This window comes from Pectobacterium hainanensis, from assembly GCF_046237015.1.
GTDB lineage: Bacteria > Pseudomonadota > Gammaproteobacteria > Enterobacterales > Enterobacteriaceae > JBJYIN01.
In genome coordinates, this window is sequence record NZ_JBJYIN010000015.1 from 1 (window position 1) to 57,671 (window position 57,671).

53 protein-coding genes and 3 tRNA genes (1 of these 56 running past the window's edge) are annotated in these 57,671 nt (G+C 48.1%); 38 read left to right on the plus strand and 18 right to left on the minus strand.

Translation table 11 applies throughout. From position 1 onward, the window contains the following. The first annotated feature begins 112 nt into the window (after positions 1 to 112). The 4 genes from ACKPVM_RS14930 (at position 113) to ACKPVM_RS14945 (ending at position 3,655) form a co-directional block, all read left to right on the plus strand. Positions 113 to 667, plus strand: coding sequence for a recombinase family protein (locus ACKPVM_RS14930; RefSeq protein WP_409310208.1), 555 nt, complete (start codon positions 113 to 115; stop codon positions 665 to 667). 93 nt (positions 668 to 760) lie between these two features. Beyond that, a complete protein-coding gene (locus tag ACKPVM_RS14935; protein WP_409310210.1) occupies positions 761 to 1,483 on the plus strand; it encodes a hypothetical protein in 723 nt (240 codons plus the stop codon). Further along, complete coding sequence (locus ACKPVM_RS14940) at positions 1,455 to 2,003, plus strand: baseplate complex protein (protein ID WP_409310212.1); 549 nt, start codon at positions 1,455 to 1,457, stop codon at positions 2,001 to 2,003. The genes ACKPVM_RS14935 and ACKPVM_RS14940 overlap by 29 nt, the downstream gene beginning before the upstream one ends. Beyond that, positions 2,000 to 3,655 carry a hypothetical protein gene (locus tag ACKPVM_RS14945; RefSeq protein ID WP_409310214.1) on the plus strand — a complete coding sequence of 552 codons (1,656 nt, stop codon included), beginning with the start codon at positions 2,000 to 2,002 and terminating at the stop codon, positions 3,653 to 3,655. Before ACKPVM_RS14940 ends, ACKPVM_RS14945 begins: the two co-directional genes overlap by 4 nt. 840 nt (positions 3,656 to 4,495) lie before the next feature. On the opposite strand, the gene ACKPVM_RS14950 is transcribed toward ACKPVM_RS14945, so the two are convergent. Beyond that, positions 4,496 to 4,571 (minus strand) — tRNA-Ile (locus ACKPVM_RS14950). Positions 4,572 to 4,713: 142 nt separating this feature from the next. Between ACKPVM_RS14950 and mug the strand changes: the two genes are divergently transcribed. Next, positions 4,714 to 5,214: a G/U mismatch-specific DNA glycosylase gene (gene mug, locus ACKPVM_RS14955; protein WP_409310216.1), complete on the plus strand. Its 501-nt coding sequence runs from the start codon at positions 4,714 to 4,716 to the stop codon at positions 5,212 to 5,214. A gap of 86 nt (positions 5,215 to 5,300) precedes the next feature. Here the strand turns inward: mug and rpoD are convergent, their stop codons facing one another. The 3 genes from rpoD to rpsU all read right to left on the minus strand — a co-directional run bounded on the left by rpoD (position 5,301) and on the right by rpsU (position 9,397). Next, a complete protein-coding gene (rpoD, locus tag ACKPVM_RS14960) occupies positions 5,301 to 7,136 on the minus strand; it encodes an RNA polymerase sigma factor RpoD (RefSeq protein ID WP_409310218.1) in 1,836 nt (611 codons plus the stop codon). Between the two features lie 155 nt (positions 7,137 to 7,291). Next, positions 7,292 to 9,043: a DNA primase gene (gene dnaG, locus ACKPVM_RS14965; protein WP_409310220.1), complete on the minus strand. Its 1,752-nt coding sequence runs from the start codon at positions 9,041 to 9,043 to the stop codon at positions 7,292 to 7,294. 138 nt (positions 9,044 to 9,181) lie between these two features. Beyond that, entirely contained in the window at positions 9,182 to 9,397 is a 216-nt protein-coding gene (rpsU, locus tag ACKPVM_RS14970) for a 30S ribosomal protein S21 (RefSeq protein ID WP_001144069.1), read from the minus strand. Between the two features lie 232 nt (positions 9,398 to 9,629). On the opposite strand from rpsU, the gene tsaD reads away from it, so the two are divergent. Continuing rightward, a complete protein-coding gene (tsaD, locus tag ACKPVM_RS14975; RefSeq protein WP_409310221.1) occupies positions 9,630 to 10,643 on the plus strand; it encodes a tRNA (adenosine(37)-N6)-threonylcarbamoyltransferase complex transferase subunit TsaD in 1,014 nt (337 codons plus the stop codon). 90 nt (positions 10,644 to 10,733) lie between these two features. On the opposite strand, the gene argR is transcribed toward tsaD, so the two are convergent. Continuing rightward, the gene (gene argR, locus ACKPVM_RS14980) at positions 10,734 to 11,204 is read right to left on the minus strand and encodes a transcriptional regulator ArgR (protein WP_409310222.1); all 471 of its coding nucleotides are present in this window, start codon (positions 11,202 to 11,204) and stop codon (positions 10,734 to 10,736) included. 463 nt (positions 11,205 to 11,667) lie between these two features. Between argR and mdh the strand changes: the two genes are divergently transcribed. Next, on the plus strand, positions 11,668 to 12,606 hold the full coding sequence (mdh, locus tag ACKPVM_RS14985; RefSeq protein ID WP_409310224.1) for a malate dehydrogenase: 939 nt from the start codon (positions 11,668 to 11,670) through the stop codon (positions 12,604 to 12,606). 114 nt (positions 12,607 to 12,720) lie between these two features. On the opposite strand, the gene ACKPVM_RS14990 is transcribed toward mdh, so the two are convergent. After that, positions 12,721 to 13,389 (minus strand): GntR family transcriptional regulator, encoded by a 669-nt coding sequence (locus ACKPVM_RS14990; protein ID WP_409310226.1) that lies wholly within the window; start codon positions 13,387 to 13,389, stop codon positions 12,721 to 12,723. 521 nt (positions 13,390 to 13,910) lie between these two features. On the opposite strand from ACKPVM_RS14990, the gene ACKPVM_RS14995 reads away from it, so the two are divergent. The 5 genes from ACKPVM_RS14995 (at position 13,911) to ACKPVM_RS15015 (ending at position 20,152) form a co-directional block, all read left to right on the plus strand. Next, a complete protein-coding gene (locus ACKPVM_RS14995) occupies positions 13,911 to 14,804 on the plus strand; it encodes a fumarate hydratase (RefSeq protein ID WP_409310228.1) in 894 nt (297 codons plus the stop codon). Positions 14,805 to 14,806: 2 nt separating this feature from the next. Beyond that, positions 14,807 to 15,400 carry a FumA C-terminus/TtdB family hydratase beta subunit gene (locus tag ACKPVM_RS15000; RefSeq protein ID WP_409310230.1) on the plus strand — a complete coding sequence of 198 codons (594 nt, stop codon included), beginning with the start codon at positions 14,807 to 14,809 and terminating at the stop codon, positions 15,398 to 15,400. 330 nt (positions 15,401 to 15,730) lie between these two features. Then, complete coding sequence (locus ACKPVM_RS15005; RefSeq protein ID WP_409310231.1) at positions 15,731 to 16,921, plus strand: mandelate racemase/muconate lactonizing enzyme family protein; 1,191 nt, start codon at positions 15,731 to 15,733, stop codon at positions 16,919 to 16,921. 406 nt (positions 16,922 to 17,327) lie between these two features. Continuing rightward, positions 17,328 to 18,722 carry a C4-dicarboxylate transporter DcuC gene (gene dcuC / locus ACKPVM_RS15010; RefSeq protein ID WP_409310233.1) on the plus strand — a complete coding sequence of 465 codons (1,395 nt, stop codon included), beginning with the start codon at positions 17,328 to 17,330 and terminating at the stop codon, positions 18,720 to 18,722. Positions 18,723 to 18,814: 92 nt separating this feature from the next. After that, positions 18,815 to 20,152, plus strand: a complete 1,338-nt coding sequence (locus ACKPVM_RS15015) for an MmgE/PrpD family protein (protein ID WP_409310235.1) — start codon at positions 18,815 to 18,817, stop codon at positions 20,150 to 20,152. 231 nt (positions 20,153 to 20,383) lie between these two features. Here the strand turns inward: ACKPVM_RS15015 and ACKPVM_RS15020 are convergent, their stop codons facing one another. After that, a complete protein-coding gene (locus ACKPVM_RS15020; RefSeq protein WP_409310236.1) occupies positions 20,384 to 20,647 on the minus strand; it encodes a helix-turn-helix domain-containing protein in 264 nt (87 codons plus the stop codon). Positions 20,648 to 20,834: 187 nt separating this feature from the next. On the opposite strand from ACKPVM_RS15020, the gene ACKPVM_RS15025 reads away from it, so the two are divergent. Then, positions 20,835 to 21,215 (plus strand): DNA-binding protein, encoded by a 381-nt coding sequence (locus tag ACKPVM_RS15025; RefSeq protein ID WP_409310238.1) that lies wholly within the window; start codon positions 20,835 to 20,837, stop codon positions 21,213 to 21,215. Between the two features lie 259 nt (positions 21,216 to 21,474). After that, the gene (locus ACKPVM_RS15030) at positions 21,475 to 21,846 is read left to right on the plus strand and encodes a DNA-binding protein (protein ID WP_409310240.1); all 372 of its coding nucleotides are present in this window, start codon (positions 21,475 to 21,477) and stop codon (positions 21,844 to 21,846) included. Between the two features lie 33 nt (positions 21,847 to 21,879). On the opposite strand, the gene ispB is transcribed toward ACKPVM_RS15030, so the two are convergent. Then, positions 21,880 to 22,851: an octaprenyl diphosphate synthase gene (ispB, locus tag ACKPVM_RS15035; RefSeq protein WP_409310241.1), complete on the minus strand. Its 972-nt coding sequence runs from the start codon at positions 22,849 to 22,851 to the stop codon at positions 21,880 to 21,882. Positions 22,852 to 23,112: 261 nt separating this feature from the next. Here ispB and rplU point away from each other — a divergent pair, with 261 nt between their 5' ends. The 4 genes from rplU (at position 23,113) to cgtA (ending at position 26,176) form a co-directional block, all read left to right on the plus strand. Then, a complete protein-coding gene (gene rplU, locus ACKPVM_RS15040; RefSeq protein WP_009114476.1) occupies positions 23,113 to 23,424 on the plus strand; it encodes a 50S ribosomal protein L21 in 312 nt (103 codons plus the stop codon). A gap of 19 nt (positions 23,425 to 23,443) precedes the next feature. After that, entirely contained in the window at positions 23,444 to 23,701 is a 258-nt protein-coding gene (gene rpmA / locus ACKPVM_RS15045; RefSeq protein WP_109491399.1) for a 50S ribosomal protein L27, read from the plus strand. Between the two features lie 92 nt (positions 23,702 to 23,793). Further along, positions 23,794 to 24,753, plus strand: coding sequence for a DMT family transporter (locus ACKPVM_RS15050; protein ID WP_409310243.1), 960 nt, complete (start codon positions 23,794 to 23,796; stop codon positions 24,751 to 24,753). 250 nt (positions 24,754 to 25,003) lie between these two features. Further along, complete coding sequence (gene cgtA, locus ACKPVM_RS15055; RefSeq protein WP_409310245.1) at positions 25,004 to 26,176, plus strand: Obg family GTPase CgtA; 1,173 nt, start codon at positions 25,004 to 25,006, stop codon at positions 26,174 to 26,176. Between the two features lie 96 nt (positions 26,177 to 26,272). On the opposite strand, the gene dacB is transcribed toward cgtA, so the two are convergent. Then, positions 26,273 to 27,706: a serine-type D-Ala-D-Ala carboxypeptidase gene (gene dacB, locus ACKPVM_RS15060; RefSeq protein WP_409310246.1), complete on the minus strand. Its 1,434-nt coding sequence runs from the start codon at positions 27,704 to 27,706 to the stop codon at positions 26,273 to 26,275. 269 nt (positions 27,707 to 27,975) lie between these two features. On the opposite strand from dacB, the gene greA reads away from it, so the two are divergent. Further along, entirely contained in the window at positions 27,976 to 28,452 is a 477-nt protein-coding gene (gene greA / locus ACKPVM_RS15065) for a transcription elongation factor GreA (RefSeq protein ID WP_409310248.1), read from the plus strand. Positions 28,453 to 28,580: 128 nt separating this feature from the next. Here the strand turns inward: greA and yhbY are convergent, their stop codons facing one another. Further along, positions 28,581 to 28,874, minus strand: coding sequence for a ribosome assembly RNA-binding protein YhbY (gene yhbY, locus ACKPVM_RS15070; protein WP_409310249.1), 294 nt, complete (start codon positions 28,872 to 28,874; stop codon positions 28,581 to 28,583). A 142-nt stretch (positions 28,875 to 29,016) separates the two neighbouring features. On the opposite strand from yhbY, the gene rlmE reads away from it, so the two are divergent. The 6 genes from rlmE to ACKPVM_RS15100 all read left to right on the plus strand — a co-directional run bounded on the left by rlmE (position 29,017) and on the right by ACKPVM_RS15100 (position 34,662). Beyond that, entirely contained in the window at positions 29,017 to 29,646 is a 630-nt protein-coding gene (gene rlmE, locus ACKPVM_RS15075; protein WP_409310250.1) for a 23S rRNA (uridine(2552)-2'-O)-methyltransferase RlmE, read from the plus strand. Between the two features lie 47 nt (positions 29,647 to 29,693). Then, positions 29,694 to 31,643, plus strand: a complete 1,950-nt coding sequence (gene ftsH / locus ACKPVM_RS15080; protein ID WP_409310252.1) for an ATP-dependent zinc metalloprotease FtsH — start codon at positions 29,694 to 29,696, stop codon at positions 31,641 to 31,643. 123 nt (positions 31,644 to 31,766) lie between these two features. Next, complete coding sequence (folP, locus tag ACKPVM_RS15085) at positions 31,767 to 32,600, plus strand: dihydropteroate synthase (protein WP_409310253.1); 834 nt, start codon at positions 31,767 to 31,769, stop codon at positions 32,598 to 32,600. Between the two features lie 8 nt (positions 32,601 to 32,608). Continuing rightward, a complete protein-coding gene (glmM, locus tag ACKPVM_RS15090) occupies positions 32,609 to 33,946 on the plus strand; it encodes a phosphoglucosamine mutase (protein WP_409310255.1) in 1,338 nt (445 codons plus the stop codon). Between the two features lie 239 nt (positions 33,947 to 34,185). After that, positions 34,186 to 34,518, plus strand: coding sequence for a preprotein translocase subunit SecG (gene secG / locus ACKPVM_RS15095; RefSeq protein ID WP_409310256.1), 333 nt, complete (start codon positions 34,186 to 34,188; stop codon positions 34,516 to 34,518). Between the two features lie 57 nt (positions 34,519 to 34,575). Beyond that, positions 34,576 to 34,662: transfer RNA gene (locus tag ACKPVM_RS15100), tRNA-Leu, on the plus strand. Positions 34,663 to 34,815: 153 nt separating this feature from the next. Here the strand turns inward: ACKPVM_RS15100 and ACKPVM_RS15105 are convergent. From ACKPVM_RS15105 to ACKPVM_RS15120, 4 genes are all read right to left on the minus strand, one after another. After that, positions 34,816 to 35,181 carry a diacylglycerol kinase gene (locus tag ACKPVM_RS15105; protein WP_409310257.1) on the minus strand — a complete coding sequence of 122 codons (366 nt, stop codon included), beginning with the start codon at positions 35,179 to 35,181 and terminating at the stop codon, positions 34,816 to 34,818. Next, a complete protein-coding gene (locus ACKPVM_RS15110) occupies positions 35,174 to 35,302 on the minus strand; it encodes a hypothetical protein (RefSeq protein ID WP_409310259.1) in 129 nt (42 codons plus the stop codon). Before ACKPVM_RS15110 ends, ACKPVM_RS15105 begins: the two co-directional genes overlap by 8 nt. A gap of 210 nt (positions 35,303 to 35,512) precedes the next feature. Further along, positions 35,513 to 36,739 (minus strand): HAMP domain-containing sensor histidine kinase, encoded by a 1,227-nt coding sequence (locus ACKPVM_RS15115; RefSeq protein ID WP_409310261.1) that lies wholly within the window; start codon positions 36,737 to 36,739, stop codon positions 35,513 to 35,515. A gap of 21 nt (positions 36,740 to 36,760) precedes the next feature. Then, on the minus strand, positions 36,761 to 37,456 hold the full coding sequence (locus ACKPVM_RS15120) for a response regulator transcription factor (protein WP_409310263.1): 696 nt from the start codon (positions 37,454 to 37,456) through the stop codon (positions 36,761 to 36,763). A 98-nt stretch (positions 37,457 to 37,554) separates the two neighbouring features. On the opposite strand from ACKPVM_RS15120, the gene ACKPVM_RS15125 reads away from it, so the two are divergent. The 13 genes from ACKPVM_RS15125 to ACKPVM_RS15185 all read left to right on the plus strand — a co-directional run bounded on the left by ACKPVM_RS15125 (position 37,555) and on the right by ACKPVM_RS15185 (position 54,134). Continuing rightward, on the plus strand, positions 37,555 to 39,255 hold the full coding sequence (locus ACKPVM_RS15125) for a phosphoethanolamine transferase (protein WP_409310265.1): 1,701 nt from the start codon (positions 37,555 to 37,557) through the stop codon (positions 39,253 to 39,255). Between the two features lie 485 nt (positions 39,256 to 39,740). Continuing rightward, positions 39,741 to 39,817, plus strand: a tRNA-Met gene (locus ACKPVM_RS15130). 220 nt (positions 39,818 to 40,037) lie between these two features. After that, positions 40,038 to 40,490 carry a ribosome maturation factor RimP gene (gene rimP / locus ACKPVM_RS15135; protein WP_409310267.1) on the plus strand — a complete coding sequence of 151 codons (453 nt, stop codon included), beginning with the start codon at positions 40,038 to 40,040 and terminating at the stop codon, positions 40,488 to 40,490. 21 nt (positions 40,491 to 40,511) lie between these two features. Further along, entirely contained in the window at positions 40,512 to 42,023 is a 1,512-nt protein-coding gene (gene nusA, locus ACKPVM_RS15140) for a transcription termination factor NusA (protein ID WP_409310268.1), read from the plus strand. A 25-nt stretch (positions 42,024 to 42,048) separates the two neighbouring features. Then, the gene (gene infB, locus ACKPVM_RS15145; protein WP_409310270.1) at positions 42,049 to 44,757 is read left to right on the plus strand and encodes a translation initiation factor IF-2; all 2,709 of its coding nucleotides are present in this window, start codon (positions 42,049 to 42,051) and stop codon (positions 44,755 to 44,757) included. 75 nt (positions 44,758 to 44,832) lie between these two features. Then, positions 44,833 to 45,231 carry a 30S ribosome-binding factor RbfA gene (rbfA, locus tag ACKPVM_RS15150; RefSeq protein WP_409310272.1) on the plus strand — a complete coding sequence of 133 codons (399 nt, stop codon included), beginning with the start codon at positions 44,833 to 44,835 and terminating at the stop codon, positions 45,229 to 45,231. Continuing rightward, entirely contained in the window at positions 45,231 to 46,175 is a 945-nt protein-coding gene (gene truB, locus ACKPVM_RS15155) for a tRNA pseudouridine(55) synthase TruB (RefSeq protein ID WP_409310274.1), read from the plus strand. The genes rbfA and truB overlap by 1 nt, the downstream gene beginning before the upstream one ends. A gap of 122 nt (positions 46,176 to 46,297) precedes the next feature. Next, entirely contained in the window at positions 46,298 to 46,567 is a 270-nt protein-coding gene (rpsO, locus tag ACKPVM_RS15160; protein WP_009114440.1) for a 30S ribosomal protein S15, read from the plus strand. Positions 46,568 to 46,819: 252 nt separating this feature from the next. After that, complete coding sequence (gene pnp, locus ACKPVM_RS15165; RefSeq protein WP_409310276.1) at positions 46,820 to 48,952, plus strand: polyribonucleotide nucleotidyltransferase; 2,133 nt, start codon at positions 46,820 to 46,822, stop codon at positions 48,950 to 48,952. A gap of 134 nt (positions 48,953 to 49,086) precedes the next feature. After that, the gene (gene nlpI, locus ACKPVM_RS15170) at positions 49,087 to 49,971 is read left to right on the plus strand and encodes a lipoprotein NlpI (protein WP_409310278.1); all 885 of its coding nucleotides are present in this window, start codon (positions 49,087 to 49,089) and stop codon (positions 49,969 to 49,971) included. A gap of 112 nt (positions 49,972 to 50,083) precedes the next feature. Then, positions 50,084 to 50,155: a protein YrbN gene (gene yrbN, locus ACKPVM_RS15175; protein WP_409310404.1), complete on the plus strand. Its 72-nt coding sequence runs from the start codon at positions 50,084 to 50,086 to the stop codon at positions 50,153 to 50,155. Further along, positions 50,148 to 52,007, plus strand: a complete 1,860-nt coding sequence (locus ACKPVM_RS15180; protein WP_409310280.1) for a DEAD/DEAH family ATP-dependent RNA helicase — start codon at positions 50,148 to 50,150, stop codon at positions 52,005 to 52,007. The genes yrbN and ACKPVM_RS15180 overlap by 8 nt, the downstream gene beginning before the upstream one ends. Before the next feature lie 414 nt (positions 52,008 to 52,421). After that, positions 52,422 to 54,134, plus strand: a complete 1,713-nt coding sequence (locus ACKPVM_RS15185) for a phosphoethanolamine transferase CptA (RefSeq protein ID WP_409310282.1) — start codon at positions 52,422 to 52,424, stop codon at positions 54,132 to 54,134. A gap of 66 nt (positions 54,135 to 54,200) precedes the next feature. On the opposite strand, the gene ACKPVM_RS15190 is transcribed toward ACKPVM_RS15185, so the two are convergent. The 4 genes from ACKPVM_RS15190 to dcuC (ACKPVM_RS15205) all read right to left on the minus strand — a co-directional run. Continuing rightward, on the minus strand, positions 54,201 to 55,214 hold the full coding sequence (locus ACKPVM_RS15190; RefSeq protein ID WP_409310283.1) for a luciferase-like monooxygenase: 1,014 nt from the start codon (positions 55,212 to 55,214) through the stop codon (positions 54,201 to 54,203). Between the two features lie 167 nt (positions 55,215 to 55,381). Then, positions 55,382 to 56,260, minus strand: a complete 879-nt coding sequence (locus ACKPVM_RS15195) for a U32 family peptidase (protein WP_409310285.1) — start codon at positions 56,258 to 56,260, stop codon at positions 55,382 to 55,384. An 11-nt stretch (positions 56,261 to 56,271) separates the two neighbouring features. Continuing rightward, on the minus strand, positions 56,272 to 57,267 hold the full coding sequence (gene ubiU, locus ACKPVM_RS15200) for a ubiquinone anaerobic biosynthesis protein UbiU (RefSeq protein WP_409310287.1): 996 nt from the start codon (positions 57,265 to 57,267) through the stop codon (positions 56,272 to 56,274). A 235-nt stretch (positions 57,268 to 57,502) separates the two neighbouring features. Next, positions 57,503 to 57,671, minus strand: the 3' portion of a protein-coding gene (gene dcuC / locus ACKPVM_RS15205) for a C4-dicarboxylate transporter DcuC (protein ID WP_409310289.1). The gene runs 1,322 nt beyond the window's last position; the window shows 169 of its 1,491 coding nt (coding positions 1,323–1,491); its start codon lies off the right edge, out of view; the stop codon is at positions 57,503 to 57,505.

Sequence of the window (57,671 nt, forward strand, 5' to 3'; positions counted from 1 at the left end):
TGTGCAAACGCTAGTGAACCGATCTTCCCGACATCTGCAAAACCGAGGTTTTCTGTTGCTCCTTATTCTTTTCTTTGTGGCAGTATCGTTGCCTTTTTGCCGGAGATAACTTGTGCAAATTGGCTATATTCGAGTATCAACAAATGACCAAAACACCGATCTACAAAGAAATGCGCTAGTAAGTGCAAATTGTGAACAGATTTTTGAAGATAAAATGAGCGGAACGAAAGCCAGACGTCCAGGGCTAAAGCGGGCTCTAAAAGTGTTGAGAGCGGGCGATACTCTGGTTGTTTGGAAACTGGATCGGTTGGGGCGTTCCATGCGTAATCTTGTGCTGCTAATAGATGAACTTCGACAACGAGGAATACATTTCCGTAGTCTTACCGATAGCATTGATACAAATACCCCAATGGGAAGATTCGTATTTCATATTATGTCGGCGCTGGCTGAAATGGAACGTGAACTGATAGTTGAACGAACGTTGGCGGGATTGGCTGCGGCAAGAGAAAAAGGCCGAATAGGCGGGCGTCCTTCCGTGCTAACGTTAGAGGACAAAAGCGTTATCACTAAATTATTAGCTGATGGACACACTCGAGCGCAGATATCAATTATCTATGATGTCGGTATATCAACGCTTTATAAGTATTTTCCTGCCAGCAGGCAGTAATCTATTTTTATGTGTAAAATGATTTTGTTTAATTTGCGGCCGGGAGTGCCGCATTGATAAAGGGAAATGATCAACTGACAGGGAGGTATATCTATGTGGCGAGATGCAATCATCCGCTTCCCATCTGAAATAAGCGCAATCAACTGCGCCATAGTGCCAGTGCATCCGTGGATCTATGGCGTTGGTCAGAAAACAGCAACCGGCAATTATCTCAGTCCTGCTAACGCGGTAGCATATTTGGCCAGCCGATTGCAGGCTACATCCGGCGAAACCGCCGTTACCGTTTTTATGATTAGCTGCATGGCGCAGGCAGATTTTGTGCAGCAATTGGAACGGCTGACCGGCGTTTTTCCTGCACCTGCTTTTACGCAAGTTGCCCGGATGGCGAAAGCGGCGTCAGAGCTGGACAGGGTAAAAATGCAGTTGCCCGCCAAAAGCCAGGCGCTGCCCGCTGCGGTGCCGCTGTCCGTGTCAACCAGCCGCCAGGCGCTGAACGCACAGCGGATCGCTGAAGCACAGACAAAAGCGGCTGTACCGGCCAGTACTGACAGCATCAAAAGCCAGTTGGCCAGCTTTACCGCCGAACGCAGTAATGCGCTGGCAAAAATCAGCCAGGGCTTAAGCGAATTACAGCAGGCTAGCGCCCGCGCCTGGGTATTTACAGGAAAAGGACAAGGCGGCGTGATCGCCGCTGAAATGGTGAAAAATATCCCGCAACCGTCAGCGATTTATACCGTCGCCATGATGTTTGTGGGCGATTCACTCAATGCACTGGAAGGCATGATCCATGAGCCAAATTATCACGCTCGCCCTTGATGGCGAGGCTATACCTCTACGTAGTCTGACTGTTACCCCGTCTATGCAGTTTCAGGAGCAAGACCAGTCCGGCCAGACGTCCAGCACATCGAACGCAGAGCAGGGTATCAAGCCCAAAGAACTGCGCGTATCGGGCATCATCCCATTTACCGAGGCGAAAGTATTAACGCGGTTGTGGGCGTTGGCCGAGGCAAAAGAGGGCGGCAAACTAAAACGCTATCGAGTAGCCAATCACACGGCGCAGGCTATCAATTTTCGTCTTGCCACGTTCACCGGTTCGATTGACGCGCCAAAGCAAGACGGTAAACAAGCGTGGCTGGTGACGTTTACGTTGCGTGAGCACGTCAGCGTGGCAGAAAAACGGGATACCCGCGCCGGAAGTAAAACAACGGCACAAAAGCAAACGCCAGGTGTGAAGGGGAGCGGTAGTTCAGCGACTGAGAATGAAGAGCAATTAAGCTGGTTTGAACGTACTGTTCTGAAACCGGTCAATGATTCGTTAGGGGGTAGCGAAGGATGAAACCCGTTAAACGATTGATGCTATCCGGTGACGCGGTTCACCTGGTCGGCGTTAATATGGTACTGGAGTTGAATGCCTGCGGGCGCGGCTTTATTACGGCAGAAACCGACACGGATTACACCGGCAAGGTGGTGAGGCTGGATGTGGGTTACTCCGATTTTGTGTTGCGCTGGTTTACAGGATACGTTGAGCGATCGCAACCGGCAGAGAACGGCTATCAGCGGCTGTTTGTGCGTGAACTGGCGGGCATATTCGAACGGATGTGGCCATGCTCGTTTCAACATCCTACGCTAAAACAGCTTGCTGCCTGGCTGGAAGAAAATAGCGGGCTAACGATACATCTGCCGGATGCGCCGTATGTGACGACGCCGATCCCGCATTTCACCCACAGCGGCACCGGCTATCAGTTGCTGGCTAATATTGGTGCCGCGTTTAGTATTGACGATTATGTCTGGCAACCGTTGCCGGACGGCGGGCTATACGTGGGGAACTGGGCGCACTCGATGTTTGCCAACAAGCCCGTTGATATTCCCGCCGAATTCAGCAAGAGCCAGGCGGCAGGCTATAGCATGACCTTGCCAGTGATCCAGTCGGTACGCCCTGGCGTAGTTGTGAATGGCCAGCGCCTGAAATCAGTCAGGCTGGAAAATGACGATATGGTCATTACGTGGGAGCCGGTCAGCGTAGCAACTGGCAAACGTGCAACGACAACCCCCGCGCAACGTCAGATTGATACGGCGTACCCTGAGTTATCGGCTGGGCTGCATCTGCCGAAATTCGCCCGCGTGGAAGCGCCCGCCGAATCAGTCACAAGCGGCGATATTGCCGATCCGTTCCGTCCACGTTATGCCGTGGATGTGCAACTATTGGACGCTGACGGCAATCCGGCCAAAGACACGCCCATTTACCCCGCTGTGCCGCTGCCGGTGCCAATGGCAGGCGGTGAATCGGGTATGTTTCAGTTTCCGCCTGCGGGTACGCTGGTAGAAATCGGGTTTACCGAGGGACGCCCTGATAAGCCCTTTGTGCGGCAGACGCTGGCGCAGGGGCATAGCCTGCCGGATGTGAAGCCAGGCGAACAGCTACAACAGCAACGGACGGAAGTGTCGCAGCGCGTGACGGTGGCGGGCGACTGGGTGCGGCAGACTGACCAGACAATCAGTGAATCATCAATGCGTCGTGTGGTGACCGCAGACGACGAGCAACGCACTACCGTGACCAGGAAAACCACGATCCAGGCCACGGACGAAACCCGCGTATTAGGTTCTGCCACATTGTTGGCCGGGGCGATAGTGCAGATAGCAGAGGGGGATTACAGCCTGGCAACGCAGGCGGGCTATGTGGCTAGCGTTGGTAAATCGGCATCGATAGATATTGGTCAGAGCATGATGGAGAAAATTGGGCAAATCCGCAGCAGCATAGCCGGAGCGCGGCAGGATATTATTGCCCCAGTGGTATGGGTGGGTAGCCAGCAGATTAACGTGATGCAACTGATGTTGGACACACTGGACGTGGTAAAAGAGCTGGCTAAGCAGACAGCAAGCCATACTCATAGCAATACCGGCGCACCGTTGAACGCATCGGCTATCGTTGAAACCAGCACACAAGCCGGTGAGTTACAAGAGAAGTACAGCCCGGTGATTGGTGCCTAATGATTATTGATCGGCGTAACCGATCAATAATGAATAATCGATCTGTATAAACGTTTATAAAATAGACGCTCCCAATGTCATTATGTGGTTGGATTTCAAACAATAATGATGACACCAGGGAAAACCAAGCCCGCCATGTGCGGGCTTTTTCATGTCTACAGAAAACCGACCTGATAGCCATACGCTAAAACGTCCTCAAACGCTCCATACCAGACGCATTCCGTCAATACGTGCATGTCATGCCATTTAACCCGATAGCCGCACCACGTTGCGCAGGCGCAACAAGCACACGCACAAAATGAACAACCACATGACAAAATCGGCGCTACACCGCACCCGCCTGCGGTTTTCGGATCACAGAAATTTTTCAGTTTTATTTTTCTACAAACGGGGGCGCCAGCCCGCGCCGCTGCTGGGGTTCTGGTGCAAGTCTCAAACTGAAAAGATTGAAAGGAATTTCAGTGTTTTTCAGTTTTGAGGATCTGGAAAGGATCGAAGGGAAAATATAACTGACAGATAAATAAGGTTTTTATTGTGATTTTGTCGAGTAAAAGGATCTAATTAAGAAATTTCAATTGTTATGAAGATTGAATAAAAATAATTATAAAACAGTATGTTAGATGAATGTTATTGAGTTTATGTAACTGAAAAAAAATCATAGTGATGAGCCGTTGCACCGCCATTTTTTCGGTGTTTCTTCATCTGGTTTTGCGCTGAGCGATAATGGGCTATTCGAGGATGGAATAAATATGCTGAGACACTTTTGCGACATTGACATTTAGATACTAAAAAGCCACTCGGTTAAAAGTGGCTTAATTATATGATTTTAAAGATAAAATTTGGTGGCCCCTGTTGGGTTTGAACCAACGACCAATCGATTATGAGTCGACTGCTCTAACCACTGAGCTAAGGGGCCGAACGGGGCATGATTATACGGTAATGTTCGGGGCAAGGTCTATAGTTGTTCAGTTGGATGGCTGTTTTCTACTCAGGATAGCTTGTTGTTATTATTGTTAGATTTTACGATCGCAATGATAAGCATAATATTAAGAGGATGCATGATTAATGATATTCTGGCACCGGACCTGCAAGTCGTTTTCTGCGGCATTAATCCTGGGCTATCGACAGCTCATCATGGTTATCATTTTGCCAACCCGAACAATCGTTTCTGGAAAGTTATCCATCAATCTGGATTTACCGAACGTTTGCTTACGCCTGAGGAAGAACAGCATCTGCTGGATACCGGATGCGGCATCACCATGCTGGTGGAGCGTCCAACGGTTGAAGCCGCCGAACTGGGAAGAGACGAGTTGCTGCAAGGCGGGAACGCAATTGTTGAGAAGATGGAGCGCTATCAGCCGCGTGCGCTGGCCGTGTTGGGGAAACAGGCGTTCAGTCAGGCGTTTGGTATCAAGAAGATTTCATGGGGGCGTCAAGAACGATGTATTGGCGAGACCCAGGTTTGGGTACTGCCAAATCCTAGTGGGTTGAACCGTGCGACGCTCGAGTCACTGGTGGCATCCTATCAAGCGCTGTATCAGGCATTACATCATGGGTAAATGCAGACAGAATGTTCTGCTGACAGGTAAAAAAATAACCCCGGCGAACCGGGGCTATCGAGTGTGTGGATTAGCGGAGGGATGAATTAATCATCCAGGAAGCTACGCAGCACTTCGGAACGGCTAGGGTGGCGCAGTTTACGCAGCGCTTTCGCTTCGATCTGACGAATACGTTCACGTGTAACGTCAAACTGTTTGCCCACTTCTTCCAGCGTATGGTCGGTGTTCATATCGATACCGAAACGCATGCGCAGGACTTTCGCTTCACGTGCGGTCAGGCCAGCCAATACGTCGTGTGTCGCAGAACGCAGACTTTCCGATGTCGCGGAATCCAGCGGCAGCTCCAGCGTCGTATCTTCGATGAAATCGCCCAGATGTGAATCTTCATCATCACCAATCGGGGTTTCCATTGAAATCGGCTCTTTCGCGATCTTCAGCACTTTACGGATCTTGTCTTCTGGCATCAGCATACGTTCAGCCAGTTCTTCCGGCGTCGGCTCGCGACCCATTTCCTGCAACATCTGACGAGAGATACGGTTCAGTTTGTTGATCGTCTCAATCATGTGTACCGGAATACGAATGGTGCGCGCCTGATCGGCGATAGAACGGGTGATCGCCTGACGGATCCACCAGGTCGCATAGGTCGAGAATTTGTAACCACGGCGATATTCAAACTTATCTACCGCTTTCATCAGACCGATGTTGCCTTCCTGAATCAGGTCGAGGAACTGCAAACCACGGTTGGTGTATTTCTTCGCGATAGAAATAACCAGACGCAGGTTGGCTTCCACCATTTCTTTCTTAGCGCGACGTGCTTTCGCTTCACCAATCGACATACGACGGTTGATGTCTTTAACCTGCTCGATCGTCAGACCGGTTTCTTCTTCAATCTGGTGTAATTTCTGCAAGCTGCGCTTAACGTCATCTGCTACGTCATGCAATTTTTCAGACCATGGCTTGGCCATAGCAATCGCGGCGGCAAACCAAGTTTCATTCGTTTCATTGCCAGAGAACAGGGTGACGAAATTTTTCTTCGGCATTTTGCACTGTTCAACGCAGAGTTTCATGATCAGTCGTTCCTGGGTGCGGACACGATCCATCATGGAACGCATGCTGTTAACCAGAAAATCAAACTGTTTAGGCACTAAGCGGAACTGCTTAAACACTTCTGAAAGGTTCAGAATTTCCTGTGCGGCTTTGGCATGATTACGACCATGAGCTTTAATCACCTGACGGGTGGTTTCATATTGCTCACGCAATTCAGTAAATTTCTCACGCGCCAGTTCAGGATCGATGCTGTTGTCGTCTTCTTCTTCCTCGTCATCCTCTTCCTCGTCGTCATCGTCCATTTCTTCGCTTGAAAGCTCGGAGCCAACGTGAGTTGCGGTAGGGGCAATATCCTCTTCCGCATTAGGATCGACAAAGCCAGTGATCAGGTCAGACAGGCGGCTTTCACCAGCCTCAACACGATCATATTGCTCCAGCAGATAGGTAATTGCTTCAGGATATTCTGCAACAGAACACTGAACCTGGTTGATACCGTCTTCAATGCGTTTGGCGATATCGATCTCGCCTTCACGCGTCAACAGTTCAACGGTACCCATTTCGCGCATGTACATGCGAACCGGATCGGTTGTTCGACCAATTTCCGATTCAACGCTGGATAACACTTGAGCAGCAGCCTCTGCCGCATCTTCATCTGCGTCATTGGTATTTTCTGCCAGTAACAGATCATCTGCATCCGGTGCTTCTTCCATCACCTGGATGCCCATGTCATTAATCATCTGGATGATGTCTTCGATCTGGTCGGAGTCGATGATATCTTCCGGCAGATGGTCATTGACCTCAGCATAGGTCAGGTAGCCTTGCTCCTTACCACGGGTGACAAGTAGCTTTAGCTGTGACTGCGGGTTTTGCTCCATAAGACGGTATCCACACTTCAGAGTATTTGGGTTGGTGTCGGTCGGCGTAATTCGCCAACAATAGCATTAGGGGTATTTTTCTTATCGCCGCAGCCCCTGTAGCGGCTCTTTGCAGAGTTCAACTCTGCTATTTATCGGCAATTAAGCCTCGGTAATCAGTTTTTTCTGGTTAAAGCCAGTTGCAATGACCAAAGTTCTTGCTTTTCTTTGGTGCTAAGCCCATGCGTTTTCTCACGGGCAATCAATGTTTCCTGACGTTGCTTCAGCAACTGATCGTAGAGTTCCGCCAGACTTATCCTGAACTTGTCGTCCAGCTCGTCCTCTTCGATCATATGGTTCCAGGAAGCCATCGTTTCAAGCGGCTTCTGGTATTTGCTATCCCTGTATTTCTCAAGCAACAATCCCATGCTCATGCCAGGGCTTGCGTTACAGGTTTTAACTAAATCCTGAAACAGGGACAGACCCGCCACTTTGCTTTCCTCTAAACCTTCTAATGCAAGTTCAGGTACTTCCGCTGAAAGCCTGGGGTTCTGTACTAAAAGTCCTATAAGTATACGCATAGTTGTGACTTTTAGCTGCGGTGGCTGATAAGGCTGAGCCAACTCAGCCACTTTGGGCAAATATTTATTCAGGCTATCGCTTGGAATGCCTAATTTGTTGCCCAACTGCTGACGTAAATACTGTCGCAGCGTTTCCCCCTGAATTTGATCGATCAGCGGTAATGCCAGCGTACTGAGTTTGGTTCGACCATCGGGTGAACTCATGTCTACCTGCTGCTGTAACGTCTCAAAAAGAAACTGCGACAGCGGCAACGCCTGTTCCATCCGTTGTTCAAAAGCCACTTTGCCTTCTTTACGAACCAGCGTATCGGGATCTTCACCATCCGGCAGGAACATAAAGCGTAGCTGAAAACCGTCATTCAAATAGGGTAGCGCGGTTTCCAATGCGCGCCAGGCTGCTTCTCGCCCAGCCCGGTCACCGTCGTAACAACAGACGACGTGGTCGGTCGCACGAAAGAGTAACTGAATGTGATCGGCCGTAGTGGATGTCCCCAGCGACGCAACCGCATAATCAATCCCAAATTGTGCCAACGCAACCACATCCATATAGCCTTCAACCACTAACAAGCGTTTCAGCTCAGCATGGTTTTGCTGTGCTTCATACAGGCCATAAAGCTGGCGGCCTTTATGAAAAATCTCTGTTTCGGGGGAGTTCAGGTATTTCGGCGTACCGTCACCTAATACTCGTCCCCCAAATGCAATCACCCGTCCGCGTTTATCGCGGATAGGAAACATAACGCGTTCTCGAAAACGATCGTAGGTACGTCCCTGATCGTTAGTCACCAACATACCGGCATCGTTCAACGTACTGCGATCGTCACTGTTGCGACCAAATCGTTTTAGCGCGTTGTCCCAGCCAGCAGGCGCGAAGCCAATAGCAAAATGACGAATAACCTCAGCACTAAGCCCTCGTCGTTGCAAGTATTGCATCGCTTGGGTACCCACTGATTGACTTAATGCTTGCTGATAGAATGCGCTTAGCTGTTCCATCAAGGCATACAAGCTTTGCCGTTGATGACGCTCTAACTGGGTGGGGCCTGTACCGGTTTCATACGGTATTTCAAGGCCATGCATCGTGGCTAATTCTTCAATACTTTCAACGAATTCAAGACGATCATAATTCATTAAAAAATCGACGGCATTACCATGTGCGCCACAGCCAAAGCAGTGGTAAAACTGTTTATCACCATTGACGGTGAAAGAAGGAGTTTTTTCGTGGTGGAACGGACAACACGCATGGTAGTTTTTGCCCTGCTTTTTTAGTTTGACTCGTGCGTCAATGAGATCGACGATGTCGGTGCGTGCCAGCAGGTCATTAATAAATACGCGTGGAATTCGTCCAGCCATAAGCCCCTGTTTCTTAAACTTATAAACGATAGCTTATAAACGACAACAAGCCGCGCATTCCTTCCGGAAAGCACGGCCTTCGTATGCAACTGCTAAGTCTGCGGATTAATCACGCGGTGGAGGAAACCCTCCTGAAAATTAATACAGACGAGTGCGGCGTGCGTTTTCTCGAGCCAATTTCTTCGCGTGACGTTTTACTGCAGAAGCTTTAGCGCGTTTGCGTTCGGTCGTTGGTTTTTCATAAAACTCACGACGACGAACTTCAGCCAAAACACCTGCTTTTTCGCAGGAACGCTTGAAGCGACGCAGAGCTACGTCGAACGGCTCGTTTTCACGTACTTTAATTACCGGCATGTGCCTCTCACCTCAATAAATTCGGTTTGCCGCTGGCCTTGTGCCAGCCTTTTCAAAATGGTGCGGAATTCTACTGCAAACGCGATACCTTTGTAAAGCATCGTGGTGATCATAAAACGCTCAGCCTTCGTCAGCGCAGAAAACAGGGGGCTTATGGTAGACTATCTGGAGCATGAAGCAAGCTGCATTCGTCGGGAGCTTGTAGCGTAATGAAAAGTAGGAACAAACAGTAATGCGCGTATTGGGTATCGAAACATCCTGTGATGAGACTGGGGTCGCCATCTATGACACTCAGGCCGGTTTACTTGCCAACCAACTCTACAGTCAGGTGAAGCTGCACGCCGATTATGGCGGGGTGGTGCCTGAACTTGCATCCCGTGATCATGTGCGTAAAACCGTACCATTGATTCAGGCTGCGCTGCTAGAGGCCGGGTTGAAAGCCAGTGATATTGACGGTGTGGCGTATACTGCCGGACCAGGACTGGTTGGCGCGCTACTGGTTGGTGCGACAGTGGGGCGAGCGTTAGCTTTTGCGTGGGACGTGCCAGCCATACCTGTGCATCATATGGAAGGGCACCTGCTGGCTCCCATGCTGGAAGACAATCCGCCTGAGTTCCCTTTTGTCGCCCTGCTGGTTTCGGGGGGCCATACACAGTTGATTAGCGTAACGGGTATTGGCGAATATCGGCTGCTTGGTGAATCCATTGATGATGCCGCAGGGGAAGCGTTTGATAAAACCGCAAAGCTGTTGGGGTTGGATTATCCCGGCGGGCCGATGTTATCGAAAATGGCGTTGGCTGGTGATGCGACACGATTTACGTTTCCTCGCCCGATGACGGACAGACCAGGGTTGGATTTCAGCTTTTCCGGCCTGAAGACGTTTGCGGCCAATACGATCCGTAATAGTGGTGATGATGACCAGACGCGCGCTGATATTGCCCGTGCTTTTGAGGATGCGGTTGTTGATACGCTGTCAATCAAGTGCCGCAGGGCGCTGGATGAAACCGGCTTCAAACGTCTGGTTATGGCTGGTGGGGTGAGTGCCAACCGCACGTTACGTCAGCGGTTAGGCGAGATGATGGTAAAACGAGGTGGCGCGGTATTTTATGCTCGCCCTGAGTTTTGTACTGACAATGGGGCGATGATTGCTTATGCAGGGACGGTTCGTTTGCGGCATGGGCAACGCCATGATCTCAGCGTTTCTGTGCGTCCTCGCTGGCCATTGGCCGAGTTACCCGCGCTCTAATTAATGCGCTCCAGTCATTTTTTACTGGAGCGTTTCCTTCTTTTTAACAGAATTTCAGAGCGCTATCGCGGTTTCCCATGATGAGGTGCTTTACAATTCTTGCTCGAATAAGACCAGAATGGCTTCGTAGAGTTGCTTAACGCTGAAGCCTCTGGCTGGGGTGGTGAAGATGGTGTCATCGCCAGCAATGGTGCCAAGAATGCCTTCTGATTTTCCCAGGGAGTCGAGCAAACGAGCAATTAACTGTGCGGCTCCGGGGCTAGTATGGATCACGACGACAGCGTCGTTGTAATCAACATCCAGAACCAAATTTTTCAATGGGCTGGTCGTGGTAGGAACGCCCAGCTCTGCTGGCAGACAGTATACCATCTCCATTTTGGCATTACGTGTACGAACGGCGCCAAACTTGGTTAGCATGCGTGAGACTTTGGACTGGTTGATATTTTCGAAGCCATCGTCTTGTAAAGCCTGCACGATCTCACTTTGAGAACTGAATTTCTCTTCCTTTAGCAGCGCTTTGAACGCTTTAACTAAATCTTCTTGTTTTGTCGGGTTTCGCATTCTGCACCAGGTTAGCATTGTGGTTAGTTTTGTTATTATGCAGATAAGTGAATTTTTATGCAATGAAAATGCCTATAACCTCATCTGCTGGTATTGCCTGTCATTTTTCTGACGAAATCCAAAACACATTGTGTCAGCCGTCTGAGAAATGCGTCATTCATCACATAAAAGTGAATCAAATGTTATCAAAATGATGTTGTTTGAGCGTCATTGATTGGTGTAATGTGGCTGGTCTGTTAACTGAATGCTGTGTGCATTGAAGGGGTAGCGTCAGTGCTCATTAACTTTACTTACCTTTCAAACGCATGGCTGTTTTTGATTTATTATTAGGGACATAGTGATTTTTTTGTCTCTTACAGCACATGCGGAATGAATACGTGTGCAAAGATTTTCTTTTCCCGCTTTGTTTATAACTAAATGAATTCACGGCACTTTTTTATTTTACGATAATAAGGAGTTTAGGATGAAAGTTGCAGTTCTCGGTGCGGCAGGTGGTATTGGTCAAGCCCTCGCACTCCTCCTCAAAACCCAGCTTCCTTCAGGTTCAGAATTATCGCTTTATGACATCGCGCCGGTAACGCCGGGTGTTGCTGTTGATCTGAGCCATATTCCTACAGCAGTGAAAATCAAGGGATATAGTGGCGAAGATGCCAAACCTGCGCTCGCGGGCGCTGATATTGTTCTTATCTCTGCCGGCGTTGCACGTAAGCCTGGCATGGATCGTTCCGATTTGTTCAATGTTAATGCCGGTATTGTGCGTAACCTCGTTGAACAAATTGCCAGTACGTGTCCTAAAGCCTGCATCGGTATCATCACCAACCCGGTAAATACAACGGTCGCTATCGCTGCCGAAGTGCTAAAGAAAGCCGGCGTTTATGATAAAAACAAACTGTTTGGCGTCACTACGTTGGATATTATCCGTTCCAATACGTTTGTTGCCGAATTGAAAGGTAAGCAGCCGCAGGAGATTAACGTCCCTGTTATCGGTGGTCACTCCGGCGTGACGATTTTACCTTTGTTATCACAAATTCCTGGTGTGAGTTTTAGTGAACAGGAAGTTACCGACCTGACCAAGCGCATTCAAAACGCAGGTACCGAAGTTGTGGAAGCGAAAGCAGGCGGCGGATCGGCTACGCTGTCTATGGGTCAGGCCGCGGCTCGTTTTGGTCTGTCTCTGGTTCGTGCTCTGCAAGGGGAGAGCGGCGTGGTTGAGTGTGCTTATGTTGAAAGTGATGGCAAACATGCCCGTTTCTTTGCGCAACCTGTCCTGCTAGGTAAAGACGGCATTATTGAGCGTAAAGCGATAGGTACGCTGAGTGCCTTCGAACAGAAGGCTTTGGAAAATATGCTGGATACGCTGAATCAGGATATTGCGTTGGGCGAATCGTTTATCAATAACTGATAACGTTTGGCACGATGTGTCCTAATTAGCAAAAAGCCGGAAGTGAAAACTTCCGGCTTTGCTTTATGGTCGTTTGTGATGGTCTACAGCGAAAAAATGCTACGACTGCGAAGACTATACCTGCATATTTATCGCCATCTGGGCAAAGTAAGTCTGCAACTTATCGTATGAACGTGTCTTATGCTGAAGCATCAGCTTGGCTATTTCCTCTCCCTTCTTTTCTCTGAGCAACTGAATCATTTCCTGGTGCTCTGCGAGAGAGAGGGCCACGACCTCGGGAAACAGATCAAAAATTGTTTTTGTACGACGTTCGTTACGCAATAGCTCGCTGAGGATCTTGACCAGATAGACATTGTCGCTGGCATCAACAATCAACTGGTGAAATTCGCGGTTTATCGTTGAATACTCGGAATAGTTCTGCGCCTCAGCCATCTCGAGCGATTGCTGATGCAGGGTTTCTAATGCATCAATCAATTCGGGCGTCGCATTTTCGGCAGCTAATCGGGCTGCCAACGGCTCTAATGTCTTACGGATCTCCAGCATATCCTGCATTTCCTTGATGGATAGCCGCTTAACGCGAGATCCTTTATGTGGGCTCATTTCTATCAGATCTTCTGCGGCGAGTTCCTTGAGCGCTTCACGCACGGGGATATCGCTGCTGTCATAAGAAAGTGCTAACTGATGAATAATAAGGCGCTCATCGGCCTTTATCTCACCGGATAGGATCTTATGTTTCAAATCGTAGTAGATAAGCTTGGCCTTTGTTTTGGTGATAATTTTCATAAGAACCTAGATGGATAAAAAGCAACCGCTAATGCGACTTATGGGTGTTCACTTATCAATGTTGACGATAGGCTGATGCAAAAACGCCTTAGTTTCTCCGAGAAACATGGAAAGTTCTCACCTTACCTACTGGATAACCCGTTCAGATGAAAATCGTTTTCCAAACTTTCTTCAACCACGGTTTATGCCTCATCTGAGCATCATTCACCAGCAACGCTAATTTATCAGTATTTAAGTGCATTGGACATATCTGTCACGAATACCTAGAAAACTATCCTTGTTTAACAAATGGTTATCATTCGATTGGTGACTTATCGTTAGCGGCTTCATATGCCTAGCCTTCTGTTTTTTTCAATCAGTCAGTAAGAGAAACCGATTTTTCTTTCCCCATAGTCTTAATTTTCATAGGGAGATCTGGATCTCTTTTTCATGACCTTCTTTTGATATTATATATAATATATTTTGTGAGTGAATAGTGAACGATGTCGTTTTGAGTTAACGTTATAAATAAGGATAACTATATGAAAAAAATAGAGATAACTTATGAGGAGGTTTATGAACTCTTACATAAGGCATGTACAACAATTTCTCCTGACGCGCTGTATTTGTTAAATCAGGCCGCAGCTAAAGAGAGTAACGCCGGGGCAAAAGTCTTTCTGGAAACCATGATTCGGAACGTGGCATTGGCTGGGAAAGAAGATAAGCCAGTCTGTCAGTCACCGGGGTATCCCACCGTCTGGATCCGCTTTGGCGAAGCATTCGATATGAACGATCTACTGAGCTTCTTACCCAAAGCACTGACGCAGGCCACATTGCAAGGGCTGATTCGCCCTAGCATCGTACACCCGCTCACGCGTCATAATCCTGGCGATAGTTCGGGGAAAGGTGTTCCTAATATCGAATTGCAGCATGTTCCGGGGCAGGAGTTTGTTGAAATCATCCTGAGCGCCAAGGGATGCGGCGCGGAATTAGGTAACGTTTCTAAAATTCTGACGCCTGCAACGCTGGGTAAAGATTTTAGCGGCCTGAAAAAATTGGTTTTGGATACGGTGATTAACGCCGGGGGTTTCCCTTGTCCGCCATCCGCTATCGGTATTGGCTTGGGGGGGCAGATGGATGTCAGCGCCAAATTGAGTCGTGAAGCAATCAGTACGCGTAATTGGATGGATCGCAACCCCGATCCTTTACTGGATAAATTAGAGCAAGAACTCCTGGAAGATATCAATGCATTGGGGATTGGGCCAGCGGGCGTTGGCGGGAATACGACAACGTTGGCGCTGAAAATAGCCTATGCCGCGACACATACGGCTATTTGCCCGGTAACCATTAACTTCCATTGTTGGGTCGCGCGTCGTTTCGGGATCCGTATCTATCCAGATGGACATCGTGAAACGCTTTTTCAGGTGGAGGCATAAAAATGACCGTACATGAGCTGACTTTACCTATTAATGATGCAGATGTAGAAAAATTGAACATCGGTGACACGGTCTATTTAAGTGGCATCGTGTGTACTGCTCGTGATATGGCCCATTTACAGATGCGTGAGCTTGTACAAAATGGAGAACCTCTCCCTGAAAATCTGGAAGGGGGCGCTATCTTTCATGCTGGTCCGATTATGCTTAAAGATGCTCAGGATCATTGGAAATTACATGTTATTGGTCCAACAACATCCATTCGTATGGAGCCTCATGCTGATTTTGTCGGACAACTAGGCGTCAAATTGATTATTGGTAAAGGCGGAATGAGCGCGGGTAGTCAGGCGGCCTTCAAAAAGTATAAGCAGGCTTATCTTCAGGCTGCGCCAGGTTGTGCCGTTGTTCTCGCTGTCGGTGTAAAAGAAGTAAAAAATGTGCACTGGTTTGAAAATGGTATGCCAGAAGCGATGTGGGTAATGAAAACGGATCATTTTGGACCGTTCGTTGTCACCATGGATTGTAAAGAAAATAGTCGCTATGACAGCATCAAACAACATGCGCGTGATGTTGTGGAGAAAATAATCGAGGGAAAATGATATTTCTTACGATCATATTTCAGTTAGCGCATTTTATTATACCCAACGCGTTAGTTTAAATAATCGCTGAGTTGAAGTGTCTGACTGTTATTTGATGCTAAGGGATAGTCATTTTTCTGGTTATTGATTCTTATTAATTGCAATCAGTGATTATCGGTTTTTTATTATAACGTATCTTTATTATTAACGTTACCTCATGAATGGAACGAAAAGCCAGAGCGACTGTATGTCAGGAATTAAGTTTTAGTTCTCGGGGTAACCTTATTGAAAATAAAAGTGAATTCTGTGTCGAATAAAGTATTTATCCTTACTTAACCTGGAGAATAAAAGATGAAAATCGTCAGCGTAGATATTATTGATGTGAAAAACCCATTGCAATCGGCTGTTGCTAAATGGCGACCTATCGTTGTTCGTATTAATACCGATGAAGGGATCTCTGGTTTTGGGGAAGTCGGTATGGCTTATGGTGTTGGCGCATCAGCCGGTTTTGGTATGGCGAAAGATCTTGCGTCTATCATCATCGGTATGGACCCGATGCAGAGTGAAAAAATCTGGGACAAAATGCAGAAGAAAACATTCTGGGGACAAGGTGGCGGGACCGTCGTATCCGCAGGTATGAGCGCGATCGATATTGCATTATGGGATATTAAGGGGAAAGCGCTGAATGTTCCCTGCTATCAACTTTTAGGCGGAAAATGCCGAGATACGCTACGCACTTATGCCAGCCAATTGCAATTTGGTTGGGGGGATGCGTCAAAGAAAGAAATTCTGACTACGCCAGCACAATATGCGGCGGCGGCGGAAAAAGCGCTGGCTGATGGTTATGATGCCATCAAGGTCGATGTGAATGAAATCGATGAGCAGGGTGGACTGAAAAAACGCAATTTATATGGCGTGTTTGCCGATCGTGATTTGATGGTCGGGTACAAGCGTTTGAAAGCTATCCGTGAGGCCGTCGGTGATGCGGTTGATATTATTGTTGAAGCTCATGCGCTGACGGATACGGCATCGGCTATCCGGTTTGGTCGGATGATCGAAGAGTTCCGTATTTCTGCGTATGAAGAACCGACAATGTCGCTGAATGCCGGGCAGTTAAAAGAAGTGAAGCAAAACGTCAATATTCCGATTGCTGCCGGGGAACGCGTATATACCCGTTGGGGATTCCGCCCATTCTTTGAAGAACATATTATTGATTTAATTCAGCCTGATTTGGGTACGTGCGGCGGGCTTAGTGAAGCGAAGAAAATTTGTGATATGGGTCATATTTATGACACCACATGTCAGATTCACGTTTGCGGTGGCCCAATTATGACGGCGGCGTCTTTGCAATTGGAATGTGCCATTCCTAATTTCGCGATCCATGAACTGCATCGTTACGCTTTGCTGGAAGGAAATCGGAATACTTGTAAATATGATTATCTTCCAAAGAACGGTCAATATGAAATTCCTGATTTGCCTGGTATTGGTCAGGAATTAACAGAACAATCAATTATGGAGTCACCGAAAGAAACGGTGAAATAAATTAATAACCTGATTAAAACATTTTTTTATCATAGTAGGGAAAGATGAAATATCTATACTCTAAATAATTCAGGTTGCAGAAGAATAGCAAGTAAAGGAATCCTAACGCATTTACTCAGGTAAGTGATTTAGGCAACTGAACGCTGCTAATAGATATGCAATTTAATGTATGACGAGTATAAAGCAGAATAAATTATTTTTGTGAAGCATACTGTGTTTCATGTATTGTCTTGCACCTGAAATTTGAGTTTGCGATAGAATAAAAATACTTTCTGTACCTAAGAGAGAACACTCGAATATCAGGAATAATAATCACCTGTATTTATTATGCTCCCTATTGACGTTCAATGATTTCCACAAGGCAAATGAGTAATACATTGCATTTGCCTTTCGTGAGGATAGAACCATGGGATTAACAATATCGTTAGTCGTAATCGCCTGGGTTGCCTGGATGATTGCAAAAAAAGGTTATGCAACGGCAATCCTATTAATAGCAGGTGTCACACTGCTAAGTATGTCTGTATTACTTAACCTTGGGCCGGGTTTGGTACTTAAAAAATCGAGTGGAAGCTCATTTTTTGATATTTTCCTCGTCGTTCAAAATATTATGTCATCGAATTTGGGCGGGCTGGGATTATCAATTATGGCGATGGGGGGCTTTTCCCGGTATATGGATACGCTCCATGCCGGACAGGCGCTTTATGCCGTGGTGGGTGGGCCGCTGAAATACATTAAGTCGCCTTATACTCTGGCTTGTATGGGATTTATTATTTCCCAGATTGTCGGTATGGCGATCCCCAGCGCATCGGGGTTGGCTCTGATGTTAATGGTGACGCTGTATCCCGTCATGATTCGTGCAGGGGTTTCCCGGTTAACGGCGGTCGCGATTATCGGTTCAAGTCGCTTTTTTGACTTAGGGCCAGGCTCGGCTAACTGTCTGTTGGCTGCTAAAACAGCCGGTATTGAATGGGCTGAATATTTTCTGAGTTGGCAGTTAAAAATCTATTTCCCTCTACTGCTTGTTATGTTGGTTTCACACTATTTTGTCCAACGTTATTGGGATCGTCGGGAAGGTCCGGATCCGGAAGAGCAGGCATTGCGCGAGCAGTTTATTAAGGAGCAAACAGACAGTGAGGTAAAAGTACCTAAACTCTACGCCTTGCTTCCAATTATTCCGCTTGCCATCTTGCTCCTTTTCAATCCGGTTGTACTGGGTCAAGTGGGGATCAATATCAAGGTTGATGTGCCTTCCGCCATTGTGTTGAGTACCTTTATTGCCATGGTCTTTGAATTCATCCGTTCCCGTAAAGGATTCGAAGTATTGGCGGGGATGAAATCCTTCTTCGAAGGGCTGGGAAAACAACTCACCGTTGTGGTCGCTTTGATCGTTGCAGGTCAGGTTTTTGGTGAGGGTTTGATTGCCATCGGGGCCGTAAATTCACTGATTGTCGGCGTGGAAAGCATGGGCATGGGTGCCGGATTTATGGTTGTCGTGATGAGTCTGGTGATCGGTGTTGTGGCGTTTCTCATGGGATCGGGCAATGCGCCTTTCTTCTCATTTGCTGCATTGATCCCGGCGTTGGCCGCAAAATTCGGTGTGCATTCCGCAGCGATGTTACTGCCGTTGCAAACCATGACTGGATTTGGACGTACTTTGTCGCCGGTCACGGGGGCGATTGTCGCCGTTGCGGGGATTGCAGGCGTGTCGCCTTTCCAGATTGTGAAACGAAATGCGATACAGCTGATCTTGTGCGTTCTCGTCAACTTTATCCTGACGTTTGTCGTTGTCCTGCCATCTTAAGCAACAGGAAATCCGATATGTTCTCTGATTTTTCACCCATAAACTGACATCAGTTTTTCGTCAGGGAACATATCCATCAAGAGGTCATAGGAATGGATAATATTCAAAGATATTTGGCTGATTTCATTGCGAATTGTGATTACGCCCAGATCGATGACAAGTTTATTCTGGATATCAAATACCGGGTGATTGATTGGTTGGGGTGTGCGGCGATTGGCATCCATTACCCTCAATCAGAAATAGCTCGACAATATTTTGTATCACTTAAAGGGGCAGAAGAGGCCACAATGCTTGGTGCATGCGGAAAATTTCCGGCTGGAAATGCCGCATTGGTTAACGGGATTATTGGGCATGTCTCTGAACTGGATGATGGCCACCGTAAGGCTATCGGCCATCCGGGGTCTGTGACATTACCTGTTGCCCTGGCGTTAGGTGAACAACTGAATATCAGCGGTAAAGCGTTTCTGAAAGCACTGATCGTTGGCTACGATCTTTTTGCTAGGTTGGGGCAAGCTGTCAATCCTTCGCATTATAAAACGTGGCATACAACGGGAACGTGTGGTGCCTTTGCCGCCACGGCAACGGCTGCATCCTTGATGGGTTTAACCTCGCAACAAACGTGTCATGCTTTGGGAATCGTAGCCACACTGGCCAGCGGCATTCAGGAGTCGTTTGGTACGCATGCTAAAGCATTAACAATTGGGAATGCCTGCCAGAATGCTATCTATGCCGCTACGCTGGCGAAACGAGGGTATACCGGTCCTGCTACGGCTCTGACGGGAAAAAAAGGTTTTATTCAGTCAACCAGCACTGGAGCGAATCTTGACACGTTGCTTGCACCGAGTGAGGCGACCTTACTTTCGGATACGGCGTTTTATAAGATCTACGCGTCCTGTGGTCATACGAACTCACCGTTGGATGCCATGTTTGCATTGCTGAAACAACACCCTTTGGACAGTGAGAAAATTAAGTCAATCATCGTTGAAACCTATGGTGTTTCAGTGGATCTGACGAAAGATCTGAAAACACAGAATGAAGATGTGGCCAAATTTTCCTTACCTTATTGTCTGGCTATTGCCATTCTGTTTGGTGCCGTTTCTCTTCAGCAATTTCGTCCAGAAGTTCTTCATGATCCACGTGTTAATTCTCTGGCTGCCAAGATTCAGGTTATTGAGTCGCCGGAAGCTACCGCTCGTTTTCCAAAACGTCAGGCGAAAGTGACCGTGCTGTTGGAAGAGGGGACACAATATGAATCGCAAGTTATGGATGCAACGGATGTTGTGGATTTTTCATTGCTTGAGAAAAAGTTTGGAGAAGCGACTGTAAACGTTGATCCGAAGGAAACCGAAAATATTTTGCACTATCTACGGCAAATGGATAGTCAGCCTGACATAAAGCCGCTGATCCGTTACCTCGACTTATTAGGCTAGCAGACGTTAGCATTGTGAGCTGGCGATAGCTATTTTATACCCGTCATCATTCAAGTTTCATGACAAAACGTTAGCGTTTTGAATAACGCGCTGAAGTATGGCGGGATGTGGATTCTGTTTTTATTGAAGGCTTGACAATAATAACCCAGCGGCATTAGCCGTCTGGGTTTCTTATATTTTGATGCACCAAATAATGTTGGGTCAGCGAATGAGCTGACGACCACGTTTTAATTAATTGGGGCGGATGAGTTTTTTTCTATCAATAAGCTGGTTGGTTTCCGGATCATAATATCGACTGGGCCAAATTTCCGATGGATGAATGCCTAACTCATCGGCAATGAGCCATTCCCCCTTGGGCCAGGGCCGCGACAATGCATTAGCGAGCGTTGATGAGCTTAATCCAGCAGCACGTGATACCGCAGCCAGCGTAGTACCTTTCTTGCGCAGAGCAGCAATGATATCAGCGGGATGCCAGTCATGTTTCCTTAAAGTCATAATCCTTCCCTTATTTGCTATAAGACGACTGTGTATTAGTGGTATAAATAACGGATGTTAGTTATATGCCAAGCTAACGTGATACTATTATTTGGAAATAATATAGCATTAAATTTCTAAAAAATTCTCAATTAATTTCCAAATAGATTGGTTTTTGTTAGGAGTGGCACTATCAGGATGAAAGGTGATGAAAAAAGAGTGGTTTGCGACCAGCGAACTGGTTGGTGTTGGCGGCCTTCCGAAATCGAGACAAGGACTGAATAAGCGAGCGCGTGAAGATGGATGGGAGAAGCGTCGCCGCAGAGGGGTTCAGGGAAGAGGGGTGGAATATTCCATTCACAGCTTGCCGGATTCTGTCAAAAAAACCTTATTATTTGAAGATGAGTCGCCACCCTATGCGGTCAAGCAACCCGCTGAATTGGCTGTCTGGATGCAGATATATTCCCAATTGACTGAACGGGAACGTAATGAGCTCATTGCCTATATTCTACGTGTCGGCGTATCTGCTACGCTGAACCAATTGGGTATATCCTCAGCAGAGGATGCTCCTGAATCTCACGATATTTAAGCCTGAATTTGCCATCTGGTCCGTGCCTTACCAGATGGCAATAATCCGATTATTCTCTCTTTTTTTTCTGCTTCTCGATTGCTCCCATCTGCTTTTTTTACTGCCTATTCTCTGGTTTTTTGTGAGGTGTTGCTCGCCTTTAGTGGTACTAATAACGCGAGAGAGTTAGATGTTTAGGTAATTATAGTCTATTATATGGAAACTTTTTGGGGCCGTATCTCTGATACTGCCGCACCTAACAAACAAGGGAGTGATAAGTATGGACAAAGAGTGGTTTGCAACGAGTGAGTTGGTGGGGATCGGTGGATTGCCTAAATCACCTCAGGGGCTAAACAAACGTGCCCGTGATGATGGTTGGGAGAAACGGCGGCGTAAAGGTGTTCAAGGTCGAGGTGTTGAGTATTCCATCCGTAGCCTACCGCATGCGGTAAGACACTCTCTGATGATGGAGGAGAGCATGTCGCCAGAATATCGGGTAGAACGCGGTCCGGAGTTATTGGCTTCATGGATACACATCTTTAATCAATTATCCGAGGGCGAACAATCTCAACTGATTAATTTCATTTTGCGCGAAGGAACGAAAACCATGCTGTCTCGTCTGGATGATGTAACGGATGACCAGACAGCATAGTTGATGGCGTTTGCGGTGCCGTGAGTATTGGGATCAAAAATCGCGTTGCACCGCCAAATGGGCAAGACCTTCCAGTGCGGTACGAAAAGGGGTTTCTGGGAGATGACGTAATGCACTAATGGCTTTATCAGCCTCTTCTTCTGCACGTCGACGGGTGTAATCGAGCGAGCCACACTGCTGCATTGCGGTGAGAACCGGGTCCAGTAAATGACGTCCGTTACCTTCTTCTATCGCCTGACGGATCATGGCGCTTTGTTCGGCGTTGCCATGGTGCATGGCATGTAACAGAGGCAACGTCGGTTTACCTTCATTAAGGTCATCACCCGTGTTTTTGCCCAGCGTTTTGCCGTCAGCGTTGTAGTCTAATAGATCATCAATGAGCTGGAACGCGGTGCCTAAATAGCGACCATAATCTTGTAGCGCAGTTTCCTGCTCAGGTGTCGCTCCAGCGAGGATGGCCGAGGATTGGGCTGCAGCTTCAAACAGGCGTGCTGTTTTACTGTAAATGACCCGCATGTAGCTTTCTTCTGTGATATCGGGATCGTTGCAGTTCATTAATTGCAACACTTCGCCTTCTGCGATCACGTTCACGGCTTCTGACATGAGCGCCAGTACGCGTAATGATTCCAGGCTGGTCATCATTTGAAAAGCTCGGGTATAGATGAAGTCACCGACTAATACGCTGGCTGCATTACCGAAAGCGGCGTTTGCTGTGGCCTTGCCACGGCGCATATCGGATTCATCGACCACGTCATCGTGTAGCAATGTTGCGGTATGAATAAATTCGATCAGTGCCGCAACCGTAATGTGCTTGTTACCTTCATAGACCAGCGCTCTGGCGGCAAGTACGGCAATCATGGGGCGAATGCGTTTGCCCCCACCACTGATAATGTAATGACCAAGCTGGTTAATAAGAACGACATCCGAGTTCAATTGTTCAAGAATGGCTTCATTAACCGCTTTCATGTCCTGCGCGGTTAGCGCTGTAATTTGTTCTAGATTCATTGTATGTGCCAGCTATTTTCTTCAACATTACCGTAAGATTATTGCTACATAATCGGCATAGTATGGAACGTGTTGAGTCGATTGTACTTGAAAAGTAAAAGAGATAAACGGCAGTTGATACGTTGTATTCTTTTTCTTCACATCCTTTGATTATAGGCTTGTCATCGTCAGGTTTTTTGCGTAGAATTCGCGCCCTATTGTGAATATTTATAGTGCGCTCTGGATAATCATACGTTGAGTGCGCGGAAAGCGGAGTTTTTTATGTACGCAGTTTTCCAAAGTGGTGGTAAACAACACCGAGTAAGCGAAGGGCAAACCGTTCGCTTGGAAAAGCTGGACATCGCAACTGGTGAAGCTATTGAGTTTGATCAGGTTCTGATGGTTGCCAATGGTGAAGAAATCAAAATCGGCGTTCCTTTCGTCGATGGCGGTAAGATCAAAGCTGAAGTTGTTGCTCATGGTCGTGGCGAGAAAGTTAAGATTGTTAAGTTCCGTCGCCGTAAACACTACCGTAAGCAAGCAGGCCATCGTCAGTGGTTCACTGACGTGAAAATCACCGGCATCAGCGCTTAAGATTTAGGAGAGCGGATTAATGGCACACAAGAAAGCTGGCGGTTCAACTCGTAACGGCCGTGACTCAGAAAGTAAACGCCTGGGCGTAAAACGTTTTGGTGGCGAAGCTGTATTAGCGGGTAGCATCATTGTTCGTCAACGTGGTACGAAGTTCCATGCTGGTAGCAATGTTGGCTGCGGGAAAGACCACACTCTGTTCGCTTTAGCTGACGGTAAAGTTCAGTTTGAAGTAAAAGGCCCGAAAAACCGTAAATACATCAGTATCGTTGCTGAATAATATTTCGCGTTAGGTCTTGCAGATTCAAGCCCCGCAATTCGTTGCGGGGCTTTTTACATTTCTGATTCTGTGGCAACCAATCTGAGAAAAGCATGAATACTAAACAACAGACAGGTATTGGCCTTTGTCTGGCGCTACTCACCGCAATATGTTGGGGTGCTTTACCGATAGCGATGAAGCAGGTTTTGGCCGTCATGGAACCTTATACTATTGTTTGGTACCGTTTCTTTATTGCGTCGATCGGTTTGGGGTTAGTGCTTTTCTCGCGAAAAAATCTCCCCCCATTGCGTATTTTTCGACGCCGTCGGTGGTGGGTTTTGTTGCTGATAGCAACCTGTGGTCTGCTGGGTAACTTTGTTTTTTTCAGTTCCTCGTTGCAGTACCTGAGCCCAACAGCCTCTCAGGTTATTGGGCAACTTTCTCCCGTGGGGATGATGTTTGCCAGCGTCTTTATTTTGAAAGAAAAGATGCGGCCAACTCAGATCATTGGGGCGATTACGTTGATCTGTGGGTTGCTGTTATTTTTTAACGCCAGCCTGATAGAGATTTTCACGCGGCTAACCGATTATACCCTGGGTGTTCTGCTGGGGATGTGCGCGGCGGCGGTATGGGTTTCCTATGGCGTGGCGCAGAAGGTACTTTTACGTCGTTTGACATCGGCGCAGATCTTATTTTTACTTTATGTGCTCTGCGTATTGTGCATTACCCCCTTTGCCGATCCTGAGACTATTTTTCAACTGAGTGGCTGGCAGTTTATCTGCCTGTTATTTTGCGGTGCCAATACTTTGGTTGGCTATGGTGCGCTGGCGGAAGCGATGGCTCGTTGGCAAGCGGCTCAGGTTAGCGCGGTGATTACCCTCACTCCATTGTTTACACTGTTCTTTTCCGATCTTCTTGCGTTAATTTGGCCCAACTTTTTTGCGGCTCCGGTACTTAATTGGATTGGATATTCAGGCGCTTTGGTGGTTGTGGCTGGCGCGATGTTTTCAGCGATTGGACACCGATTTTTCCCCGGTCGGAAACAACAACCACCCATTGTTGTGCCGAAATAAGCGGAGAACGTGTGTGTTTAGTGACGTTTTGACATTTCATTCGGGCTGTTTATTTTTAATACAGATGAAAATATTGGGATAAGCGGGTACAATTCGCCCCCTTGCCGGAGCGGGTTCTGGTGCGTCAGTTTTTTTATGACAGATAATAGAATTATTATTTGACTTTAAATCAAAAAGTTACGCTTAAAAGAACCAATGATAAACCTGAAACAGATAGATATTATCTATTGGTTTTTTGCGGAGAGAGTCAATGAAGTTTGTAGATGAAGCGACCATTTTGGTGGTAGCAGGCGATGGCGGTAATGGTTGTGTCAGCTTCCGCCGTGAAAAATATATTCCCAATGGCGGCCCTGACGGCGGTGACGGCGGTGATGGCGGCGACGTCTATTTACTGGCTGAAGAAAACCTGAATACGCTGATTGACTACCGTTTTGAAAAATCATTTCGCGCAGAACGTGGCCAAAATGGTCAAAGCCGCGACTGTACCGGTAAGCGTGGTAAAGATATCACGATCAAGGTTCCCGTCGGGACTCGCGTATTAGATCAGGGAACGGGGGAAGTGTTAGGCGATATGACGCGAAATCAACAGCGCCTCATGGTCGCCAAAGGTGGTTGGCATGGCTTGGGTAATTCCCGGTTTAAGTCTTCCGTTAACCGGGCACCGCGACAGAAGACGAATGGTACGGCAGGAGAAGAGCGTGAATTGATGCTGGAACTTCTGTTGCTGGCCGATGTTGGAATGTTAGGGTTACCGAATGCGGGTAAATCAACGTTTATCCGTGCAGTTTCCGCCGCGAAGCCGAAAGTTGCCGATTACCCCTTCACGACGCTGGTTCCGAGCCTCGGTGTTGTCCGGATGGATAGTGAACAAAGCTTTGTGGTCGCGGATATTCCTGGTCTGATAGCGGGTGCTTCTGAAGGTGCCGGATTGGGGATTCGTTTCCTTAAGCATTTGGAACGCTGCCGGGTTCTTCTACATCTGATTGACTTGGCACCTATTGATGAATCGGATCCAATAGAAAATGCCAAAGTTATCATTAATGAATTACAGCAATATAGCGTGGGTTTGTTTGAGAAACCGCGCTGGCTGGTCTTCAATAAAGTCGATTTGATCGATAAAGCCGAAGCAGAAAAACGTGCCAAAGCGATTGCGACAGAACTAGGCTGGGAAGGTAAATACTACCTGATTTCTGCTGCTAGCCGTGAAGGCGTGAAGGAGTTGTGTTGGGATGTGATGAGCTTCCTGAATGCACAGCCTAAAGCGATGGCTATCGAAGAAAGTGCGCCCGAAAAAGTTGAATTCATGTGGGATGACTATCACCGTGAACAGCTTGAAGCCGCTGAAAGTGAAGCGGAAGAAGAATGGGATGATGATTGGGACGACGAGGATGAAGAAGGCGTCGAGACAATTTATCAACGTTGATCGGGATCGTGGTTGCTAATTCTGTCTTGGAAAGAGCAACCCTCGGCGAATCAAATCGAAACAGCACAGCGTAGAAATGCACTGTGCTGTTTTTTGTTAGTTGTTCTGATAAATATCTTTGTATAAACGGCTCTCAAAGCGAACCAGTGGAACGCGGCGTGAGCGTTGATCTTCCGGTGGAACGGCATAACCGGAAAGGAACTGAACAAATGCCATGCGTTGACCGCTTGCCGTGGTAATGAACCCCGCCAGATTGTACACGCCTTGTAGGGCACCGGTTTTTGCTGAAACCTTACCGTTTACTCCCGCCTCGTGTAGTCCGCCGCGATATCGCAATGTTCCATCATAACCGGCTAGCGGCAGCATTTTGATGTAGTTGAGTTCCTGATCGTGTTGGGCAATATATTGTAATACCTGCATCATGGTTGCCGGAGAGATTAAATTATGGCGAGATAAACCAGATCCATCGACGACGATGCTGTTCCCCAGATCGACACCTGCTTTCTGACGCAATATCTGACGGACAGCGTCAGCGCCTGCTCGCCACGTTCCAGGGACATTGAAACGTTCATGCCCGATGGTGCGGAACACGGTATCAGCAATCATGTTATCTGATTTTTTCAGCATAACGGTCAGCAGGTCATGTAGTGGCACAGACTGTGCCTGAGCCAATATTGTACCTGCTGCACTGGACTGAGTTTGGCGGCGTAACCTCCCTTTAATATGGATGTCTGCCTGCTGAAGCTCATCCTTTATGATTGCGCCTGAATAGCTGGCACCATCCTGAATGGCAAAAGCAAGCGGAAGCGGTTCGGGTCGCTGAGTTAGACAACCCGTGAGGGTAAAACGGTTCAGCTCTCCCGGTACGACGTCCAGCTCGCAATATTGTGCGTCTGATGAACCTTTTGCCAGCGTACGAACTTCACTGAACATTTGGACGGGATAGTAAGATGCCACGCGGATAAACGCATTATCGCCCGCTTTAGGGGCACTGTAGAGCGAAACTGAGAAACAGTTGCGGTCGACTATTGCGGCTGACGGTGGGGCGCTAAAGCACTGTGTCATGTCGTTCCATGGCCAACCAGGAGCCTTGTCATGGCTGGCGAACACCGATGTGTCTATCATGACATCCCCAGATATTTCCCGAATGCCACGTTTTCTGAGTTCTTGCACCATATTGCGTATTTGTTGTCGATTCAGGGTTGGATCGCCACTGAAACGGACAATCAGGTTACCGCGTAAGATACCGTTTGTGATGGAACCATGGCTTTCCATTGTGGTAACAAAACGGTAGTCTGGCCCTAATTGGAGCAAGGCGGCCAATGCGGTAATCACCTTTTGCGTACTGGCAGGTAATGCCATTTGTTGGCTATTAAAGGCCATTGTTGGTGTCGTCGCCCCGATTTTTTGTACGACCAGTGCCAAATTGGCACCATCAGGCAAATATTGGGTATGATCCTCAATCGTTGCTGCATGGGTGTGCAGAACAAAAGCGCAGGCAAGTCCGGTAACAATCGATGAAAAACGCATAATCTCAGCTAAGAACGGGGTAACGTGTGGTCATACTACGGCGCAACAAGGTCTAAAGTAAACGATGACCCTCATGGAACTCTGGGTTAAAATACGTATCAAAATGCAAAATCGATACTGGCCTGGAAATTTTGTTCCGGGGCTGGTTGCTTTTGTTTAATGTCCAGAGAGCGCTGACGTGCATAGACACGACGCCGTATTTGGTTTTTAACCTGTCAGGATGACTACTCTTTTTGAGTTGTACGGATTTTTTTAGAGGTATAGATAATATGAAACAATTTCCGATGACGTTGCGTGGTGCTGAAAAATTACGCGAAGAACTTGATTACTTAAAATCAGTCCGTCGGCCTACCATTATTGCTGCGATTGCTGAAGCGCGTGAGCATGGCGATTTAAAAGAAAACGCTGAGTACCACGCAGCCCGTGAGCAGCAAGGGTTTTGTGAAGGTCGAATTCAGGATATTGAAGCTAAACTTTCCAATGCTCAGGTGATCGATGTGACAAAAATGGCGGCAAATGGCCGCGTCATTTTCGGCGCAACGGTGACGATTATGAATCTGGATAACGAAGACGAGCAAACGTATCGTATCGTTGGCGATGATGAGGCTGATTTTAAACAAAATCTGATTTCTGTTAATTCTCCCATCGCTCGTGGTCTGATTGGTAAGGAAGAAGACGATGTCGTTGTTATCCGTACGCCGGGCGGCGATGTCGAATATGAGATTATGAAAGTTGAATATTTGTAATTTTTGTGTTGTTGGTGATTAAAACAACAAAAATTGTAAAGAAAAGAAAAAGGCCGCTTGCGGCCTTTTCTCCAACGGACAGGCATGGCACCTTTCGGTTAGCGCAGAGTCTGTTGAAATAAAAAATGTTATCGTGGTAACACAATTTTACGTTCTTTCGCAGGACGATAAAGTATCAGTGTGTGGCCGATGACCTGAACATTACAGGCTCCGGTTTCTCGAACAATAGCTTCGACAATCAACGCTTTGGTTTCTCGATCTTCAGTTGCGACTTTTACTTTGATCAGTTCGTGGTGTTCTAATGCTTGTTCGATCTCAGCCAGAACACCTTCGGTGAGGCCGTTATTGCCCAGCATAACAACCGGTTTTAATGGATGTGCCAGACCTTTCAGGTGTTGTTTTTGCTTATTACTTAGGTTCATTGTCTTTTTTGCTTAGGTTGGGATTGAAAACGGGTCATTCTACCGCCATCTCATGATTATAACCAATTTGGCTGTGTGGGTTGGTGAAGAGTGAGAAATTTCTACTCAACAAGAGCGCTTTATAAAAATAGTTGGAAAATAGATGGCGAATAAAAAGCGTTCTGCAAGCTCCAGTCGCTGGCTGCAGGAACACTTTAGCGATAAATACGTGCAACAAGCGCAGAAAAAAGGGCTGCGATCACGTGCTTGGTTTAAACTGGATGAAATACAGCAGAGTGACAAGCTGTTTAAACCTGGTATGACGGTGGTTGATTTGGGCGCAGCGCCTGGCGGTTGGTCGCAATATGTGGTGACGCAGATTGGCGGACAAGGTCGTATTATTGCTTGTGACATTTTACCGATGGATCCTATTGTTGGTGTCGATTTCCTTCAAGGGGATTTTCGTGATGAATTAGTTCTCAACACGCTACTTGAGAGGGTTGGGGATAATAAAGTTCAGGTGGTGATGTCTGACATGGCCCCGAACATGAGTGGTACACCGGCAGTTGATATCCCGAAATCGATGTATCTGGTTGAATTAGCACTTGAAATGTGTCGGGATGTCTTAGCGCCAGGCGGAAGTTTCCTGGTGAAAGTGTTTCAGGGAGAAGGTTTTGATGAATACCTGCGGGAAATTCGCTCCCTGTTTACGAAGGTTAAAATTCGTAAGCCAGACGCTTCGCGCGCCAGATCGCGTGAAGTGTATATTGTAGCGACAGGGCGCAAACTGTAGTACCCTAACGCTGTTTTTTAACACAGTTGTAATATGAGGTTAATCCCTTGAGTGACATGGCGAAAAACCTGATCCTCTGGTTAGTCATCGCAGTAGTGCTGATGTCCGTTTTCCAGAGCTTCGGGCCCAGCGAGTCGAATGGCCGTAGGGTGGATTATTCAACCTTCTTAACTGAAGTCAATCAGGATCAAGTCCGTGAAGTACGTATTAACGGGCGTGAGATCAGTGTTATCAAAAAAGATAGCAATAGCAATAGATACACCACTTACATTCCTGTCAATGATCCCAAGCTACTGGATAACCTGCTAACGAAGAATGTGAAAGTCGTTGGTGAACCACCGGAAGAACAGAGCCTGTTGGCGACGATCTTTATTTCCTGGTTCCCGATGCTGTTACTGATTGGTGTCTGGATCTTCTTTATGCGTCAAATGCAAGGCGGTGGCGGCAAAGGTGCCATGTCATTTGGCAAGAGCAAAGCCCGAATGCTGACGGAAGATCAGATTAAAACGACGTTTGCTGACGTTGCTGGTTGCGACGAGGCAAAAGAGGAAGTGAGCGAACTGGTTGAGTACCTGCGCGAGCCAAGTCGTTTTCAGAAACTGGGTGGTAAAATACCGAAAGGTATTTTGATGGTCGGTCCTCCGGGTACGGGTAAAACATTGCTGGCAAAAGCGATTGCTGGTGAAGCTAAAGTGCCGTTCTTTACGATTTCAGGCTCTGATTTTGTTGAAATGTTCGTCGGTGTTGGTGCTTCCCGTGTTCGCGACATGTTTGAGCAGGCCAAGAAAGCCGCGCCTTGTATTATCTTCATCGATGAAATTGATGCGGTCGGTCGTCAGCGCGGTGCAGGTCTGGGTGGTGGTCACGATGAACGTGAACAGACATTGAACCAGATGCTGGTTGAAATGGATGGTTTTGAGGGCAATGAAGGCATTATTGTTATTGCTGCAACCAACCGTCCTGACGTGCTGGATCCTGCGCTGCTACGCCCTGGTCGTTTTGACCGCCAGGTCGTTGTGGGCTTGCCGGATGTACGTGGCCGTGAACAGATTCTGAAAGTACATATGCGTCGTGTGCCGTTGTCTCCCGATATTGATGCGTCTGTGATTGCTCGTGGTACGCCTGGATTCTCTGGTGCTGATTTGGCAAACCTGGTCAATGAAGCCGCTTTGTTCGCTGCCCGCGGTAACAAGCGTGTGGTGTCCATGGTTGAGTTTGAAAAAGCGAAAGACAAAATCATGATGGGTGCTGAGCGCCGTTCCATGGTGATGACGGAGCAGCAGAAAGAATCAACGGCTTATCATGAAGCAGGGCATGCGATTATTGGTCGCTTGGTGCCTGAGCATGATCCGGTGCATAAGGTGACGATTATTCCACGTGGCCGTGCATTAGGCGTGACATTCTTCCTGCCGGAAGGTGATGCGATCAGCGCGAGTCGTCAGAAGTTGGAAAGCCAGATATCCACGTTATATGGTGGTCGTTTAGCCGAAGAAATTATTTATGGTGTGGAAAAAGTTTCAACCGGCGCATCCAATGATATTAAGGTTGCAACGTCTATTGCTCGTAACATGGTGACGCAGTGGGGCTTCTCTGAAAAACTGGGTCCGTTGTTGTACGCTGAAGAAGAAGGCGAAGTATTTCTTGGCCGTTCAGTGGCAAAGGCCAAGCACATGTCTGATGAAACGGCGAGGATCATCGATCAGGAAGTGAAGTCTCTGATTGAACGTAATTACATCCGTGCACGTGAGCTATTAATGGCAAACATGGACATACTGCATTCGATGAAGGATGCGTTGATGAAGTATGAAACCATTGATGCTCCTCAGATTGATGATCTGATGGCTCGTAAAGATGTTCGTCCGCCAGCCGGTTGGGAAGACTCTGGTTCAGGTAGCAATACGGGAAGTGGTGGTGCGCCAAAAGCGCCGACGCCTGTTGATGAACCCCATACTCCGAATCCAGGGGATTCAATGTCAGAACAACTGAGCGATAAATAACGCACGAATGGTTGTGCTTGACTATAGTCAGTGACATCTGTAAACCCCAGCCTACGCTGGGGTTTTTTACTATAGAGGCCTGTTGGAAAATTGAAAACAGGTCAGTAGGTTGAGGAACATATCATGCAATTGATTGCCCGAGGGGTAACACTGGATCTGTCTCGTCCTAATGTGATGGGCATTCTTAATGTCACACCGGATTCATTCTCTGATGGTGGTAAGAACAATACTATTGATGCAGCAGTACGTCATGCTCAGGAAATGATCGCGGCAGGTGCGACATTGATTGATATTGGTGGCGAATCGACGCGCCCTGGTGCGGATGAAGTCAGTGTTGATGAAGAGTTGGATCGGGTTGTCCCTGTGGTTGAAGCGTTGTCTAAACGTTTTGATACCTGGATTTCTGTTGATACCTCAAAAGCTGATGTTATTACGGCTTCTGCTCAGGCTGGCGCGCATCTTATCAACGATATTCGATCCTTGCAGGAGCCGGGGGCGTTAGAGGCGGCGGCGGCGACTGGGTTACCTGTTTGCCTGATGCATATGCAAGGCTTGCCAAAAACGATGCAACACAACCCTCATTACAATGATTTGATGTTGGAGATTGGGGACACTTTACAACAGCATGTTGATCGCTGTGTGGAAGGTAATATTCCGAAAAGTCGGTTATTGCTGGATCCTGGGTTCGGATTTGGTAAGAATTTGGCTCATAATTATGAGCTTCTTGCCCGTTTGGGCGAATTGCATCGTTTTGGATTACCGCTGTTGGTGGGGATGTCTAGGAAGTCTATGGTAGGGCAACTGCTTAAAGTGCCTCCGTTACAGCGGGTACAGGGCAGTGTGGCATGTGCGGTGATTGCAGCAATGCAAGGTGCCCAGATTATCCGTGTTCATGATGTAAAAGAAACCGTCGATGCGATGCGCATTGTTGAAGCGACTCTTGCAGCAAAGGAATAAAAACGATTATGAGTAACCGTAAGTATTTTGGGACCGATGGCGTGCGTGGCAAAGTGGGCGATACACCGATTACACCTGATTTTGTGCTTAAGCTAGGGTGGGCGGCGGGTAAGGTGCTGGCTCGTCATGGTTCGCGGAAGATTATTATTGGTAAGGATACCCGAATCTCCGGTTACATGTTGGAGTCGGCTCTTGAAGCAGGACTTGCAGCAGCAGGGTTGTCAGCTTCTTTTACCGGTCCAATGCCGACACCTGCGGTTGCTTATCTGACGCGTACTTTTAGGGCTGAGGCCGGAATTGTTATCTCTGCTTCACATAACCCCTATTATGATAATGGCATCAAATTCTTTTCTATTGATGGGACTAAATTGCCTGATGATGTTGAGGAGGCGATAGAGGCTGAGATGGAAAAACCGCTGACCTGCGTAGAGTCTGCGGAATTGGGCAAGGCAAATCGTATTGTTGATGCGGCCGGACGTTATATTGAGTTTTGCAAGGGGACATTCCCGAGTGAACTTAGTCTCAATGGCCTGAAAATTGTCGTCGATTGCGCTAACGGTGCTACGTACCACATTGCGCCCAGTGTGTTGCGTGAACTGGGGGCAAAAGTGATTTCTATCGGTTGTGAACCCGATGGAATGAATATCAATGAAGAGTGTGGTGCTACAGATGTCAGACAGCTACAGGCACGGGTTTTAGCTGAAAAAGCAGACGTTGGGCTGGCATTTGATGGAGATGGTGACCGTTTGATTATGGTCGATCATCTGGGTAATAAAGTCGATGGCGACCAGATTCTGTATATCATCGCCCGGGAAGGTTTACGCCAAGGACAATTACGCGGTGGTGCGGTCGGTACGCTGATGAGCAATATGGGGTTGGAACTGGCCTTAAAACAACTAGGAATCCCTTTTGCCCGAGCCAAAGTCGGCGATCGTTATGTCCTGGAAATGATGCAGGCGAAAGGCTGGCGTATTGGTGCCGAAAATTCCGGCCATGTTATTTTGTTGGATAAAACGACAACGGGTGATGGCGTGATTGCCGGTTTGCAGGTATTGACGGCGATAGTCAGAAACCACATGAGCCTGCATGATTTATGCAGTGGAATGAAGCTTTTTCCGCAGATTTTGGTGAACGTACGTTTTTCTGGTGAACATGACCCACTGGAAGATAAAACGGTTCAACAGGTGACGCTGGATGTTGAGAAAGAACTCACCGGTCGAGGGAGAGTGCTGTTACGTAAATCGGGAACAGAACCGCTAATTCGCGTCATGGTTGAGGGCGAAAATGAGGCAACGGTAATTGAGTTGGCCAACCGTATTGCGGATGCGGTGAAGGCTGTTGGTTAACCTCCGACAATCAAGAAGATAGGCTTTCAGCCGTTGTGATATGCTGAAAGCCGCTGTTTTTTTCTTCAATTGGCAAATGACGAACAAATTACCCTTGCGTACGCTACAGCCATTAGTTAGTATTCAGACCCGCTTGATACTGGATGATTAAATCATTCGATTCGGTGGATGAGATGCGGTGCGCCGCGAGAATTTAGCATTCTCCATTAATGATGGGGAACATGGTTACAGGTACAACTATGTACGAAGCTCTTTTAGTCATTTTCTTGTTAGTAGCAATCGGCCTCGTTGCCTTGATTATGTTACAACAGGGTAAAGGTGCTGATATGGGCGCTTCGTTCGGAGCAGGTGCTTCTGCCACTTTGTTCGGTTCGAGCGGCTCTGGCAACTTTATGACTCGCATGACGGCAGTATTGGCAACATTGTTCTTCATCATTAGTCTTGTGTTGGGTAATTTAAGTACCCAGCAGAAAAAAGGTGGCGTCTGGGATAACTTGAGCCAACCGGAAAACGTTGAACAAACGACAACGCCAGTTGCACCGGCTACACCGGCGAGTGATATTCCGAAGTAAATAGTTTAGAGCAGTACTGCGACAATGTTGTCGATACTGTGTAAAAGTTGTTGTGATGCCGAGGTGGTGGAATTGGTAGACACGCTACCTTGAGGTGGTAGTGCCCGATTGGGCTTACGGGTTCAAGTCCCGTCCTCGGTACCAATATTAAAAAATAGACGCTAATTAGCGTCTATTTTTTTGTCTATAGAAAACGTCCAGTTAGCAATATTCTTTTATGACTGCCCAATGCTCAGCTTGATTTGAAATCAGGATGCTCGAGATGTTTTCCTATTTGTTTCGAGCATGATTTTTCCGTCAGCCGAAATGAAACCATAGCACGGTTGCCCATACCACTACAGCCTGTATGATGGCGACGAATACGGCGGCTGATCCTAAATCTTTCGCTCTTCCGGAGAGTTCGTGATGCTCCATGCCGATGCGATCGACAGCAGCCTCTATCGCGCTGTTCACCAACTCCAGCACTACGATCAACACTACCGATCCCATCAGTAGCAGTTTCTCTATCAGCGATACCGGCAGTACATAGACCGCGATTCCAGTAGCGACAGCCAACAGTAGTTCTTGTCGGAAGGCAGCTTCGTGTTGCCAGGCCTGACGCAGTCCTTGAAGGGAATAACCGGTTGCTTTGATAATTCGGGTGATACCCGTGGCTTTATTCATGTTCGTTTCCGTATTTATCCGTTGCCGAGCACGGATTTGGTGCATCGGTGATGCTATATTCTTGATCGGTATAGAGCATATTGGCGGGGATGAGCGGGCACTTACCGACTGATGATTGCATGTGCATTCCCCAAATAAACCAATTTGGTGGAGTATGGAGAAAAAGGTGTCAGGAAATTGTCAAGATTTTGAACTGAAATGACGGCGGACTCTGGTTGTATCGTAACGTTAAACTAAATGCCTATCCGTCAACTTTGGGGTTGCCGCCAGAGATGAGGACATAAAGACGCTTGTCGGTCATAATCTATACCACCACTTTTGGCTATGCTGCTTAGTGCATTTCCAGTGTAAATCGGCAACCTTTTTCCGAGCTTTCAACTGCCATGCTCCAGCCCAGATGTTCCACAATGCGTTGCACAATGGATAAACCAAGCCCTTCACCACTTTGACGTACACCAGACTGGAAACGCTGAAATTGATGTGGGTCTATGCTAGGCGGCAACCCCGGACCGGTGTCAGAAATGACCAGTGTCGTGCCTCGCAGGCTCAGGTGTATTTCGCCTTCGCTGGTGTACTGGCAGGCATTGCGCAGCAGATTCCAAATTACACTGCGAGCCAGTTCTGCATTGGTGTGTGCGTAGGGATTTTGCGGTGCATCCAGGAGCAGCTTCACCGGTTTTTTTGCCAGCCAGGGCTGGCAGCGAGTGAAACATTCCTCGATCAATGGACGCAGAGGAACGTCGGTTCGGGGCAGTGTTTGCGGATCGCGTGAGAGCAGTAACAAACAAGTCAACTGACGTTGCATTTCCTGCGTGGTGCGCACAATGCGCTCAGCGCTTGGTATCAAGTGGCTGTCGGCAGGCAATTGGTGTGCGATGGTTTCTGCTGCTCCGCCAATGATAGCCAGCGGGGTGCGCAATTCATGGCTGGCATCACCCACAAAGCATCGTTCGCGCTGTAGAAACTGTTCCAGTTCATCGCTATGTTGGGCAAATGCTCGCGCCAGTACGCCGATTTCGTCATGCGCATCCTGGAAGGGAAATGGCTTTTGCTTTTGTTGCACCACTTCGGCCAGGCGTGTAATGGGGGCGGTGACGCGTGCAGAAGTTAGACGGCCAATCCAAAATGCGCACAGAATGCATGACAAAATGACCAGCGGGGCGAAACAGTCAATCATGAATTCCAGATACTGGTAATACTTGCCATCCTTCAGCAGGTAGTATCGTTGTTCGTGGCGTTCAAACACCAGTAAGTGCTTACCATCAGGATTTTCCATACGATGGTAGCCCAGAGTGTATTGGCGTAGGGGATCGGGCACGGTCTGCGCGTCATAGAACTGACTACCCTCCGGCATCGTAGGGGAGATACCGTTAGCAATGTCCTTTTCCAGCCGAGGCACTTCACTGCGCAGATTTTCCGAGATCACCCGCGTTCTTAATTCATCGTAGTCAAGTTGCTCGGCCACGGCCACAAACGCCATGACAGCCACCATCAGCAGCACGAACGAAACCGTAATGCGCGTATTGAGTGTCATCTGTTGATAGATGGCTTTCATCATACTGTTCTGCTCTCTGTGTGATTATTCCGGCGCAGTTTCCCCGGGCTTGTGTAGGCGTAAACCAATGCCATGTACTGTTTCTATCAGCGCAGATGTGAAGTTTTTGTCAATTCTCTGGCGCAAGTCATGAATATGTGTTCGTAAAGCACCGCTTTCAGGAGGCTCATCACCCCAAAGCAGGTATTCCATCTCCTGTTTTTTGACGACAGCGGGCGCGGATCGCATCAGGCACAGCAACAATTTATGTGTGGTTGGTGTCAGATTGATGGTCTGGCCCTGCCGCCATGCTTGTGGTGTGCGGGTATCTACCAGCAAGTCTTGCCAAGCCAACGTGCCTTGTACCTGTCGACCTTGTGCTCTGCGAACCAATGCATTGATGCGTGCGTCCAACTCCTTAAGCGAAAAAGGCTTAACCAGATAATCGTCTGCACCCAGCGCAAAACCTTGAACGCGATCATCCACCGGGTCGCGTGCGGTCAGCATCAGCACCGGCACGGGGTTCTGAAACTCCAGACGGAGTTTGCTGCAAAGCGTCATGCCGTCCAGTCGTGGCAGCATCAGATCCAACAAGATCGCATCGTAATCATTCTGCGTGGCCATACGCAGGCCAGTGGCACCATCGCGTGCATCGTCCAGCACATAGCCCAGTGGTTCGAAAAATCCGTATAGGTTGGCAACTAACTCAGGGTTGTCTTCGATGATGAGCAGGCGGGTCATAGGTAATCGGCATCTTAAATAGGTTATCGGGATCTTAACAACATCTTGACACACGCTTTTTGATACTACGTGCACTTTCAACTCACTGGGGATTGCGCGTGTTTCAACGTCTGTCATCCTTGCGGTTTAACCCGGTACAATTGACTTGGGTAGCCGCACTGTTCTTCACTACCATCGGTAACTTTGCACTGTGGCAAACGCTATGGTCCAAAGTAGAGATCAACAGCCTGCATAACTTGCTGTTCTTTATCAGTCTACCGGTTTTCATTTTTTGTCTTCTCAACTTATTACTCACGCCAATTTTAGCCCTGCCATACATACGTAAGCCAATGCTGGTACTGTTGGTTGTCACCAGTGCTTGTTGCAGTTACTTCATGCTGCATTACAACGTGCTGATCGATCGCAGTATGGTGCAGAACTTTTTTGAGACCAATCAGGCGGAACTCACTTCATACTTTTCCGTTCCCTTGTTGCTTACTATTATTGTGCTTGGCGTGTTGCCTGCGGCCACAATGATTTTTCTACCCACCAAAAAGGCGGGGAGTCCTTTGCAAACTGTGTTGTGGTGGCTGGGTAATATTCTGGTGACGTTAACCGTGCTGGCTGCGGTCATCCTGATATTCTACAAGGATTATGCCTCGTTGCTGCGCAACAACATGCAAATTAAGGATCAAGCGCTGCCCTACAACATCGTGCGCAATACCAACGGTTACCTGAAACGCAGGTACAGAGCGGAATCACAGGTGTTGCGAGTTGTGGCCAAAGATGCCACGCGAGCTGTAGTTGCCGCGGATAAGCCGCCCAAGCTGGTGATTGTGGTGGTGGGCGAAACTGCGCGTGCGCAAAACTTCCAGCTCAATGGTTATCCACGAGCAACTAATCCATCCCTGTCGCAGCTCCAGGATATCATCAGTTTCAAAAATGTCTCATCCTGCGGTACAGCGACGGCCATTTCACTGCCCTGTCTGTTTTCACGTATGACACGTTCTCAATACAATGACGTGCGTGCCGCGACGGAAGAGAATCTACTCGACATCCTGAAACGCACTGGCATTGACATCCTCTGGCGCAACAACAATAACGGTGGTTGCAAAGGTGTGTGCGCACGAGTACCCACCGATGACATGCCTAAGCTGAGAATTGCCGAACAATGCGTCAACAAGGATGGCACTTGTTATGACGATGTACTGCTTCACCAACTCAGTTCACGCATTGATGCCATGCACGGCGATGCACTCATTGTGCTGCACCAATTGGGCAGTCATGGGCCCACTTATTTTGAACGTTACCCGGCGCAAGACAAAGTGTTCAGCCCAACTTGCGACAGTAATCAGATTGAGAAATGCAGCAACGAAGCGTTGACCAATACTTATGACAACACGCTGGTCTATACCGATCGGATGCTTGGTAAAACCATTGACTTATTGCAGCGCTATTCTGGCCAGCGTGATGTGGCGATGATCTACGTTTCCGATCATGGTGAGTCACTGGGAGAGAGTGGTATGTACCTGCATGGTACGCCTTACATCATTGCGCCCGATGAGCAAACACATGTCCCTATGGTAATGTGGTTTTCGTCGGCATTTGCGCAAAATGCTCGCCTTAAGCTCTCCTGTTTACGTAATAACGCGGACAGCAAAGAGTATAGTCATGACAATTTGTACCACTCTATACTGGGCCTGTTTGGTGTGCAAAGCAGTGTGTATCAACCAGAGCTGGACATGTTTTCCCCATGTCGTGAGCAGGTACACGTTTCTTTACCAGCAGCAGGGCAGGACTCCACTGTGCTGACAAATTAACCCCAAATAGTTTCACGTTAGCAGGCTCTGGTTTTCCAACGTGGTAAATGTCCTTACCTATTTGAATACCAGAGTCTGGATTTTAGATTGATGCGATTTTTCTTTTTATCACCGCCGGTGTCCCTGTGATTGCTGGTCGTTTCGCTCGGTTATTGGTGCGATGCCAACATCATTTTGAATTTCTTCTATAATGGGGCGATGAGATTATTGGGTGCCGATAATGTTTTGATTTCCTCTTGCATCATGGGTATGATGCGCTCGCGCGTATGGGCTCTTTATTACAGTTGTTTTCGCTGTATTGTTTGAGTAAGGCGTGAAGTTATCTTGCTTGTGGATACAAATAAGGGTACATTGCAATACGAGTTTGACAGGTGCCTTTTCATATCAGTATGTTAGGTAATGATTTCAAATCCCGTCCTCGTACCAATCCTAGAGATAACTTGCATTTTTGCGGTTGTCAGCGTAGTATTTGCCACGTTTTCGGACGCGGGGTGGAGCAGCTTGGTAGCTCGTCGGGCTCATAACCCGAAGGTCGTTGGTTCAAATCCAGCCCCCGCAACCACTTAACTTTCCAGTAAAATATTTTTTCAAATAAGTTGTTTGACGGATTAGTGTCTCTTCTTACAGTATTTTTTGAAAAAATCCTTAACTGAAAGTTTATGCCGCGCTTTATACGGCATTAGGGTCCAGTTGCATAAAGCCCCGATATATCGGGGTTTTTTGTTATTTGGCAACAGAATTACTGGGCTATTAAGCCCTTTTTTTATGTCTTGGGGGTGGGCTTGTCCACATTAGAACAAAAGTTAACAGAGATGATTTCAGCGCCAGTCGAAGCATTAGGCTTTGAATTAGTTGGTATTGAGTTCATCCGGGGTCGCCAATCGACGCTGCGTATTTATATTGATAGTGAAGATGGGATCACTGTTGATGATTGTGCTGATGTTAGCCACCAGGTCAGTGCAGTACTGGATGTTGAGGATCCTATCACTGTCGCCTATAACCTTGAGGTATCATCTCCGGGGCTTGAGCGTCCTTTATTCACCATAGAGCATTATGAGCGTTTCATCGGTGAAGAGGTAACGGTGGTACTGCGTATGGCAGTCCAGAATCGTCGTAAATGGTTAGGTATTATTAAAGCCATCGATGGCGAAATGATCACCATAACTGTGGAAGGCAAAGACGAAGTATTCGCGCTGAGCAACATCCAGAAAGCGAATCTGGTACCCCACTTTTAAAGTTTGGATGAGGCAACTAGGATGAATAAAGAGATTCTGGCTGTTGTTGAAGCTGTTTCCAATGAAAAAGCCCTCCCGCGTGAGAAGATTTTTGAAGCGCTGGAAACGGCCCTAGCGACGGCAACGAAGAAAAAATACGAGCAAGAGATTGATGTTCGCGTCAGTATCGATCGTAAAACTGGCGACTTTGATACCTTCCGTCGTTGGCTGGTTGTCAGTGAAGTTACCCAGCCGACACGTGAAATTACGCTGGAAGCAGCACAGTTTGAAGATCCTACACTGGACGTCGGTGGTTATGTAGAGGATCAAATCGAGTCGGTAACGTTTGATCGTATTACCACGCAAACGGCGAAACAAGTTATTGTACAGAAGGTTCGTGAAGCTGAACGCGCGATGGTTGTTGACCAATTCCGTGAGCAGGAAGGCGATATCGTCACTGGCGTGGTGAAAAAAGTTAATCGCGATAATATCTCTTTGGACTTGGGCAACAACGCCGAAGCGGTGATTGGTCGTGAAGACATGCTTCCGCGTGAGAATTTCCGTCCCGGCGATCGTATTCGCGGCGTGCTTTATTCTGTCCGTCCAGAAGCGCGTGGTGCGCAACTGTTTGTCAGTCGTTCTCGCCCTGAAATGCTGGTCGAACTCTTCCGTATCGAAGTGCCTGAAATTGGCGAAGAAGTTATTGAGATTAAGGCCGCAGCCCGCGATCCGGGTTCTCGTGCAAAAATTGCCGTGAAAACCAATGACAAGCGCATCGATCCTGTTGGTGCTTGTGTTGGTATGCGCGGCGCTCGTGTACAAGCGGTGTCTAGTGAGCTTGGTGGTGAGCGTATTGATATTATCCTCTGGGATGATAATCCGGCTCAATTTGTCATTAATGCTATGGCGCCAGCGGATGTCGTCTCTATCGTTGTTGATGAAGATACCTGCACGATGGATATCGCAGTTGAATCCAGCAATCTGGCACAAGCCATTGGGCGTAATGGTCAGAATGTGCGCTTGGCCTCTCAGTTGTTAAAACAGCACCGTTCAGATGATCGTTGGGAACTCAACGTCATGACGGTAGAAGATCTACAGGCCAAACACCAGGCTGAGGCGCATGCCGCCATCGACGTCTTTACTAAGCACCTCGATGTCGACGAAGAGTTTGCCACGGTTCTGGTTGAAGAAGGTTTCTCTTCACTCGAAGAATTGGCTTATGTGCCAATCAAAGAGTTGCTGGCTATTGAAGGCCTAGATGAAGAGACGATTGAAGTGTTACGTGAACGTGCTAAAGCCGCATTGACCACACTCGCGCTGGCGCACGAAGAAAGCCGTGGTGATGGCCAACCTGCGGATGATTTGCTCAGTTTACCTGGCCTGTCGCGTGAGATAGCATTCAAGCTGGCGGCACATGGTGTTTGTACGCTGGAAGATCTTGCTGAGCAGGGCGTTGACGATCTGACTGATATTGAAGGGCTGAATGATGAAAAAGCCGGCGAGTTGATTATGGCCGCTCGTAATATCTGTTGGTTTGGCGACGACAACGAATAACGAACTGTAGCAGGAAAGGAACAGCATGACAGATGTAACCGTAAAATCGCTGGCCGCAGAGATTCAGACTCCGGTTGACCGCCTGATACAGCAGTTTGCTGACGCGGGAATTACCAAATCCTCGTCTGATTCTGTGACCCAGCATGAAAAAGAAACGTTACTGGCGCACCTTAACCGCGATCGTGGGAGTGCGCCGGGTAAATTGACACTGCAGCGTAAAACGCGTAGTACGCTGAGTATTCCAAGCACTGGCGGGAAGAGTAAGTCAGTGCAGATCGAAGTCCGCAAGAAACGCACTTATGTAAAACGCGATCCTCTGGATGCCCAACAGGCAGAAGAGGAAGAGCTGGCACGGCGTGAAGCGGAAGAACAGGCACAACGTGCTGCTGAAGAGCTGGTTAAGCGTGAGGCTGAAGAGAAGGCCCAGCGTGAGGCGGCTGAAAAAGCTAAACGTGCTGCCGAAGAGCAAGCCAAACGTGAAGCCGCTGAAAAAGCTAAGCGTGATGTTGCGGAAAAAGAGAAAGTGACGAATCAACAAAACGATAGTATGACAAAACCAGCTCAGGCTGAGAAAGCTCGCCGAGAAGCTGAGGCCGCTGAACTTAAACGTAAAGCAGAAGAAACCGCGCGTCTTAAGGTTGAAGAAGAAGCTCGCCGCATTGCGGAAGATGCTCGTCGGATGGCCGAAGAAAACGCCGGACGTTGGGAAGCAGAAAGCGCCAAACCTGAGGATGCCGCTGATTACCATGTGACGACGTCTCATCATGCTCGCGAAGCGGAAGATGAGAGTGACCGCCAGGTTGAAGGCGAACGTCGCAGTCGTGGTCGCGGCGGTAAGGTTACCAAACAGAAAAAAGGTAATCGCCTGTCTGAGTCAAAAGCCGATCGTGAAGAAGCGCGTGCTGTGACTCGTGGTGGTAAAGGTAAACGTAAGCCTAGTACGTTGCAGCAAAGCTTTAATAAGCCAGCTCAAGCCGTTAACCGCGATGTGGTTATTGGTGAGACAGTGACTGTCGCTGAGTTAGCGAACAAAATGGCTGTTAAAGGTTCCCAGGTTATTAAGGCCATGATGAAATTGGGCGCGATGGCGACCATTAATCAGGTTATCGATCAGGAAACGGCACAGCTCGTGGCAGAAGAAATGGGCCACAAAGTGATCCTACGTCGCGAAAATGAGCTGGAAGAAGCGGTAATGAGCGACCGTGATACCGGTGCTGCTGCTGAATCCCGTGCGCCAGTGGTGACCATCATGGGTCACGTTGACCATGGTAAAACATCATTACTGGATTACATCCGTTCAACTAAGGTTGCAGCGGGTGAAGCTGGTGGTATTACTCAGCATATCGGTGCGTATCACGTAGAAACCGATAATGGCATGATCACTTTCCTTGATACACCGGGACACGCCGCGTTTACTGCGATGCGTGCTCGTGGTGCTCAGGCAACGGATATTGTGGTTCTGGTCGTTGCGGCAGACGATGGCGTGATGCCTCAGACCATTGAAGCTATCCAGCATGCGAAAGCCGCTCAGGTCCCCGTCGTTGTTGCGGTGAACAAGATTGATAAACCAGAAGCCGATCCGGATCGTGTCAAAACCGAACTGTCCCAATATGGCGTGATGCCAGAAGAGTGGGGTGGTGAAGCGCAGTTTGTCCATGTGTCTGCGAAAGCGGGGACAGGGATTGATGAGCTACTGGATGCGATTTTATTACAAGCCGAAGTCCTTGAACTTAAAGCCATTCGCAGTGGGATGGCGAGCGGCGTAGTGATCGAATCTTTCCTGGATAAAGGTCGTGGTCCTGTTGCTACCGTTCTGGTCCGTGAAGGTACGTTGAATAAGGGCGATATCGTCCTGTGTGGCTTTGAATATGGCCGCGTTCGTGCAATGCGTGATGAACTAGGACATGAAATTGTTTCAGCTGGACCATCTATTCCAGTTGAGATTCTGGGATTATCCGGTGTTCCTGCCGCTGGTGATGAAGCAACGGTAGTGCGTGATGAGAAGAAAGCGCGCGAAGTGGCTCTCTATCGTCAAGGAAAATTCCGTGAAGTGAAACTGGCCCGTCAGCAGAAATCTAAACTGGAAAACATGTTTGCCAACATGACCGAAGGTGAAGTTTCTGAGCTGAATATCGTATTGAAATCTGACGTTCAGGGCTCTTGTGAAGCGATTTCTGATTCGCTGCAAAAACTGTCTACCGATGAAGTAAAAGTCAAAATCGTCGGTTCTGGTGTGGGCGGTATCACAGAAACGGACGCTACGCTGGCAGCCGCATCGAATGCGATTATCCTTGGGTTTAATGTTCGTGCCGATGCTTCTGCTCGCCGTATTGTTGAAGCAGAAAGCTTGGATCTGCGTTACTACTCCGTTATCTATGACCTGATTGATGAAGTCAAACAGGCCATGAGTGGTATGTTAGCGCCAGAATATAAGCAAGAGATCATCGGTTTGGCTGAAGTACGTGATGTCTTCAAATCGCCTAAATTTGGTGCGATTGCCGGTTGTATGGTGACGGAAGGTGTCGTGAAACGTCACAATAAGATCCGTGTACTGCGTGAAAACGTGGTGATCTACGAGGGTGAGCTGGAATCCCTACGCCGCTTCAAAGATGACGTTAATGAAGTTCGTAACGGCATGGAATGTGGTATCGGTGTGAAGAACTACAATGATGTTCGCGCAGGCGACATGATCGAAGTCTTTGAAACGATTGAGATCAAACGCACTATCGCGTAAGTTTTTGCTAAGTAGCGAAGCGAGACATTTGTAAGGGGGGCCTAGTGCCCCCCGATTTTTAATTGAGGATTTAATATGGCAAAAGAATTCAGTCGCACCCAGCGCGTTGCGCAGGAAATGCAAAAAGAAATCGCCATTATTATTCAACGTGAAGTGAAAGATCCGCGAATTGGTATGGCGACCGTTTCTGGCGTGGAGGTTTCTCGCGATCTGGCCTATGCGAAAGTGTTTGTGACATTTCTAAATGATAATGATCCAGAACAGGTGAAGACGGCAGTGAAAGCGCTGCAAGATGCATCTGGTTTTATCCGTATGCTGTTGGGTAAAGCAATGCGCCTGCGAGTTGTCCCGGAGTTAACGTTCTCTTACGACAATTCACTGGTCGAAGGGATGAGAATGTCCAATCTGGTTACTAACGTTGTCAGAAATGATGTAGAACGTCGTTCTTCTACGGGCGAAGAGCAGGAGGATTAATGAGTCGTCCTCGTCGCCGTGGCCGTGATGTACACGGTGTATTGCTGTTAGATAAACCGCAGGGTATGTCATCTAATGATGTTTTACAGAAGGTAAAACGGATCTATAACGCCAATAGAGCTGGTCATACGGGCGCATTGGATCCACTGGCGACAGGAATGTTGCCGATTTGTCTCGGAGAAGCGACGAAATTTTCCCAGTACTTACTTGATACCGATAAACGTTACCGCGTTATTGCCCGCCTTGGGCAACGCACTGATACGTCGGATGCAGATGGTAATGTGATTGAAGAGCGTGCGATTGTTTTTTCTGCTACCGAGTTGGAACTGGCATTGGAGAGTTTTCGCGGTACTACGCAGCAAGTGCCCTCTATGTACTCCGCGCTGAAATATCAGGGGCGAAAACTGTATGAGTATGCCCGTCAAGGAGTGACGGTTCCGCGTGAAGCGCGTGAAATCACCGTTTACGAACTGCTGTTTATTCGCTGGGAAGGGGATGAGCTGGAACTGGAGATTCACTGTTCAAAAGGGACATACATCCGCACTATTATTGACGATTTGGGCGAAAAGCTGGGTTGTGGTGCGCATGTGGTTTATTTGCGCCGTTTGCAGGTTGCGACGTACGCCACGGAAAAAATGGTGACGCTGGAGCAACTCTCTGCGTTGGTTGAGCAGGCCCAAGCGGAGGAGTGCCCTCCGGCACTCAGTCTGGATCCATTGCTTATGCCGATGGAAAGCCCGGTAATCGGTTTCCCCGAAGTAAATTTAACGCCCGTCGTGGCAGGCTATCTCAAGCTAGGGCAACCCGTTCAGGTTGCAGGAGCACCGTCAAATGGTATGGCGCGCATCACCGAAGGTGATGAACGCAAATTTATCGGCATGGGCGAAATCGATAATGACGGACGTGTGGCACCACGGCGTTTGGTTGTTGAATTTCCGATGTAAGCGCGCTCGTTGCCGCCTTGCTATCGTGAGGTGCTGAGAGTAGAATAGCGCGGCTTAACTATTGGGTGGCTGAATTAGAGATCGGCGCCTGTTTTTTTATCTATAATGTTTGGAGTATGACTATGTCTCTAAGTGTTGAAGCTAAAGCTAAAATCGTAGCGGAATTTGGTCGTGGCACGAACGACAGCGGTTCTACCGAAGTTCAGGTTGCCTTGTTGACTGCACAGATCAACCACTTGCAAGGCCACTTTGCCGAGCACAAAAAAGATCACCACAGCCGTCGTGGTCTGCTGCGTATGGTTTCTCAGCGTCGTAAGCTGCTGGACTACCTGAAGCGTAAAGATGTGGCACGTTACACCAGCCTGATTGAACGTCTGGGTCTGCGTCGCTAAGTCTTCAGAGTTTCAGTGGGAAGGGGCCTATTTTGGCCCCTTTCTTCTAGGAAGCGTTTAGAAAACAGAGTAATGTATTGCTGTTTTAATTATGATCTTTCGTTACAGAGGTTCGCGCGGCTAATGAGAGGCTTTATCTGCATGGGCAGGGTAAAGGTTGTCATTAGTCGTGAGGATGTGATGCAAAGGTCGAGTGTTCATCGGTATGCCTATCCAGAGTAAGGATGGTATACCCCCGTTAAGGATATTATTTTGCTGAATCCGATCGTTCGTCAGTTCCAATATGGTCAACATACCGTTACGTTAGAAACTGGTATGATGGCACGCCAGGCTACCGCCGCAGTGATGGTTAGCATGGATGATACGGCAGTATTTGTGACTGTCGTTGGTGCTAAAAAAGCTAAACCAGGCCAGGATTTTTTCCCGTTAACCGTTAACTATCAGGAGCGTACTTACGCTGCTGGTCGTATCCCTGGTGGTTTCTTCCGCCGTGAAGGTCGCCCGAGTGAAGGTGAAACACTGATCGCTCGTCTGATTGACCGTCCGGTTCGTCCGCTGTTCCCTGAAGGATTTGTAAACGAAGTCCAGGTGATTGCGACAGTGGTTTCTGTTAACCCACAAGTTAACCCTGATATCGTTGCGATGATTGGTGCTTCTGCCGCGCTGAGTTTGTCCGGTATTCCATTCAATGGTCCAATTGGTGCAGCTCGCGTCGGCTATCTGAATGACCAATACGTGCTGAACCCGACGATTGATGAACTGAAAGAAAGCCGTCTGGATTTGGTTGTTGCTGGTACCGAAGGTGCCGTTCTGATGGTGGAATCCGAAGCAGATCTGTTAAGCGAAGATCAAATGCTGGGAGCGGTCGTATTTGGCCATGAGCAACAGCAGGTTATTATTCAGAACATTAATGAACTGGTAAAAGAAGCAGGTAAACCTCGTTGGGATTGGCAACCAGAGGCCGCGAATGATGCATTGAATGCACGTGTTGCAGCGCTGGCTGAATCTCGTTTAAGCGATGCTTATCGTATTACCGATAAGCAACAGCGTTATGCACAGATCGATGTGATTAAAGCTGAAACTATCGCTGCATTGCAGTCAGAGCAACCTGAAGGTGAACCGTTGGACGACGGTGAATTGGGCGAAATTCTGCATGCCATTGAGAAAAATGTTGTACGTAGTCGCGTTCTGGCTGGTGAACCACGTATTGATGGTCGTGAGAAAGACATGATCCGTGGCTTGGACGTACGCACTGGCGTATTGCCGCGTACTCACGGTTCCGCGCTTTTCACTCGTGGTGAAACGCAGGCGTTGGTAACCGCAACGTTGGGTACTGAGCGTGATGCACAAACTATTGATGAGTTGACCGGTGAGCGCACCGATCGCTTCCTGCTGCACTATAACTTCCCTCCGTATTCTGTTGGTGAGACAGGTATGGTGGGTTCGCCTAAACGTCGTGAAATTGGTCATGGTCGTCTGGCGAAACGTGGCGTGTTGGCTGTAATGCCGAAGGCCAGTGAGTTCCCGTATACCGTGCGTGTCGTTTCTGAAATCACAGAATCTAATGGTTCTTCTTCTATGGCGTCTGTCTGTGGTGCTTCTCTGGCACTGATGGATGCGGGCGTGCCGATCAAATCAGCGGTTGCAGGTATCGCGATGGGTCTGGTGAAAGAAGGCGACAACTTTGTTGTATTGTCCGATATCCTGGGTGATGAAGATCACTTGGGCGATATGGACTTTAAAGTTGCTGGTAGCCGTGAAGGTATCACTGCGCTACAGATGGATATCAAGATCGAAGGGATTACCCGTGAGATCATGCAGGTTGCGTTGAATCAGGCCAAAGGTGCGCGTTTGCACATTCTGGGCGTGATGGAACAGGCTATCAGCACGCCGCGTGGCGATATCTCTGAATTTGCACCACGTATTCACACGATCAAGATCAGCACTGATAAGATCAAAGATGTCATCGGTAAAGGTGGCTCTGTGATTCGTGCGCTGACGGAAGAAACGGGCACCACCATTGAAATTGAAGACGATGGTACTGTGAAGATCGCTTCAACTGACGGAGAAAAAGCGAAACACGCTATTCGTCGTATTGAAGAGATTACAGCTGAAATCGAAGTTGGCCGCGTGTATCAGGGTAAAGTTACCCGCATCGTTGACTTCGGTGCTTTTGTCGCCATCGGCGGTGGAAAAGAAGGCTTGGTGCATATTTCTCAGATCGCCGATAAGCGTGTTGAGAAAGTGACTGACTATCTGCAAATGGGCCAGGAAGTACCGGTCAAGGTTCTGGAAGTTGATCGTCAGGGACGCGTACGTTTGAGCATTAAGGAAGCCAATGCTCAATCTCAGGAAGCGGCTGCACCGTCTTCTGAGGAAGAATAATGTTACTCGCTGTGCAACACTGAACCGGTTACCTTAACGAGAGTGTGTTGTGTGTATCATAAGGATAAGGATATCCTTATGTTGAGTAGTCCGGGACAGGATGTTCATCCAATGTTTGTCTTCGGGAGTGGGAAATGAAGCCTTTCTTGCGCGGGTGTTATGTTGCAACAGCACTTATGCTGGCAGGATGCAGCAACACGGATTGGCGCAAAGATGCAGTATTGGCGATTCCGTTACAGCCTACTTTGCAGCAGGAAGTCATTCTGGCGCGTATGGAGCAGATCTTTGCAAGCCGGGCATTAACCGATGATGAGCGAGCGCAGCTATTATATGAGCGCGGAGTGCTGTATGATAGCTTGGGGTTGCGAGCATTAGCGCGAAATGATTTTTCACAAGCGCTAACGATCCGCCCTGATATGCCAGAAGTTTTTAACTATCTGGGTATTTATTTAACGCAGGCAGGCAATTTTGATGCTGCCTATGAAGCGTTTGATTCTGTACTAGAGCTTGATCCAACTTACAATTACGCGCGTTTGAACCGGGGCATCGCTTTGTATTATGGCGGTCGTTACCTGTTAGCGCAGGATGATCTGCTGGCGTTTTATCGAGACGATCCGAATGATCCTTTCCGTTCGTTATGGCTGTATCTTGTGGAGCGAGAAATCAATCCAGAGACAGCTAAAGTAGCGTTAAGTAAACGTTATAACGAAGCGCAGAAAGGGCCATGGGGATGGAAAATTGTCGAATTCTACCTGGGCAGTATCAGTGAAAAAACACTGATGCAGCGTCTGCAGGAAGAAGCTACGGATAACACTTCGCTCGCTGAGCATCTCAGTGAAACTGACTTCTATTTAGGTAAGCACTACCTAAGTCTGGGGGACAAGAACACCGCTTTGGCGCTGTTCAAGCTGACGGTTGCTAACAATGTTCATAATTTTGTTGAGCACCGCTATGCATTGTTGGAATTGGCGCTACTAGGCCAAGAGCAAGACGACCTATCAGGATCGGACCAGCAATAGCTGACGAACAATATTATCAGCCTTAAAAGACTACGGTTATCACCTTGGCGGGTGAGGGCTTTTTTGTTCGCTTTTTAATCCAATTTGAGCCGGTTCACACTTTTCAATGAAAATGACTGAAAATTTTCTCGACGAGTTATGTAGACTGGCCGCCATAGTTAATGAGGCACGTGTACATGACTGATGTATCTAATTCTTTTGCTGATTTGGGGCTGTCTGCTCCGATTATTAATGCCCTGACCGATCTGGGCTACGAAAAACCCTCGCCGATTCAGGCGGAATGTATTCCTCACTTGCTGAACGGTCGTGATGTGCTGGGTATGGCACAGACCGGTAGCGGCAAGACGGCAGCATTTGCTCTGCCATTACTTAATAATTTAAAACCTGAGTTAAAAGCGCCGCAGATGTTGGTGTTAGCGCCAACCCGTGAACTGGCGGTTCAGGTTGCAGAAGCCTGTAATGATTTTGCCAAGCACATGCATGGCGTGAATGTTGTTGCCCTGTATGGCGGACAACGTTATGACGTTCAGTTGCGTGCTTTGCGCCAGGGTGCGCAAATCGTTGTGGGTACGCCAGGTCGTCTGTTGGACCACTTAAAACGAGGGACGCTGGATCTGTCTAACCTGAGCGGCCTGGTTCTGGATGAAGCCGATGAAATGTTACGCATGGGCTTTATTGAAGATGTGGAAAACATCATGGCGCAGATCCCAGCTCAGCATCAGACAGCATTGTTTTCTGCAACGATGCCAGAAGCGATTCGCCGTATTACGCGTCGTTTCATGCAAGATCCACAGGAAGTTCGCATTCAGTCCAGCGTAACGACGCGTCCTGACATCAGCCAGAGCTACTGGACGGTGCATGGCATGCGTAAAAACGAAGCGTTAGTACGTTTTCTGGAAGCGGAAGATTTTGATGCGGCGATTATTTTCGTCCGTACCAAGAATGCGACGTTGGAAGTGGCTGAAGCGCTGGAGCGCAGCGGTTACAACAGTGCTGCACTGAATGGCGATATGAATCAGGCATTGCGTGAGCAAACGCTAGAACGTCTGAAAGACGGTCGTCTGGATATCCTGATTGCCACTGATGTTGCCGCTCGTGGGCTAGACGTTGAGCGCATTAGTCTGGTGGTCAACTATGACATTCCGATGGATGCTGAGTCTTACGTTCACCGCATTGGTCGTACCGGCCGTGCTGGTCGTGCTGGTCGTGCGCTGTTGTTTGTGGAAAACCGTGAACGCCGTTTGTTGCGTAACGTTGAACGCACCATGAAATTGACGATTCCAGAAGTGGAATTGCCTAATGCCGAACTGCTGGGCCAGCGTCGTCTGACCAGATTTGCGGCTAAGGTTCAGCAGCAACTGGAAAGCAGCGATCTGGATATGTACCGTGCGCTACTGACAAAGTTACAGCCACAGGAAGAATTGGATATTGAAACGCTGGCTGCGGCTTTGCTGAAAATGGCACAGGGGGAACGTCCTCTGATTCTGCCTCCAGACCCGGTGTTCGATCGTCGTCCACGTCGTGAATTCCGCGATCGTGATGATGCACGTGGCGATCGTTGCCGCGATTCTCGCGACAGCCGTGATGGCGATCGTCCGCCTCGCCGTGAGCGTCGTGATGCCGGCGATATGGAATTATATCGGATTGAAGTTGGCCGTGATGATGGTGTTGAAGTTCGTCATATCGTTGGTGCTATTGCTAACGAAGGCGACATCAGCAGCCGCTATATTGGCAACATTAAGCTGTTTGCCTCTCACTCTACCATTGAGTTGCCAAAAGGCATGCCAGGCGATTTGTTATCACACTTCACCCGCACGCGTATTTTGAACAAGCCAATGAATATGCAGTTATTGGGTGATGCTCAGCCACATGAACGCCGTGGCGGACGTCCTGGTGGTGCGCCGGGTCGTGATGGTGGTCCTCGTCGTTCTTACAGCGGTGAGCGCCGTGAAGGGCAAAATGGCGAACGTCGTGAACGTACATTTAACCGTGACGCTGCGCCACGTGCGCCACGCCGTCGTCCAGCAGACGCTTAATGCTTCTGTAACACCAGGTAATAAAATATCTTTTTACGGGTATTTAGACGTCTGATTTTTTCTGATATAAAGCGACCCTCTTGAGGGTCGCTTTTTTTTTGATAAAAGCTCACCGCTTAATTCCCCAAAATTAAGTTTCTCTTAAGACTTTTGTTTTTTAATAGTCATTTAACATCAGGGCATCATGGCTTTTACCGGCTATTGAGGTATACCCAATCCCAATAATGTTGAATAGCAGGAAGGTCGTCGTCGCGGGAATCCAAGATTTTGACTTAGTCAGTGACAAGACGACGAGCGGCCAGTACAGCTGAACTTGGCAGAGGACGAGCATATTAAAAAAGATACTCCATGAAGGCGTAACTCGATGTTGTTTTAAACGACTTAATTAAAATAATTCACCCTGGATTGAAATAAATGTCAGAGATTTTTAGGGAAAGAAAACCCGACTGGAAAGGGTTGGGCTGGTTATTGGTGTTTTTCTGGTATTTTTCCTGCACATTACAACTATTAATTTTATTGTCCGGCCACAGTGGTGCGAACGGATTACGTGACGCTTTAATTTATAGCCTACTGTGGCTGATTCCCGTTTTACTTTTCCCCGGAAAAACACGAGTCATCGCTGGCGTTTTGGGCTTTGTTTTGTGGATTTCATCGGCAACAGCGCTTGGCTACTATTCCATTTATAAACAAGAATTCTCGCAAAGCGTTTTGTTTGTCATGTTTGAGTCAAATACGACGGAAGCGAGCGAGTATTTAAGCCAGTATTTTAGTTTGAAGATCGTGGGAATCCTGTTGGTTTACACGTTCGTGGCTATTTTACTATGGAAAAAACTGCGTCCGGTTTATCTGATAACACGGTATAAGGCGATAGCGTCGTTGTTAGTATTTACCGTTCTCTTCGGTGTACCGATCTATAAAAAAATGATCCTGAGTAAGCTGTCGGCGGAGGATACGGTTGGCTATCTGGCGGGACGTATGGGGACAACCGCTCCCTGGCAATTTCTGAGTAGCTATCTTGAATATCGGCAACAGTTGGGCAGCATGGAAGGCATGTTGCAGCAAAATGCTGCGTTGCCGCCTTTGACTAATCTGAAAGATGCTAATGGTGATACTCCTCGCACGTTGGTGCTGGTTATCGGTGAATCTACGACGAGTAGCCGTATGAGTCTATATGGTTATTCGCGTCAGACTACGCCAAGGCTCGATGCATTAAGCAAAACCGATCCGAACCTCGTGGTATTCAATGATGTGGTGACATCACGACCGTATACGATAGAAATTTTGCAACAGGCATTAACGTTTGCCGATGAGCAAAACCCGGACTTGTACCTAACCAAACCGTCATTGATGAATTTGATGAAGCAAGCAGGCTACAAAACGTTTTGGATCACGAATCAACAAACGATGACCAAACGTAATACGATGCTAACGGTTTTCTCAAAACAGACGGATAAACAGTTCTATTTGAATAATCAGCGGACGCAGAGTGCCAGACAGTACGACGATGTTGTCTTACCGCCCTTTGAGGAGGTGATGGCTGACCCAGCGCCGAAAAAATTTATCGTTGTTCATTTACTGGGTACGCATATGAATTATAAATATCGCTACCCTGAATCGTTCGATAAATTTCAAGATCGTACGGATCTACCCGCGACATTAAGCGATCAGGACGCTGAGGTTTATAACCATTACGATAATGCAGAAGGCTATAACGACTATATCATCGACAGTCTGATTACGCTTTTTGCAAAAAATAAACCAAACGGATTTTTGCTTTATTTTTCCGATCATGGCGAGGATGTTTATGAAACACCACCACATGATATTTTAGGTCGTAATGAGGCGGCCCCCACTCGTGCTATGTATACGGTGCCTTTTATGATTTGGATGTCACCCGAATGGCGAAAAAACCACCCGTCTGACTACTCATCTTATTTGACGCGTAAATACAGCAGTGCTCACCTGATTCATACGTGGTCTGATTTAGCTGGATTAAGCTACGATTTTTATGAACCATCAAAAAGTCTGGTTAATCCAGATTTTAAAGAGACGGAACGTTGGATTGGTAACCCGTATGATAAAAAAGGGCTTAAGACCTTTGATAGTCTGCCAGAGATAACGCGATAGCCGCAAAAGGAAAGGGGATGCGTCGGCATCCCCTCTTTGGATCGTTCGTTTTGTATGCCTGAGCGATTAATTCAATACGTCCTGCTGCACACTCATAGCGATTTCAAAAGAGCGTAAGCGTGCCTGATGATCAAAGATCTGACCGTTGATCATCACTTCATCCACCCATGTTTCACGTAATAAACTCTGCAAACCATGTCTGACTTTTGCCTGATCGCCAACGATAGACAGGCGTAATGCCTGTTCAACGCCAAATTGTTCCGCTGGTGACCAAACCGTATCCATATCTTCTATTGGTGCAGGAAGCGGGCCGGGTACGCCACGGCGCAGATTGAGAAACTGCTGTTGCATCGAGGTAAAGAGGAACTGAGCATCACGATCGCTATCAGCGGCAACCACGTTGACACAAACCATGGTGTAGGGGTTTGGGTGAGTCTCGGAAGGTTTAAACGACTCGCGATACACGTTCAGTGCCTGTAGCAGCATATCCGGTGCAAAATGTGCGGCAAACGCGAAAGGAAGCCCGAGCGCGGCGGCCAACTGTGCGCTGTATAAGCTTGAACCTAATAGCCAGATAGGAACCTGTAACCCTTGACCTGGTACCGCCTGAACGGTCTGTCCTGGTTGGGCATCTGCGAAGTAACGTTGTAATTCCTGTACATCCCGAGGGAAATCATCGATATCCGCGTTCAAATGACGCCGTAACGCCATCATCGTTCGTTGATCGGTGCCCGGTGCTCTTCCCAAACCAAGATCGATGCGGCCGGGGTAGAGTGATTCTAGCGTGCCAAACTGCTCAGCAATAACCAGTGGCGCATGGTTCGGTAGCATAATACCGCCTGAACCGAGACGAATGTGTTGTGTGCCTGCTGCAAGGTAACCGATCAGGACGGAGGTTGCCGCGCTGGCGATACCTGTCATATTGTGGTGTTCCGCCAGCCAATAACGATGATAGCCCAAGCGTTCAGCGTGTTGCGCCAGATCCAGCGAATGGTGGAAGGCGTTACGCGGGCTGGAGCCTTGGGGAATAGGAGCAAGGTCAAGAACGGAAAAAGCCACTGAACGGGGGGATAGGGACATAACGTCGCTCACTTTGTTGTTTGACAGGCAAAAATATCATGCCAGCCAATGATGAGAGTGCCTACCGCTATTATACCACCCCGCACGATTACATCATTTTAAGAAAAGCAAAACGGGCAGAACACAAAAGTCTGTCTGCCTGTTTGGAGAAGAATCGTTGTTATCGGCTATTGAACTAATTCCAGTCCTGCGACACGCCTCCAATAGCCATTACAATCCGCTTGATTTGTTAGCGCCAGAGGGGATTGCCCCTGCTCATTGGCACGGAATTTATCCAGCATACCCAGCGTATCAATGCCTTCTGGGGAGAGGCGGACGATATCCACCAAATCCCGCATGGAGGCCAATTCATTACCCAGGTTGTAACAATAACCGCTTTGCGTTTGGATGCCGTTGAGGACAAAAACCTGCTGATTCTCCTGAGATAATACTTTCCGCCCTTGGGGATAATTCAGGCAACAGGTTTCGCATTCGTCTTTTGCCCGGTTTTCTGAACGAGCGGTAAAACAGCGGGCTGAATACGCTAATGGCAGATGACCATAGCTCAGCACTTCGACTTCAAACTGGTGGCGAAACCCCAGTTCATCACATTGATTCAGCAAGTTGTATAACCAGTCACGTGAGAGCTCTACGGGCATGCACCAACGCACCATCCCTTGTTTGTGCAGCAATCGTAGCGTATAGGCGTTATAGCAATTCAACGCATGCCCAGCGACGAAAGGAAGTTGACGTTCGGCGGCCATATTGACGGCACCAAGATCGTTTGCCTCCAACAGGAACTCCCCGTTTTCAACATAACGTTTCAATTCATTTAATTCGGAGGGGGCCTGAAGCAACGCCAGTGTGGATATCACCACTTGCTTGCCGTGGGCGGCAATTTGTCTGGCGAGATCCAGCCAGTCACTGACCTTCATCAGGCGGCGTTTACTGCACACCGTTTCACCGAGGTAAATGATATCAGCGCTGCTCTCTATTGCTGCCTGATAAAAGGTTTCTACCTCTTGTTTTGGCCAATAGTAGAGGATGGCACCTAATGCGTATTTCATCGTTTCTCCTTCTACTGCCATTTCCGGTGGTAGGCACCTAATGTCGTTTGCGTGCCTTCCGCTACGGCACCCAGCGTGTCCATCCATTCTTGAGTGGGGCTGAATGTGTCTGGGTTGGTTCGGCAATGGTCAATGGCCTGACGCCAGACTCGGGTAATTTGACTCACGTAAGCCGGGCTGCGCTGACGTCCTTCTATTTTCACCGAGGCAATATTGGCGGCCAGTAATTCAGGCAAAAGCGACAGCGTATTGAGGCTGGTTGGCTCTTCCAGCGCATGATAGCGATGACCATCAACCAGATAGCGCCCTTTACATAAGGTGGGGTAACCCGCGTTTTCATTTTCCTGGTAGCGATCGATTAACACATTATTCAACCGTGACTCCATCCCTTGCTCGGTATCTTGCCAGCGGACGAAACGCGCTGGCGAACAGGCGCCTACCGTATTGGGTGATTCGCCTGTCAGATAGGATGAAAGGTAGCAGCGACCTTCAGCCATGATGCAGAGGCTTCCGAATGCAAAGACTTCCAAAGGGACTGTTGTTGTTCGTGCCAGTTGTTTTACCTGGTGGATAGAAAGCACGCGTGGTAATACCACGCGAGAAACGTCAAAGTGGCGCTGATAAAAGTTAATGGCTTCCGTATTGGTGGCTGAGGCTTGCACAGAAACATGACGCTCAATATTGGGATAGCGTTCTGCGGCATAGTCGAGCATGGCGAGGTCGGCAAGGATCAGGACATCGGCACCAATTTGTGCCGCCATATCCACGGCGCGTTGCCAACGTTGATAACCATCAGGATGAGCAAAAGTATTAATCGCGATGTGGAGTTTGCGGTGATGACGATGTACGTATTCACGCGCTTCTTGTAGCTTTTTGTCGGTAAAGTTAAGTCCGGCGAAGTGACGCGCATTGGTGTCATCTTTGAGCCCGATGTAGACCGCATCTGCGCCATTATCAATAGCGGCTTTCAGTGCCGGGAGGTTACCGGCGGGGCAAAGCAGTTCCATATCATTTCCTTCATTAATCTCAGCGCCGGAAAGGGAAACGATCCGAGACGATCAATGATTTTTATCAGTTAATGACTCTTTTTAACGATAGGGAATCTTAATTAACCCACTGCCGCCGTGATTTGATGTAAGACAGTTAATTGTTTAATGGAATGGTAGGGTGACGATGATATTCACGTTGGGAGAGAGTTTGAATTCTCACGATCCCTGTGAGAATGTCGTTTTACTGCGTATGTTAGGTGATAATTAAGCTAAGAATAATAGAAAGCACGAACGCCGAAACAACCTGAATGATATTGCGTTTTACAATCTCTGTCGGGCTGATGCCCACCATACCAGCAACGGCAATCACGATACCGGCAATAGGGGACAGCGTACGCCCAAAGCCACTGGCGAACTGCATT

Excerpts from the sequence above, each read along its gene's own strand:
- ACKPVM_RS14935 (WP_409310210.1), top strand. The coding sequence starts at position 761 with ATGTGGCGAGATGCAATCATCCGCTTCCCATCTGAAATAAGCGCAATC.
- ACKPVM_RS14940 (WP_409310212.1), top strand. The coding sequence starts at position 1,455 with ATGAGCCAAATTATCACGCTCGCCCTTGATGGCGAGGCTATACCTCTA.
- ACKPVM_RS14945 (WP_409310214.1), top strand. The coding sequence starts at position 2,000 with ATGAAACCCGTTAAACGATTGATGCTATCCGGTGACGCGGTTCACCTG.
- mug (WP_409310216.1), top strand. The coding sequence starts at position 4,714 with ATGATTAATGATATTCTGGCACCGGACCTGCAAGTCGTTTTCTGCGGC.
- rpoD (WP_409310218.1), bottom strand. The coding sequence starts at position 7,136 with ATGGAGCAAAACCCGCAGTCACAGCTAAAGCTACTTGTCACCCGTGGT.
- dnaG (WP_409310220.1), bottom strand. The coding sequence starts at position 9,043 with ATGGCTGGACGAATTCCACGCGTATTTATTAATGACCTGCTGGCACGC.
- rpsU (WP_001144069.1), bottom strand. The coding sequence starts at position 9,397 with ATGCCGGTAATTAAAGTACGTGAAAACGAGCCGTTCGACGTAGCTCTG.
- tsaD (WP_409310221.1), top strand. The coding sequence starts at position 9,630 with ATGCGCGTATTGGGTATCGAAACATCCTGTGATGAGACTGGGGTCGCC.
- argR (WP_409310222.1), bottom strand. The coding sequence starts at position 11,204 with ATGCGAAACCCGACAAAACAAGAAGATTTAGTTAAAGCGTTCAAAGCG.
- mdh (WP_409310224.1), top strand. The coding sequence starts at position 11,668 with ATGAAAGTTGCAGTTCTCGGTGCGGCAGGTGGTATTGGTCAAGCCCTC.
- ACKPVM_RS14990 (WP_409310226.1), bottom strand. The coding sequence starts at position 13,389 with ATGAAAATTATCACCAAAACAAAGGCCAAGCTTATCTACTACGATTTG.
- ACKPVM_RS14995 (WP_409310228.1), top strand. The coding sequence starts at position 13,911 with ATGAAAAAAATAGAGATAACTTATGAGGAGGTTTATGAACTCTTACAT.
- ACKPVM_RS15000 (WP_409310230.1), top strand. The coding sequence starts at position 14,807 with ATGACCGTACATGAGCTGACTTTACCTATTAATGATGCAGATGTAGAA.
- ACKPVM_RS15005 (WP_409310231.1), top strand. The coding sequence starts at position 15,731 with ATGAAAATCGTCAGCGTAGATATTATTGATGTGAAAAACCCATTGCAA.
- dcuC (WP_409310233.1), top strand. The coding sequence starts at position 17,328 with ATGGGATTAACAATATCGTTAGTCGTAATCGCCTGGGTTGCCTGGATG.
- ACKPVM_RS15015 (WP_409310235.1), top strand. The coding sequence starts at position 18,815 with ATGGATAATATTCAAAGATATTTGGCTGATTTCATTGCGAATTGTGAT.
- ACKPVM_RS15020 (WP_409310236.1), bottom strand. The coding sequence starts at position 20,647 with ATGACTTTAAGGAAACATGACTGGCATCCCGCTGATATCATTGCTGCT.
- ACKPVM_RS15025 (WP_409310238.1), top strand. The coding sequence starts at position 20,835 with ATGAAAAAAGAGTGGTTTGCGACCAGCGAACTGGTTGGTGTTGGCGGC.
- ACKPVM_RS15030 (WP_409310240.1), top strand. The coding sequence starts at position 21,475 with ATGGACAAAGAGTGGTTTGCAACGAGTGAGTTGGTGGGGATCGGTGGA.
- ispB (WP_409310241.1), bottom strand. The coding sequence starts at position 22,851 with ATGAATCTAGAACAAATTACAGCGCTAACCGCGCAGGACATGAAAGCG.
- rplU (WP_009114476.1), top strand. The coding sequence starts at position 23,113 with ATGTACGCAGTTTTCCAAAGTGGTGGTAAACAACACCGAGTAAGCGAA.
- rpmA (WP_109491399.1), top strand. The coding sequence starts at position 23,444 with ATGGCACACAAGAAAGCTGGCGGTTCAACTCGTAACGGCCGTGACTCA.
- ACKPVM_RS15050 (WP_409310243.1), top strand. The coding sequence starts at position 23,794 with ATGAATACTAAACAACAGACAGGTATTGGCCTTTGTCTGGCGCTACTC.
- cgtA (WP_409310245.1), top strand. The coding sequence starts at position 25,004 with ATGAAGTTTGTAGATGAAGCGACCATTTTGGTGGTAGCAGGCGATGGC.
- dacB (WP_409310246.1), bottom strand. The coding sequence starts at position 27,706 with ATGCGTTTTTCATCGATTGTTACCGGACTTGCCTGCGCTTTTGTTCTG.
- greA (WP_409310248.1), top strand. The coding sequence starts at position 27,976 with ATGAAACAATTTCCGATGACGTTGCGTGGTGCTGAAAAATTACGCGAA.
- yhbY (WP_409310249.1), bottom strand. The coding sequence starts at position 28,874 with ATGAACCTAAGTAATAAGCAAAAACAACACCTGAAAGGTCTGGCACAT.
- rlmE (WP_409310250.1), top strand. The coding sequence starts at position 29,017 with ATGGCGAATAAAAAGCGTTCTGCAAGCTCCAGTCGCTGGCTGCAGGAA.
- folP (WP_409310253.1), top strand. The coding sequence starts at position 31,767 with ATGCAATTGATTGCCCGAGGGGTAACACTGGATCTGTCTCGTCCTAAT.
- glmM (WP_409310255.1), top strand. The coding sequence starts at position 32,609 with ATGAGTAACCGTAAGTATTTTGGGACCGATGGCGTGCGTGGCAAAGTG.
- secG (WP_409310256.1), top strand. The coding sequence starts at position 34,186 with ATGTACGAAGCTCTTTTAGTCATTTTCTTGTTAGTAGCAATCGGCCTC.
- ACKPVM_RS15105 (WP_409310257.1), bottom strand. The coding sequence starts at position 35,181 with ATGAATAAAGCCACGGGTATCACCCGAATTATCAAAGCAACCGGTTAT.
- ACKPVM_RS15110 (WP_409310259.1), bottom strand. The coding sequence starts at position 35,302 with ATGCAATCATCAGTCGGTAAGTGCCCGCTCATCCCCGCCAATATGCTC.
- ACKPVM_RS15115 (WP_409310261.1), bottom strand. The coding sequence starts at position 36,739 with ATGATGAAAGCCATCTATCAACAGATGACACTCAATACGCGCATTACG.
- ACKPVM_RS15120 (WP_409310263.1), bottom strand. The coding sequence starts at position 37,456 with ATGACCCGCCTGCTCATCATCGAAGACAACCCTGAGTTAGTTGCCAAC.
- nusA (WP_409310268.1), top strand. The coding sequence starts at position 40,512 with ATGAATAAAGAGATTCTGGCTGTTGTTGAAGCTGTTTCCAATGAAAAA.
- infB (WP_409310270.1), top strand. The coding sequence starts at position 42,049 with ATGACAGATGTAACCGTAAAATCGCTGGCCGCAGAGATTCAGACTCCG.
- rbfA (WP_409310272.1), top strand. The coding sequence starts at position 44,833 with ATGGCAAAAGAATTCAGTCGCACCCAGCGCGTTGCGCAGGAAATGCAA.
- truB (WP_409310274.1), top strand. The coding sequence starts at position 45,231 with ATGAGTCGTCCTCGTCGCCGTGGCCGTGATGTACACGGTGTATTGCTG.
- rpsO (WP_009114440.1), top strand. The coding sequence starts at position 46,298 with ATGTCTCTAAGTGTTGAAGCTAAAGCTAAAATCGTAGCGGAATTTGGT.
- nlpI (WP_409310278.1), top strand. The coding sequence starts at position 49,087 with ATGAAGCCTTTCTTGCGCGGGTGTTATGTTGCAACAGCACTTATGCTG.
- ACKPVM_RS15180 (WP_409310280.1), top strand. The coding sequence starts at position 50,148 with ATGACTGATGTATCTAATTCTTTTGCTGATTTGGGGCTGTCTGCTCCG.
- ACKPVM_RS15185 (WP_409310282.1), top strand. The coding sequence starts at position 52,422 with ATGTCAGAGATTTTTAGGGAAAGAAAACCCGACTGGAAAGGGTTGGGC.
- ACKPVM_RS15190 (WP_409310283.1), bottom strand. The coding sequence starts at position 55,214 with ATGTCCCTATCCCCCCGTTCAGTGGCTTTTTCCGTTCTTGACCTTGCT.
- ACKPVM_RS15195 (WP_409310285.1), bottom strand. The coding sequence starts at position 56,260 with ATGAAATACGCATTAGGTGCCATCCTCTACTATTGGCCAAAACAAGAG.
- ubiU (WP_409310287.1), bottom strand. The coding sequence starts at position 57,267 with ATGGAACTGCTTTGCCCCGCCGGTAACCTCCCGGCACTGAAAGCCGCT.